The 57,671-nt window shown below is 67.8% G+C and carries 52 protein-coding genes (2 of these 52 cut by a window edge); 37 read left to right on the plus strand and 15 right to left on the minus strand.

Annotated features, from left to right (window positions below; all coding sequences use genetic code 11):
* The 11 genes from ACJH7A_RS00255 to ACJH7A_RS00305 form a co-directional block, all read left to right on the plus strand.
* On the plus strand, positions 1-1,501 hold the 3' portion of the coding sequence (locus ACJH7A_RS00255) for a valine--tRNA ligase (protein WP_212812312.1). The gene continues 1,169 nt to the left of window position 1, outside the view; only the last 1,501 of its 2,670 coding nucleotides appear in the window; its start codon lies off the left edge, out of view; it ends in the stop codon at positions 1,499-1,501.
* Positions 1,498-2,934, plus strand: a complete 1,437-nt coding sequence (locus tag ACJH7A_RS00260; RefSeq protein WP_212812311.1) for a folylpolyglutamate synthase/dihydrofolate synthase family protein — start codon at positions 1,498-1,500, stop codon at positions 2,932-2,934. The genes ACJH7A_RS00255 and ACJH7A_RS00260 overlap by 4 nt, the downstream gene beginning before the upstream one ends.
* Positions 2,931-3,305: a DUF4233 domain-containing protein gene (locus ACJH7A_RS00265; RefSeq protein WP_212812310.1), complete on the plus strand. Its 375-nt coding sequence runs from the start codon at positions 2,931-2,933 to the stop codon at positions 3,303-3,305. Before ACJH7A_RS00260 ends, ACJH7A_RS00265 begins: the two co-directional genes overlap by 4 nt.
* 49 nt (positions 3,306-3,354) lie before the next feature.
* On the plus strand, positions 3,355-3,765 hold the full coding sequence (ndk, locus tag ACJH7A_RS00270) for a nucleoside-diphosphate kinase (RefSeq protein ID WP_061002858.1): 411 nt from the start codon (positions 3,355-3,357) through the stop codon (positions 3,763-3,765).
* Positions 3,766-4,080: 315 nt separating this feature from the next.
* Positions 4,081-7,089 (plus strand): Rne/Rng family ribonuclease, encoded by a 3,009-nt coding sequence (locus ACJH7A_RS00275; protein WP_406801263.1) that lies wholly within the window; start codon positions 4,081-4,083, stop codon positions 7,087-7,089.
* Positions 7,090-7,281: 192 nt separating this feature from the next.
* Complete coding sequence (gene rplU / locus ACJH7A_RS00280) at positions 7,282-7,605, plus strand: 50S ribosomal protein L21 (RefSeq protein WP_020102181.1); 324 nt, start codon at positions 7,282-7,284, stop codon at positions 7,603-7,605.
* An 18-nt stretch (positions 7,606-7,623) separates the two neighbouring features.
* A complete protein-coding gene (rpmA, locus tag ACJH7A_RS00285; protein ID WP_020102180.1) occupies positions 7,624-7,881 on the plus strand; it encodes a 50S ribosomal protein L27 in 258 nt (85 codons plus the stop codon).
* A 105-nt stretch (positions 7,882-7,986) separates the two neighbouring features.
* Positions 7,987-9,447 carry a GTPase ObgE gene (obgE, locus tag ACJH7A_RS00290; protein WP_133427232.1) on the plus strand — a complete coding sequence of 487 codons (1,461 nt, stop codon included), beginning with the start codon at positions 7,987-7,989 and terminating at the stop codon, positions 9,445-9,447.
* Positions 9,444-10,565, plus strand: a complete 1,122-nt coding sequence (gene proB, locus ACJH7A_RS00295) for a glutamate 5-kinase (RefSeq protein ID WP_406801264.1) — start codon at positions 9,444-9,446, stop codon at positions 10,563-10,565. Before obgE ends, proB begins: the two co-directional genes overlap by 4 nt.
* A 131-nt stretch (positions 10,566-10,696) precedes the next feature.
* Positions 10,697-11,320 carry a PIG-L deacetylase family protein gene (locus tag ACJH7A_RS00300; RefSeq protein WP_020102177.1) on the plus strand — a complete coding sequence of 208 codons (624 nt, stop codon included), beginning with the start codon at positions 10,697-10,699 and terminating at the stop codon, positions 11,318-11,320.
* 4 nt (positions 11,321-11,324) lie between these two features.
* A complete protein-coding gene (locus ACJH7A_RS00305; protein ID WP_406801265.1) occupies positions 11,325-12,632 on the plus strand; it encodes a protoporphyrinogen/coproporphyrinogen oxidase in 1,308 nt (435 codons plus the stop codon).
* Here the strand turns inward: ACJH7A_RS00305 and ACJH7A_RS00310 are convergent.
* A complete protein-coding gene (locus ACJH7A_RS00310) occupies positions 12,608-13,447 on the minus strand; it encodes an NAD-dependent protein deacetylase (protein WP_318985526.1) in 840 nt (279 codons plus the stop codon). The two genes, ACJH7A_RS00305 and ACJH7A_RS00310, sit on opposite strands and share 25 nt — an antisense overlap.
* A 58-nt stretch (positions 13,448-13,505) precedes the next feature.
* On the opposite strand from ACJH7A_RS00310, the gene ACJH7A_RS00315 reads away from it, so the two are divergent.
* A complete protein-coding gene (locus tag ACJH7A_RS00315; protein WP_406784470.1) occupies positions 13,506-15,548 on the plus strand; it encodes an NAD(+) synthase in 2,043 nt (680 codons plus the stop codon).
* A gap of 306 nt (positions 15,549-15,854) precedes the next feature.
* Here ACJH7A_RS00315 and ACJH7A_RS00320 read toward each other — a convergent pair whose 3' ends face one another.
* The 4 genes from ACJH7A_RS00320 to ACJH7A_RS00335 all read right to left on the minus strand — a co-directional run bounded on the left by ACJH7A_RS00320 (position 15,855) and on the right by ACJH7A_RS00335 (position 21,024).
* The gene (locus ACJH7A_RS00320; protein WP_406801266.1) at positions 15,855-17,462 is read right to left on the minus strand and encodes a DUF222 domain-containing protein; all 1,608 of its coding nucleotides are present in this window, start codon (positions 17,460-17,462) and stop codon (positions 15,855-15,857) included.
* Positions 17,463-17,554: 92 nt separating this feature from the next.
* The gene (locus tag ACJH7A_RS00325; protein WP_213020308.1) at positions 17,555-18,733 is read right to left on the minus strand and encodes a DUF2306 domain-containing protein; all 1,179 of its coding nucleotides are present in this window, start codon (positions 18,731-18,733) and stop codon (positions 17,555-17,557) included.
* A 113-nt stretch (positions 18,734-18,846) separates the two neighbouring features.
* Entirely contained in the window at positions 18,847-20,097 is a 1,251-nt protein-coding gene (locus ACJH7A_RS00330) for a cytochrome P450 (RefSeq protein ID WP_212812299.1), read from the minus strand.
* Between the two features lie 60 nt (positions 20,098-20,157).
* Complete coding sequence (locus tag ACJH7A_RS00335) at positions 20,158-21,024, minus strand: ribokinase (RefSeq protein WP_212812298.1); 867 nt, start codon at positions 21,022-21,024, stop codon at positions 20,158-20,160.
* Positions 21,025-21,080: 56 nt separating this feature from the next.
* On the opposite strand from ACJH7A_RS00335, the gene ACJH7A_RS00340 reads away from it, so the two are divergent.
* The 9 genes from ACJH7A_RS00340 to ACJH7A_RS00380 all read left to right on the plus strand — a co-directional run bounded on the left by ACJH7A_RS00340 (position 21,081) and on the right by ACJH7A_RS00380 (position 28,419).
* Positions 21,081-22,328: a glutamate-5-semialdehyde dehydrogenase gene (locus ACJH7A_RS00340; protein ID WP_212812297.1), complete on the plus strand. Its 1,248-nt coding sequence runs from the start codon at positions 21,081-21,083 to the stop codon at positions 22,326-22,328.
* A gap of 12 nt (positions 22,329-22,340) precedes the next feature.
* Positions 22,341-23,231, plus strand: coding sequence for a MoxR family ATPase (locus tag ACJH7A_RS00345; protein ID WP_346414381.1), 891 nt, complete (start codon positions 22,341-22,343; stop codon positions 23,229-23,231).
* A gap of 10 nt (positions 23,232-23,241) precedes the next feature.
* Positions 23,242-24,687, plus strand: coding sequence for a VWA domain-containing protein (locus ACJH7A_RS00350; protein ID WP_318985520.1), 1,446 nt, complete (start codon positions 23,242-23,244; stop codon positions 24,685-24,687).
* Between the two features lie 70 nt (positions 24,688-24,757).
* On the plus strand, positions 24,758-25,372 hold the full coding sequence (gene nadD / locus ACJH7A_RS00355; protein ID WP_346414476.1) for a nicotinate-nucleotide adenylyltransferase: 615 nt from the start codon (positions 24,758-24,760) through the stop codon (positions 25,370-25,372).
* Positions 25,369-25,791 carry a ribosome silencing factor gene (gene rsfS / locus ACJH7A_RS00360; protein WP_064979345.1) on the plus strand — a complete coding sequence of 141 codons (423 nt, stop codon included), beginning with the start codon at positions 25,369-25,371 and terminating at the stop codon, positions 25,789-25,791. The genes nadD and rsfS overlap by 4 nt, the downstream gene beginning before the upstream one ends.
* Positions 25,788-26,456: a glucosyl-3-phosphoglycerate phosphatase gene (gpgP, locus tag ACJH7A_RS00365; protein WP_346414382.1), complete on the plus strand. Its 669-nt coding sequence runs from the start codon at positions 25,788-25,790 to the stop codon at positions 26,454-26,456. The genes rsfS and gpgP overlap by 4 nt, the downstream gene beginning before the upstream one ends.
* The gene (gene octT, locus ACJH7A_RS00370; RefSeq protein WP_346414383.1) at positions 26,446-27,198 is read left to right on the plus strand and encodes a diglucosylglycerate octanoyltransferase; all 753 of its coding nucleotides are present in this window, start codon (positions 26,446-26,448) and stop codon (positions 27,196-27,198) included. Before gpgP ends, octT begins: the two co-directional genes overlap by 11 nt.
* Positions 27,199-27,200: 2 nt before the next feature.
* Positions 27,201-28,037 (plus strand): DegV family protein, encoded by an 837-nt coding sequence (locus tag ACJH7A_RS00375; protein WP_406801267.1) that lies wholly within the window; start codon positions 27,201-27,203, stop codon positions 28,035-28,037.
* A 175-nt stretch (positions 28,038-28,212) separates the two neighbouring features.
* Positions 28,213-28,419 (plus strand): hypothetical protein, encoded by a 207-nt coding sequence (locus ACJH7A_RS00380; RefSeq protein ID WP_318985516.1) that lies wholly within the window; start codon positions 28,213-28,215, stop codon positions 28,417-28,419.
* A gap of 11 nt (positions 28,420-28,430) precedes the next feature.
* Here ACJH7A_RS00380 and ACJH7A_RS00385 read toward each other — a convergent pair whose 3' ends face one another.
* The 4 genes from ACJH7A_RS00385 to ACJH7A_RS00400 form a co-directional block, all read right to left on the minus strand.
* The gene (locus tag ACJH7A_RS00385; RefSeq protein WP_064979341.1) at positions 28,431-29,480 is read right to left on the minus strand and encodes a dihydrodipicolinate reductase; all 1,050 of its coding nucleotides are present in this window, start codon (positions 29,478-29,480) and stop codon (positions 28,431-28,433) included.
* Positions 29,481-29,582: 102 nt separating this feature from the next.
* Positions 29,583-30,137, minus strand: coding sequence for a DUF4865 family protein (locus ACJH7A_RS00390; protein ID WP_346414384.1), 555 nt, complete (start codon positions 30,135-30,137; stop codon positions 29,583-29,585).
* Positions 30,138-30,267: 130 nt separating this feature from the next.
* Entirely contained in the window at positions 30,268-30,840 is a 573-nt protein-coding gene (locus ACJH7A_RS00395) for a helix-turn-helix domain-containing protein (protein ID WP_346414385.1), read from the minus strand.
* A 162-nt stretch (positions 30,841-31,002) separates the two neighbouring features.
* Positions 31,003-32,319: a hypothetical protein gene (locus ACJH7A_RS00400; RefSeq protein ID WP_346414386.1), complete on the minus strand. Its 1,317-nt coding sequence runs from the start codon at positions 32,317-32,319 to the stop codon at positions 31,003-31,005.
* 197 nt (positions 32,320-32,516) lie between these two features.
* Here ACJH7A_RS00400 and ACJH7A_RS00405 point away from each other — a divergent pair, with 197 nt between their 5' ends.
* Genes ACJH7A_RS00405 through ACJH7A_RS00415 form a run of 3 tightly spaced genes read left to right on the plus strand, consistent with a single transcriptional unit; the run spans position 32,517 to position 36,190 of the window.
* A complete protein-coding gene (locus tag ACJH7A_RS00405; protein WP_406784465.1) occupies positions 32,517-33,335 on the plus strand; it encodes a ComEA family DNA-binding protein in 819 nt (272 codons plus the stop codon).
* Entirely contained in the window at positions 33,332-34,801 is a 1,470-nt protein-coding gene (locus ACJH7A_RS00410; RefSeq protein WP_346414388.1) for a ComEC/Rec2 family competence protein, read from the plus strand. The genes ACJH7A_RS00405 and ACJH7A_RS00410 overlap by 4 nt, the downstream gene beginning before the upstream one ends.
* 30 nt (positions 34,802-34,831) lie before the next feature.
* Complete coding sequence (locus ACJH7A_RS00415) at positions 34,832-36,190, plus strand: glutamine synthetase family protein (RefSeq protein ID WP_318985510.1); 1,359 nt, start codon at positions 34,832-34,834, stop codon at positions 36,188-36,190.
* Positions 36,191-36,194: 4 nt separating this feature from the next.
* Here the strand turns inward: ACJH7A_RS00415 and ACJH7A_RS00420 are convergent, their stop codons facing one another.
* Positions 36,195-36,911, minus strand: a complete 717-nt coding sequence (locus ACJH7A_RS00420; protein WP_318985509.1) for a hypothetical protein — start codon at positions 36,909-36,911, stop codon at positions 36,195-36,197.
* A gap of 121 nt (positions 36,912-37,032) precedes the next feature.
* Between ACJH7A_RS00420 and holA the strand changes: the two genes are divergently transcribed.
* Positions 37,033-37,974: a DNA polymerase III subunit delta gene (holA, locus tag ACJH7A_RS00425; RefSeq protein ID WP_346414477.1), complete on the plus strand. Its 942-nt coding sequence runs from the start codon at positions 37,033-37,035 to the stop codon at positions 37,972-37,974.
* 65 nt (positions 37,975-38,039) lie between these two features.
* Here the strand turns inward: holA and rpsT are convergent, their stop codons facing one another.
* Positions 38,040-38,300 carry a 30S ribosomal protein S20 gene (gene rpsT / locus ACJH7A_RS00430; RefSeq protein ID WP_020102146.1) on the minus strand — a complete coding sequence of 87 codons (261 nt, stop codon included), beginning with the start codon at positions 38,298-38,300 and terminating at the stop codon, positions 38,040-38,042.
* A 228-nt stretch (positions 38,301-38,528) separates the two neighbouring features.
* Here rpsT and ACJH7A_RS00435 point away from each other — a divergent pair, with 228 nt between their 5' ends.
* From ACJH7A_RS00435 to ACJH7A_RS00455, 5 genes are all read left to right on the plus strand, one after another.
* A complete protein-coding gene (locus tag ACJH7A_RS00435; RefSeq protein WP_406801268.1) occupies positions 38,529-40,184 on the plus strand; it encodes a circularly permuted type 2 ATP-grasp protein in 1,656 nt (551 codons plus the stop codon).
* The gene (locus ACJH7A_RS00440) at positions 40,184-41,155 is read left to right on the plus strand and encodes an alpha-E domain-containing protein (protein WP_346414391.1); all 972 of its coding nucleotides are present in this window, start codon (positions 40,184-40,186) and stop codon (positions 41,153-41,155) included. Before ACJH7A_RS00435 ends, ACJH7A_RS00440 begins: the two co-directional genes overlap by 1 nt.
* A gap of 1 nt (position 41,156) precedes the next feature.
* Positions 41,157-41,996, plus strand: coding sequence for a transglutaminase family protein (locus tag ACJH7A_RS00445; RefSeq protein WP_064986590.1), 840 nt, complete (start codon positions 41,157-41,159; stop codon positions 41,994-41,996).
* Between the two features lie 67 nt (positions 41,997-42,063).
* Entirely contained in the window at positions 42,064-42,495 is a 432-nt protein-coding gene (locus ACJH7A_RS00450) for a CBS domain-containing protein (protein ID WP_064860038.1), read from the plus strand.
* A 150-nt stretch (positions 42,496-42,645) separates the two neighbouring features.
* A complete protein-coding gene (locus ACJH7A_RS00455) occupies positions 42,646-43,254 on the plus strand; it encodes a GNAT family N-acetyltransferase (RefSeq protein WP_318985507.1) in 609 nt (202 codons plus the stop codon).
* A gap of 153 nt (positions 43,255-43,407) precedes the next feature.
* Here the strand turns inward: ACJH7A_RS00455 and ACJH7A_RS00460 are convergent, their stop codons facing one another.
* Positions 43,408-44,022, minus strand: coding sequence for a type II toxin-antitoxin system PemK/MazF family toxin (locus tag ACJH7A_RS00460; protein WP_318985506.1), 615 nt, complete (start codon positions 44,020-44,022; stop codon positions 43,408-43,410).
* A 94-nt stretch (positions 44,023-44,116) separates the two neighbouring features.
* On the opposite strand from ACJH7A_RS00460, the gene lepA reads away from it, so the two are divergent.
* The 6 genes from lepA to ACJH7A_RS00490 all read left to right on the plus strand — a co-directional run bounded on the left by lepA (position 44,117) and on the right by ACJH7A_RS00490 (position 52,670).
* Positions 44,117-45,964 (plus strand): translation elongation factor 4, encoded by a 1,848-nt coding sequence (lepA, locus tag ACJH7A_RS00465; RefSeq protein ID WP_212814898.1) that lies wholly within the window; start codon positions 44,117-44,119, stop codon positions 45,962-45,964.
* Positions 45,965-46,101: 137 nt separating this feature from the next.
* On the plus strand, positions 46,102-47,424 hold the full coding sequence (locus ACJH7A_RS00470) for an NtaA/DmoA family FMN-dependent monooxygenase (protein WP_212812277.1): 1,323 nt from the start codon (positions 46,102-46,104) through the stop codon (positions 47,422-47,424).
* The gene (locus ACJH7A_RS00475; protein WP_406801269.1) at positions 47,421-48,803 is read left to right on the plus strand and encodes an LLM class flavin-dependent oxidoreductase; all 1,383 of its coding nucleotides are present in this window, start codon (positions 47,421-47,423) and stop codon (positions 48,801-48,803) included. The genes ACJH7A_RS00470 and ACJH7A_RS00475 overlap by 4 nt, the downstream gene beginning before the upstream one ends.
* Positions 48,804-48,913: 110 nt before the next feature.
* Positions 48,914-50,461, plus strand: coding sequence for an APC family permease (locus tag ACJH7A_RS00480; RefSeq protein ID WP_212812275.1), 1,548 nt, complete (start codon positions 48,914-48,916; stop codon positions 50,459-50,461).
* A complete protein-coding gene (locus tag ACJH7A_RS00485; protein ID WP_212812274.1) occupies positions 50,458-51,453 on the plus strand; it encodes an N-acetyltransferase in 996 nt (331 codons plus the stop codon). The genes ACJH7A_RS00480 and ACJH7A_RS00485 overlap by 4 nt, the downstream gene beginning before the upstream one ends.
* Positions 51,450-52,670, plus strand: a complete 1,221-nt coding sequence (locus tag ACJH7A_RS00490) for an acyl-CoA dehydrogenase family protein (protein WP_212812273.1) — start codon at positions 51,450-51,452, stop codon at positions 52,668-52,670. Before ACJH7A_RS00485 ends, ACJH7A_RS00490 begins: the two co-directional genes overlap by 4 nt.
* Positions 52,671-52,689: 19 nt before the next feature.
* Here the strand turns inward: ACJH7A_RS00490 and mddA are convergent, their stop codons facing one another.
* From mddA to ACJH7A_RS00505, 3 genes are all read right to left on the minus strand, one after another.
* Entirely contained in the window at positions 52,690-53,451 is a 762-nt protein-coding gene (gene mddA / locus ACJH7A_RS00495; protein WP_212812272.1) for a methanethiol S-methyltransferase, read from the minus strand.
* A gap of 267 nt (positions 53,452-53,718) precedes the next feature.
* Positions 53,719-55,539: a family 2A encapsulin nanocompartment cargo protein cysteine desulfurase gene (locus ACJH7A_RS00500; protein ID WP_406801270.1), complete on the minus strand. Its 1,821-nt coding sequence runs from the start codon at positions 55,537-55,539 to the stop codon at positions 53,719-53,721.
* Positions 55,526-56,449: a family 2A encapsulin nanocompartment shell protein gene (locus tag ACJH7A_RS00505; RefSeq protein ID WP_064860926.1), complete on the minus strand. Its 924-nt coding sequence runs from the start codon at positions 56,447-56,449 to the stop codon at positions 55,526-55,528. The genes ACJH7A_RS00500 and ACJH7A_RS00505 overlap by 14 nt, the downstream gene beginning before the upstream one ends.
* Positions 56,450-56,767: 318 nt before the next feature.
* On the opposite strand from ACJH7A_RS00505, the gene ACJH7A_RS00510 reads away from it, so the two are divergent.
* Positions 56,768-57,671 carry the 5' portion of a thioester domain-containing protein gene (locus ACJH7A_RS00510; RefSeq protein WP_212812271.1) on the plus strand. 338 nt of this gene lie beyond the right edge of the window, so 904 of the gene's 1,242 nt are visible here — the first part of the coding sequence; its start codon is at positions 56,768-56,770; its stop codon lies off the right edge, out of view.

Consider the following 57,671-nt stretch of genomic DNA (forward strand, 5'->3'; position numbering starts at 1 on the left):
AGTCCGGAACGGCGACACCGTGATTCACCCGACCAGCCTGGAGCCCCGCTGGTTCGCCTGGGTCGACGACATGCACGACTGGTGCATCTCCCGGCAGCTCTGGTGGGGACACCGCATCCCGATCTGGCACGGCCCGGACGGCGAGACCGTGTGCGTCGGCCCCGACGAGGAGCCGCCGGCCGGCTGGGAGCAGGACCCCGACGTGCTCGACACGTGGTTCTCCTCGGCGCTCTGGCCGTTCTCGACCATGGGCTGGCCCGACAAGACGCCGGAGCTCGAGAAGTTCTATCCGACAACGGTTCTGGTCACGGGCTACGACATCCTGTTCTTCTGGGTGGCCCGCATGATGATGTTCGGCACCTTCGTCGCCGACGATCCGGTGCTGGGCGGCGCGAAGGTGCCGTTCGAGAACGTCTTCCTGCACGGGCTGATCCGCGATCAGTTCGGGCAGAAGATGAGCAAGTCCAAGGGCAATGGCATCGACCCGCTGGACTGGGTCGAGACGTTCGGCGCCGATGCGCTGCGCTTCACCCTGGCCCGCGGTGCCAGCCCCGGTGGCGACCTGTCGATCGGTGAGGACCACGCCCGCGCGTCCCGCAACTTCGCGACCAAGCTGTTCAACGCAACGCGTTTCGCGATGATGAATGGTGCGGCGCCGGCTCCGCTGCCGGAAGCCGCTGAGCTCACCGACGCCGACCGCTGGATTCTGGGCCGTCTCGAAGAGGTCCGGGCCGAGGTGGACAACACGCTCGAGCGCTACGAATTCAGCCGGGCCTGCGAGGCGCTGTACCACTTCGCGTGGGACGAGTTCTGTGACTGGTACCTCGAGCTCGCGAAAGCCCAACTGTTCGAAGGTGGTTCGCGCGCCGAGCACACCAAGGCGGTCCTGGCCGCGGTGCTCGACGTGCTGCTCAAGCTGCTGCACCCGGTGATGCCGTTCGTCACCGAGGCGCTGTGGAAGTCGCTGACCGGTGGCGAGTCGCTGGTCATCGCGGAATGGCCGCAGGCCTCCGGTGTCGCGCTCGATCAGGATTCCGCGCAGCGGATCACCGACATGCAGAAGCTCATCACCGAGGTCCGCCGGTTCCGTAGTGACCAGGGCCTCAACGACCGGCAGAAGGTGCCCGCCCGCCTGGTGGGCATCAGCGAGGCCGACCTGGATGCCCAGGTGGCCGCGGTGACCTCCCTGGCCTGGCTGACCGAGCCGGCCGACGGCTTCAATCCCTCGGCGGCGGTGGAGGTCCGGCTGTCCAAGGGCACCGTCGTCGTCGAGGTGGACACCTCGGGCACCGTCGACGTCGCCGCCGAGCGGCGCCGGCTGGAGAAGGACCTGGCCGCCGCGCAGAAGGAACTCGCCCAGACCGCAGGCAAATTGGGTAACGAGGCGTTCCTCGCGAAGGCGCCGGAGGATGTGGTCGCCAAGATCCGGGCCCGCCAGCAGCTCGCCCAGGAAGAGGTCGACCGGATCAACACCCGGCTGGCCGGCCTGCCGTCCGCATGAGCACCCCCACACCCGACGAGATCGCCGAACTGCTGCAGGTCGAGTATCTGCTCGACCAGCGGTGGCCGGAGACCAAGATCGAGCCGAGCACCGTCCGGATCGAGGCGCTGCTGGAGATGCTCGGTTCGCCGCAGCGCGGCTATCCGAGCATCCACGTGGCCGGCACCAACGGCAAGACCTCGGTCACCCGGATGATCGACGCGCTGCTGACGGCGTTCTCGCGGCGCACCGGCCGGACGACGAGCCCGCACCTGCAGGCCGCCACCGAACGCATCGCGATCGACGGAAAGCCCATCAGCCCAGCGCAATACGTCGCCACCTACACCGAGATCGAGCCGTTCGTCGAGATTGTCGACCGGCAGTCGGAAGCGGGTGAGCTGGGTGAGCCCGGCCCCAAGATGAGCAAGTTCGAGGTGCTCACCGCCATGGCGTTCGCCGCGTTCGCCGACGCACCCGTGGACGTCGCAGTCATCGAAACCGGCCTCGGCGGACGGTGGGATGCCACCAACGTCGTCGACGCCCCGGTCGCCGTCATCACGCCGATCGGCCTGGACCACACCGATTATCTCGGCGACACCATCGCCGCGATCGCGGGGGAGAAGGCCGGCATCATCGCCCGCCAGCAGCCCGACCTGGTGCCCGCCGGCACCGATCCCAGCACTGTCGCGGTGATCGCCCGCCAGGTTCCCGAGGCCATGGAAGTGCTGATGGCGCAGGCGGTTACGGCCGACGCCGCCGTCGCCCGTGAGGAGTCCGAGTTCGCCGTCCGCGCCCGGCAGGTCGCCGTCGGGGGGCAGCTGCTGGAACTGCAGGGCCTCGGCGGTGTCTACACCGACATCTTCCTGCCACTGCACGGCGAGCATCAGGCGCACAATGCCGTCCTGGCGCTGGCTGCCGTCGAGGCGTTCTTCGGCGCCGGTGCCGACCGTCAGCTCGATGTCGACACCGTCCGTCAGGGCTTCGCGTCGGTGACCACCCCCGGCCGCCTGGAGCGGATGCGCAGCGCCCCAACGGTGTTCATCGACGCCGCGCACAATCCGGCCGGCGCCGCGGCGCTCGCCGACGCATTGCAGACCGAGTTCGAGTTCCGGTTCCTGGTCGGCGTCATCTCGGTCATGGCCGACAAGGACGTCACCGGCATCCTGGCCGCGCTCGAGCCGGCGTTCGACCTGGTGGTGGTGACCCACAACGGGTCGCCGCGCGCCATGGACACCGAGACGCTGGCGTCCCTGGCCGAGGAGACCTTCGGCCCCGAACGCGTCGTCACCGCACCGAACCTGCCCGACGCCATCGAGGCGGCGACGGCGCTGGTGGAGCAGTCGGGCAACGACTACGGCTCGTCCGACGGGTTCTCCGGCGCGGGCATGGTGATCACCGGTTCGGTCGTGACGGCCGGTGCGGCCCGCACCCTGTTCGGAAAGGACCCGGCATGACCGCCCCGAACCAGCCCGACCCCTGGAAGAGCTTCCGCGGCGTGATGGCCGGCACCCTGATCCTGGAAGTCATCGTGGTGCTGCTGGCGCTGCCGGTGGTGTCGGTGTTCCACGGCGGCCTGACGCCGCTCAGCAGCGGCTACCTCATCGGCATGGCGGTCGTGCTGGGCCTGTTGTCGGGGATGCAGGGCCGGTCGTGGGCGCTGTGGGTCAACATCGGGATGCAGTTCGTGCTGATCCTCGGCGCGTTCATCGACGTCACCATCGGCATCGTCGGCATCATCTTCCTGCTCGTCTGGGTCCTGATCGCGTACCTGCGGTCCGAGGTCAAGCGCCGCCAGGACCGCGGCCTGCTGCCCGGCCAGCAATGAGCTGCGCCCGAATCGCTCGATTCGGTTACTGACTAGTACGCTGTCCGCCGTGACTGAGCAGACCCTTGTTTTGATCAAGCCCGACGGCGTCAAGCGCAACCTGATCGGCGAAATCATCAGCCGGATCGAGCGCAAGGGCCTGACCTTCGCTGCACTGGAGCTGAAGACCGTCAGCGTGGAGCTGGCGACCAAGCACTACGCCGAGCACGAGGGCAAGCCTTTCTTCGGTGACCTGCTGGAATTCATCACCTCCGGCCCGGTGGTGGCCGCCATCGTCGAGGGCCCGCGGGCCGTCGCCGCCTTCCGGCAGATCGCCGGCGGCACCGACCCGGTGGAGAAGGCCGCGACCGGCACCATCCGTGGTGACCTGGCCCTGGTCACCCAGGACAACCTGGTGCACGGCTCGGATTCCCCGGAGTCCGCGGCCCGTGAAATCGCCTTGTGGTTCCCCGGTAACTGACACTGTGGTCCGCCGGTAGCTGAGCTACCGGCGGCACCTCGTCGGAGATTGGCCGACGATGTGGGATACTGGCCTACGGGTGACCTGCTTCATACCAGGAGCGGACGCCCGGATGAAGACTTAGACGACGCGACCACCCGGAGTAATCCGGGTGCGGCGCCGACCGTCCAGCCATCATTCAGCCAGGCACCGAGGGCTCCCCGTGGGCCGCTAGGTGCGAGACCACAACAATCTCGGGAGAAGTTCCCCGAGCCAATACAAGAAGCCCTCGCGTGGCCGCGTCGCACGACGCGCCCGGGGGCTTGAGGAGAATACGTGGCCGACGATGCCCAACTTGAAGCCCGATCCGAAGACGCCGGCAGCGCAGCGGAGCCGATAGAGCTCCCCGAGCGCCTGCGGATTTTCTCGCTCGCCCGGATCCTCGGGACGACCAGCAAGAAGATCACCGAGACCCTCGCCGGGGTCGACGGTAGGCCCCGCAACCCGGCGTCCACGGTGACGCGCGCCGAGGCCGAGCGGGTCCGTGACCTGCTGGGACTCGGTGGCGAGGCGACGCAGGACCCCGCACCGGCCGCGACCGTCGAGCCGGCGGCCGAGGTGCTGGTCGAGGTCGTCAGCGAGAGCACCGAAGTGACCGCCGAGGTCGCCGTCGAAGCCGTCGACGTCGCCGAAGCCGCCGTCGAGATCGCCCGCGAGGCGGCCGATGCCGGCGCCGCGGAGCCTGACGAAGACGAGCCCGAGTCCCGCCTGCTGCTCGAGACGGTCCCGGCGCCCGCCGCCGAGCCCGCCGACTACCTGCCGCTGTTCGTGGCGCCGCAGCCCGTGACATTCCGGCCGCCCGCCGAGCCCGACGACTTCGCCGACGACGACACCGCCGACGATGCGGCCGACGCCGCCGACGAGGGCGGCGAGGACGGCACCGACGAAGACGGCGAGCGGCCCGCCAACCGGCGCCGCCGTCGTGGCCGCCGGGGTCGTGGCCGCGGCCGGGGTGAACAGAGCAGCGACGACGCCACCGACGGTGACGCCGAAGGCGAGACGCAGGATGCGTCGGCCGAAGGTGACGAGGACACCGACGGCGAGGCCGACGAAGACGCCGGTGACGACGACGCGAACGCGTCCGACGGTGCCAGCCGCCGTCGCCGCCGTCGTCGCCGCCGCAAGTCGGGCGGTGCCGGCGGTGACGATGCCGACGGTGAGGCCGGTTCGCCCGACGACCCGCCCAACACCGTCGTCCACGAGCGCGCCCCGCGCACCAAGTCGGACAACAACGAAATCCAGGGCATCACCGGGTCCACCCGGCTCGAGGCCAAGCGTCAGCGCCGTCGTGACGGCCGGGACGCGGGCCGGCGCCGGCCGCCGATCCTGAGCGAGGCCGAGTTCCTGGCCCGCCGCGAAGCCGTCGAGCGCGTGATGGTGGTGCGCGACAAGATCCGCACCGAACCGCCGCACGAAGGTGCCCGGTACACCCAGATCGCCGTGCTGGAAGACGGCGTGGTGGTCGAGCACTTCGTGACGTCCGCCGCGTCGGCCAGCCTGGTCGGCAACATCTACCTCGGCATCGTGCAGAACGTGCTGCCCTCGATGGAGGCGGCATTCGTCGACATCGGCCGGGGCCGCAACGGTGTGCTCTACGCCGGTGAGGTCAACTGGGAGGCTGCCGGCCTCGGCGGCAACAACCGCAAGATCGAGCAGGCGCTCAAGCCCGGCGACTACGTCGTCGTCCAGGTCAGCAAGGACCCGGTCGGGCACAAGGGCGCGCGCCTCACCACGCAGATTTCGCTGGCCGGTCGCTACCTGGTGTACGTGCCGGGGGCGTCGTCGACCGGCATCAGCCGCAAGCTGCCGGACACCGAGCGCCAGCGCCTGAAGGAAATCCTCAAGGAGGTCGTGCCCGCCGACGCCGGTGTGATCATCCGCACGGCGTCCGAGGGCGTGAAGGAAGAGGACATCCGCGCGGACGTCAACCGGTTGCAGGAACGCTGGACCGAGATCGAGACGACGGCTGCGGAGACCAAGGCCAAGGCCGCCGGCGCCGCGGTGGCGCTGTACGAGGAGCCCGACGTCCTGGTCAAGGTCATCCGCGACCTGTTCAACGAGGACTTCTCCAAGCTCGTGGTGTCGGGTGACGAGGCCTGGAACACCATCAACGGTTACGTGAACGCGGTTGCGCCCGAACTGCTCTCGCGCATCTCGCAGTACGAGCCCGCCGGCGGGCCCACAGGTCCGGACGTGTTCTCCGTGTACCGCATCGACGAGCAGCTGGCCAAGGCGATGGACCGCAAGGTCTGGCTGCCCTCGGGTGGCACCCTGGTGATCGACCGCACCGAGGCCATGACCGTCGTCGACGTCAACACCGGCAAGTTCACCGGCTCGGGCGGCAACCTGGAGCAGACGGTCACCCGCAACAACCTCGAAGCGGCCGAGGAGATCGTCCGTCAGCTGCGGCTGCGGGACATCGGCGGCATCATCGTCATCGACTTCATCGACATGGTGCTCGAATCCAACCGCGACCTGGTGCTGCGCCGCCTGACCGAGGCGCTGGCCCGGGACCGGACCCGCCACCAGGTGTCCGAGGTCACCTCCCTCGGACTGGTGCAGCTGACCCGCAAGCGGCTCGGCACCGGCCTGATCGAGGCGTTCTCCACGACGTGTCCGCACTGCGCGGGCCGCGGCATCATGCTGCACGGCGATCCGGTGGACACCGCGTCGGCGAACGGCCGCAAGGCCGAGGCCGCCGGCGGTGCCGGTGGTGGCGGCCGGCGCAGCAAGCGCGCCAAGAAGGCCGCGCCGCGCGCCGAGGAGACGCCGGTGGCCAAGGTGCCGTCGCATCCGCAGGGCGAGCACCCGATGTTCAAGGCCATGGCGGCCGCGAACGGCAAGCACGAGGACGAGCTCGACGACGAAGACGCTACCGAGGACACCGAGGGCCTGGCCGACGAAGCCGCCGACAGCGACGCCGTCGAGTCCGCCGAGGTGCTGACCGAGCTGGACACCGATGAGGACGTCGAAGACGACGAGGATGCCGACGAGTCGGAAGACGATGAGCTCGAAGTCGAGCTCGACGAGGACTTCGAGGACGGCGACGACGACAGCGATGAGCTGGACCTCGACGACGACACCGACGAAGACGACGACTCGGACGAGGACGACTCGGACGAGGACGACTCGGATGAGGACGACGACGAAGACGAAGAGGACGACGAGGACGACGAGGCTGATCAGCCCGCTGAACCGGTCGTCGCCCAGGTTCCCGTCGTCCGGCAGCGGCGCCGCGCTGCGGCCCGTCCCGCCGGTCCGCCGGTCGGAGGTGTCGATGGCTGATGCCGTGAGGGTCCACGCGGTTTGACCCTCGATTAACTGGTCACGTACCCTTGACCAGTTGTCGCCTGGCCGACACCGGCGACATGGAGAGCTGCGGACGCCCGCGCCGCTCCAACCTAAGACCCGCGCTCGCAGCCTTCGGGTGGCGCGCGCCCCGCAGTAGACGAAACGAAGAACAGAGGAACACCAACGATGGCAGCCGATAACGCCACGTACGCAATCGTCAAGACTGGTGGCAAGCAGTACAAGGTTGCCGTCGGTGACGTGGTCAAGATCGAGAAGCTCGACGCTGAGCAGGGCGCCTCGGTGTCGCTGCCCGTCGCTCTCGTGGTCGAGGGTGCGAAGGTCACCACCAGTGCCGACGCGCTGGCCAAGGTCGCTGTCACCGGTGAGGTGCTCGAGCACACCAAGGGCCCGAAGATCCGTATCCACAAGTTCAAGAACAAGACCGGCTACCACAAGCGCCAGGGCCACCGTCAGCAGCTGACGGTCGTCAAGGTCACCGGCATCAAGTAAGTAAGGGAGCGAACAGACATGGCACATAAAAAGGGCGCGTCCAGCTCTCGTAACGGTCGCGATTCAGCCGCCCAGCGACTGGGCGTCAAGCGTTTCGGCGGCCAGGTCGTCAAGGCCGGCGAGATCCTCGTCCGTCAGCGCGGCACTCACTTCCACCCGGGCGTGAACGTCGGTCGCGGTGGCGACGACACCCTGTTCGCCACGGCCGCCGGCTCGGTGCTCTTCGGCTCCAAGCGCGGTCGCAAGACGGTCAACATCGTCCCGGTCGAGGCCTAACCTTTTACACGAGGTGTGAAGCTGCCACGAGGTTTCGCCTCGTGGCAGCTTTTCTTTTTCTTCCCTGGTGACAGGGAAGCGTTCGTGTGAGGGAGAGGACGTCAGATGGCACCCCGGTTCGTTGACCGTGTGGTGATCCACGCGCGCGCCGGCAACGGCGGCAATGGCTGTGCATCGGTACATCGGGAGAAGTTCAAGCCGCTCGGCGGCCCTGACGGCGGCAACGGCGGCAAGGGCGGCAGCATCGTGCTGGTCGTCGACCCGCAGGTGCACACCCTGCTGGACTTCCACTTCCGTCCGCACGTCGACGCCCCCTCCGGTAAGCCCGGCGCCGGGAGCAACCGGGACGGTGCCGCGGGCGCCGATCTCGAGGTCCACGTGCCCGACGGCACCGTCGTGCTCGATGACCAGGGCCGCATGCTGGCCGACCTGGTGGGTGCCGGCACCCGCTTCGAGGCCGCCGCCGGTGGTCGCGGAGGCCTCGGCAACGCCGCACTGGCGTCGCGGGCCCGCAAGGCGCCCGGTTTCGCGCTGCTGGGGGAGAAGGGCGAGATCCGCGATCTCACCCTCGAACTGAAGACGGTCGCCGATGTCGGCCTGGTCGGTTTCCCGTCGGCCGGTAAGTCGTCTCTGGTGTCGGCCATTTCGGCCGCCAAGCCGAAGATCGCGGACTATCCGTTCACCACACTGGTGCCCAACCTCGGTGTGGTCTCGGCGGGCGACAACACGTTCACCGTCGCGGACGTCCCGGGTCTGATCCCCGGCGCCTCCGAGGGCCGCGGCCTGGGCCTGGACTTCCTGCGGCACATCGAGCGCTGCGCCGTGCTGGTGCACGTGGTGGACTGCGCGACCCTGGAGCCGGGCCGCGACCCGATCTCCGACATCGAGGCGCTCGAGGCCGAGCTGGCCGCGTATACCCCGACGCTGCAAGGGGATTCGACCCTCGGCGACCTGGCCGAGCGGCCCCGCGCGGTGCTGCTCAACAAGATCGACGTGCCCGACGCCCGCGAACTCGCCGACTTCGTCAAGGAAGAGGTGGCGGCCAAGTACGGCTGGCCCGTCTACGAAATCTCGACCGTCAGCCGAGATGGCCTGCGCCCGTTGACGTTTGCGTTGTGGGACATGGTCGCGGCGTACCGTGCCGCGCAACCCGTGGTGGCACCGCGCCGGCCGATCATCCGGCCCGTCGCCGTCAACGAGACCGGCTTCACCGTCGAATCGGACGGCTCCGGCGGCTTCATCGTGCGCGGCACCCGGCCCGAACGCTGGATCGCCCAGACGGCCTTCGACAACGACGAGGCAGTCGGCTATCTCGGTGACCGCCTGGCCCGCCTGGGCGTCGAGGACGAACTGCTCAAGAAGGGTGCCCGCGCGGGCTGCGCGGTGACCATCGGCGACGTCACCTTCGACTGGGAGCCGCAGACACCCGCAGGTGTCGACATGCAGATGTCCGGACGCGGCACCGACATTCGGCTGGAGCAGACCGACCGTGTCGGGGCCGCGGAACGTAAGGCGGCCCGCAAGGAACGCCGTCGGTCAGCGGAGGATGCCGAGGAAGAGTTGTGACGCACAGCTCCGACACGGTCTCGCCGCATCGCGAGGCCGTGCGCACCGCGCGCAGCGTCGTCGTCAAGATCGGAACCACGGCGCTCACCGCGCCCAACGGCATGTTCGACGCCGGCCGGCTGGCCACGCTGGCCGATGCCATCGAGAAGCGGATGAAGGCCGGTTCGGACGTCGTGATCGTGTCGTCCGGCGCCATCGCCGCGGGCATCGAGCCGCTCGGCCTGAGCAGGCGCCCGACGGACCTCGCCACCAAGCAGGCGGCGGCCAGCGTCGGGCAGGTGGCTTTGGTCAACTCGTGGAGTGCGGCGTTCGGGCGGTACGACCGGACCGTCGGGCAGGTACTGCTGACCGCCCATGACATCGCTCAGCGTGCGCAGCACAACAACGCGCAGCGGACGCTGGACCGGCTGCGGGCATTGCACGCGGTGGCGATCGTGAACGAGAACGACACCGTGGCCACCAACGAGATTCGGTTCGGCGACAACGACCGGCTGTCGGCTCTGGTGGCCCAGCTGGTCGGGGCCGACGCCCTGATCCTGTTGAGCGACATCGACGGGCTGTACGACTCCGACCCACGCAAGGGCAACGCGCGCTTCATCCCGGAGGTCGCCGCGTCGGGTGACCTCGACGGCGTGTCCGCGACCGGGGGCAGCCACCTGGGCACGGGCGGTATGGCATCGAAGCTGTCGTCCGCGCTGCTGGCCGCCGACGCCGGCGTTCCGGTGCTGCTGGCCGCGGCCGGCGACGCGGCCGCCGCGCTGACCGACGCGTCGGTGGGTACGGTCTTTGCGGCGCGTCCCGAGCGCATGTCGGCGCGGCGGTTCTGGGTGCGCTACGCCGCCGAGACGACGGGGACCCTGACGCTGGACGCCGGTGCGGTGCGGGCCGTCGTCGGGCAAAGAAAATCGTTGCTGCCCGCCGGGATCACCGCGGTCGCCGGGCGCTTCCACGGCGGCGACGTCGTCGAGCTGCACGGTCCCGACGGCACCGCGGTGGCGCGGGGCGTCGTGGCCTACGAAGATTCCGAGCTCGCGGGCATCATCGGCCGGTCCACGCCCGAACTGCCCGTCGAGCTGCGCCGACCCGCGGTGCATGCCGATGATCTGGTAGCAATTTGACGTCGACTTCGTGTGTATTTGGCTAGAATCGACGCCTCGTTCGGTGTTTTCCCTGCTGGAGAAGGCCTACCCATTAAATTAGGGTTATGCTGCCTTCGACACCTGACGCAGCAAACAGAATTGAGGGGGCGATGGCGAGACAGTCCGTGCTGGCGGTCGGCGCGCATCCCGATGACATCGAACTGGGCTGCGGGGGTGCGCTGGCAAAGCATGTCGCGGCCGGCGACCGGGTCACGATGTTGGTGGTGACCCGCGGCGAGGAGGGGCCCGGCGACTCGCAGGAGCGGGTGCGTGAACAGCTCCGCGCGGTGGAGGTGCTCGGCGTCCACGAACTGCTGTGGGGTCAGGGCTTCGGCGACTGCCGCGTTTCGCTGCAGGAGTTCGAGCTCGTCCACCTGATCGAAGACGCCATCGAAAAGTCTTCTGCCACAATCGTTTACACCCACACGGCCAACGACAGTCACCAGGACCACCGGGTGGTCTCGCGGTGTACCCTCGGTGCGGCGCGCTGGGTGTCGTCGATCATGACGTACGGCGGGCCGTCGGCCATCGGTTTCAATCCGACGGCGTTCGTCGACATCTCTGACTCGCTGGACAAGAAGATCGAAGCCCTGATGTCGCACGTGTCGCAGGCCGAGGCCAGCGAGAAGGTCAGTGCCTCGTGGGTGCGCAGTTCCGCTGAGCACTACGGCTTCCTGTGCCGCCGGGCATTCGCCGAGGGCTTCGAACCGGCCCGACTGGTCGTCGATTTCTGACCCTGTGCCGACCTTTCTCATTGTCGGCGCCGGCCCGACGGGTTTGGGCGCTGCCGTCCGGCTGACCGAACTCGGGGTCGACCATCTGGTGGTGGATGCCGGTGATCAGGTCGGCGGCATGGCCACGTCGGTGCGCGACGAACACGGTTTCACCTGGGATCTCGGCGGCCACGTGCTGCACAGCCACTTCGCGGAATTCGACCGTGCGGTCGACGCCTCGGGCGTGAAGATGAACGACGTCGCCCGCAACGGCTGGGTGTGGCTCGACGGCAGCGGGCCGCAGAGTCTGGTGCCCACGCCCATCCAGCAGCAACTCGCCGAGATGCCGACCGACCTGTACCCGGACGCACCGCTGCACAACCTCGCCGACTATTACCGCAACAATTTCGGTGGCAAACATTTTGACGAGTTTTTCGGCCCCTACAACTACAAGATGTGGACGGCCCCGCTCGAACACATCGACCACGAATGGACATCGTTGCGCAGCGGCAGCGCCGCGCCGAACGTACCGCGCCTCGGGCTGGCCGGCTCGGCGCCGGCCCCCGCGGGCAGTTTTCCGTATCCGATCGGCGGCACCGGTGCACTGTGGCAGGGCGTGCACGACCAGATGCTGGCGCCCGGCACGGTGCGGCTGAATACCCGCGTCGTCGACGTCGATGTGGCCGGGCGGGTCGCGACGCTGGACGACGGCTCGACCGTCTCCTACGACCACTGCGTCAGCTCGGCGCCGCTGACGACGGCCTGGGGCTGGCTCGGTGGCGCCGGCGCACACGGGACGGCCGAGCGAAACACGTTGTGTGCCAGTCGGATCTACGCGGTCGGGCTGGGCTACCGGGGTGCGGCGCCGGACGCGCTGGCCGACAAGACCTGGCTGTACTGCCCGGACCTGGGCGTGCCGTGGTACCGGGCCACGATGCTGAACAACTACGACCCCACCAACGCCGGCGACGGCCGCTGGAACGTGCTGTGCGAGGTGCCGCTGCTGCCCGGACAGCCACTGACCGCCGACGACGCGGTGCGGCGTACCGAGGAATCACTGCGGGCGCTGGGGGCCGAGTCGGAGTACGTGGTGAGCCGGTTCGTGCGGGAAGTGCCGATGGGCTATCCGGTGCCGACCCTGGGCCGTGACGACATCGTGCGGACCGTCGACGAGCGGCTGCGCGCGCACGGCTTCTACAGCCGCGGCCGGTTCGGTGGCTGGCGCTACGAGTCGTCGAACCAGGACTACGGCTATCTGCAGGGCCGGGAGGCCGTGGACAACGCGCTGTCCGGTACTCCGGAGGATGTCTACTGGCACCCGGAGAGGTTCTGAGCGGCCAATTCGCCGGACAGCAGCGCGAGCATTTCCGAACAGCCACTCTCGATCTTCACCGTGGCCAGGTCGTCGCCGCGGGTGGTGCCGCGGTTGATGATCGCGACGGGCTTGCCGGCGGCGGCCGCGTACCGGACGAAGCGGTAGCCCGAGTACACCGTCAGCGATGATCCCGCGACCAGCAGCGCGTCGGCGGCGTCGACCAGGGCGTACGCCTGTTGCACGCGGTCTTTCGGCACGCTGTCGCCGAAGTACACGATGTCGGGTTTGAGGATGCCGCCGCAGCGTGGACAGTCCAGGTACCGGAATGTCGCGGTGTCCTCGACGGTGGCGTCGGCGTCGGGGGCCACGCCGATACTTCCGACCTCGGCCCGTTCGGTGAAACCGGGATTGAGCCGTTCCAGTTCGACGGCCAGCGCGGCCCGGGTCATGGTGTGTCCGCAGCTCAGGCAGACGACCTGGGCGTACGTGCCGTGCAGGTTCACCACCGTCTGGGAGCCGGCCTTGGTGTGGAGCAGGTCGACGTTCTGGGTGATGACGCCCGTCACCAGGCCCGCGCGTTCCATGGCGGCCACGGCGCGGTGGCCGGCGTTGGGCCGGCGTGCGGCCATGTGCCGCCAGCCGATGTGGTTGCGGGCCCAGTACCGCTGCCGGAAGGCCGGCCCGGACAGGAACTGCTGGATGGTCATCGGATTGCTCGGCGGCGAGTCCGGCCCGCGGTAGTCCGGGATGCCCGAGTCGGTGGAGATGCCGGCGCCGGTCAGCACGGCGAGACGCCGGTCGGCCAGCAGATTGACCAGTTCAGGAGCCTGCACGTCATCGAGGGTAGGCCGTCCACGGAGTTGCACCACGTGTCGATGCAACAATCGAGACGTGGACTTCTACTCCGCCTACCGACACGGATTCGTCCGCGTCGCCGCGTGCACGCACCACACCGCACTCGCGGACCCGGCGACCAACGCCGCGTCGGTGCTGCGCCTGGCCCGCGAGTGTCACGACGACGCCGTCGCATTGGCGGTGTTCCCGGAACTGACCCTCTCGGGGTACTCGATAGAGGACATCCTGCTGTCGGACACGCTGCTGGAGTCGACGACCGAGGCGCTGGCGTCGATCGTCGAGGCATCGGCCGACTTGCTGCCGGTTCTGGTGGTGGGCGCGCCGCTGCGGCACCGGCACCGCATCTACAACACCGCGGTGGTGATCCACCGCGGTTCGGTACTCGGCGTGGTGCCCAAGTCGTACCTGCCGACCTACCGCGAGTTCTACGAATCGCGTCAGATCGCGGCCTGCGATGATGCCGAGGGCACGATCCGGCTGAACGGTATCGACGTGCCGTTCGGCCCCGACCTGTTGTTCGCCGCCGCTGATCTGCCGAATTTCGTGCTGCACGTGGAGATCTGCGAGGACATGTGGGTGCCGGTGCCGCCGAGTGCGACGGCCGCGCTGGCCGGTGCGACGGTGCTGGCGAACCTCTCCGGCAGCCCCATCACCATCGGCCGGGCCGACGACCGCAAGCTGCTGGCCCGCTCCGCGTCGTCGCGATGCCTGGCGGCGTACGTGTATGCCGCCGCGGGGGAGGGTGAGTCCACAACAGACCTGGCCTGGGACGGCCAGACCATGATCTACGAAAACGGCGTGCTGCTGGCCGAATCCGAGCGTTTTCCGTGCGGCGAGCGACGGTCGGTGGCCGACGTCGACACCGAGCTGCTGGCCGCCGAGCGGTTGCGCATGGGGACGTTCGATGACAACCGGCGCACCTTCGCCGACCGGACATCGGATTTCCGCCGCATCGAGTTCACGCTCTCGCCGCCGGCGGGCGACATCGGCCTGCTCCGGGAGGTCGAGCGCTTCCCGTTCGTGCCGGCGGATCCCGCGCGGCTGCAACAGGATTGCTACGAGGCGTACAACATCCAGGTGTCCGGTCTGGAGCAGCGCCTGCGGGCGCTGAACTTCCCGACCGTGGTGATCGGCGTGTCCGGCGGGCTGGACTCCACGCACGCGCTGATCGTGGCGGCCAAGGCGATGGACCGCGAGGGCCGTCCGCGCAGCGACATCCTGGCCTTCACCATGCCGGGTTTCGCGACCGGCGATCGCACCAAGAACAACGCGACCGCGCTGGCGAAGGCGCTCGGAGTTACGTTCTCGGAGTTGGATATTCGGGACACCGCGCGGCAAATGCTGGGCGAGATGGGGCATCCGTTCGCCCGCGGTGAGGCCGTCTACGACGTGACGTTCGAGAACGTGCAGGCCGGCCTACGGACGGACTTCCTGTTCCGGTTGGCCAACCAGCGCGGCGGCATCGTGCTGGGCACCGGCGACCTGTCCGAGCTCGGCCTGGGCTGGTGCACCTACGGCGTCGGCGACCAGATGTCCCACTACAACGTCAACGGCGGGGTGCCGAAAACCCTGATCCAGCATCTGATCCGGTGGGTGATCTCCTCGGGTCAGTTCAACGCCGACGTCAACGAGGTGTTGCAGTCGGTGCTGGACACCGAGATCACCCCGGAGCTCGTTCCGGCGACCGACGGTGAGGCAGTCCAGAGCAGCCAGGCCAAGGTGGGACCGTATGCACTGCAGGACTTTTCGCTGTTCCAGGTGTTGCGGTACGGCTTCCGGCCGTCGAAGATCGCATTCCTGTCCTGGCATGCGTGGCACGACGCCGACGCCGGTGACTGGCCGGCCGGCTTCCCGGACGACGAGCACGTCGCCTACTCGCTCGCCGACATCCGGCACTGGCTGAAAGTCTTCGTCCAGCGGTTCTATTCGTTCAGTCAGTTCAAGCGGTCGGCGCTGCCGAATGGTCCGAAGGTGTCCGCCGGCGGCGCGCTGTCCCCGCGCGGGGACTGGCGGGCGCCGTCGGACATGTCGGCGCGCATCTGGCTCGACGAGATCGACCGTAACGTGCCGGAGGCCTGAACGGGCCGGCGTTCCTGACCCCGCAGCAGAAAACCTACCCTGATCATCCACGGCACGGTCGACGACCTCATCACGCTCGATCCGGCGAGCCCCATCCAGAACCAGCTCCTGACGAGCGAGACCTCAACTGACTGGACCGCTTCCAATGGGTCGACCAGGATGGGCAGTTCTACACATCCGACGTGATGCCGACCGACCCGAGTTTCCACGGCACCCCGATCAACTCGCCTCGACCACGCCGTACCAGAGCTTCACGTCGGCCGGGGTCATCAACGTGTCCTCGGTGGCCGTGTAGCCGCACCGGCTTCAGAACGGTGGCGAGCTGTCGCCGTCGATGAGTTGTTGGGCGAGTTGGAGTTTGGCTTCGGCGGTCGACTCCGACGCCAAGAGCTCGGCCCAATTGAGTTTGCGCTCGTGCCGGGTACGTCGAGCGCGGTCGTCGATGCGGGTGCGCCGGCGGGTGGGCATCATGAGGTCGCGACCGGGTTGATCGCTGGTGGTCGCCGTAGCCGATGGTGGCGGCGCTGCCGATGGTGGCGGCGCTGTGGTAGGGAAGTGCCTGTCGGGAAACAGGATTCGGCTACCGGGCACGGTCGTGTATGTATGCCCGGTGGGTGCGGTCCACACGATGGTGCCGTCCGGGTTCTGCCGGGTGTGCCATCCGGTTGCGCCGCTGTAGAACGTTTTGACCAGGTGGTGCTTGCGGCACTTCGGGCTGAGATTGCCGGGATGCGTGGCTCCGGCCGGCCAGGGGATGGTGTGGTCGAGGTCGGCGTCCACGGCGGGGCGGTCGCAGCCGGGGTGCATGCAGGTGATGTCCCGCATCCGCACGTAGCGGTCGAGCGCGGTCGACGGCCGGTACCGCGGTTGCCCGTCGGCCGGAACCTGCGGCGTGGTAACCATTTTCACGCTCGCACCCCGGGCGGCCAGGTCTGCCATGACCACCGCGGGTATCACCGGCCCGCCGGACAGATAGCCGACCACGCTCTGGTCGACGACAGGCTCGGGCTCAGGCAGAGGCGCGAGTGCCTCGGCGACCGGAGTGTTTGCCGTCACCGGCGGTGCGGCCTCCGGCGCATCGAGCAGAGGATCGCTGATCGGTTGTGGCGCAGCGCCAGTCAAGACATTTATGACGACGGCTGCGGCGCGCGGATCGGCTCCGGCTGCCGGGCAGTCGGGTTTGCCGCAGTGACAGGGCAGCCGATCGCCACGGACGGCCAGGATGCCCAACGCGTCGGCGCGGCGCTGGGCGAGGCTGCGGGGATCGTCGTCGCAGACCTCGTAGGCCATGGCGGTGAGGGTGCGCTTGAGCAGTTCGGCGTCGGTGGTCAGTAACAGACCCCAGACAGACGTGACGCCTGCGGGGTCACCCGGCTTGCCGAACTCGACATCGCGACCGCGGACGGCGTTACGGCTACGACGCACCGCGGCCGGGTCGAACTTCTCGATCCAGCTGTCGATCTGCCGGATCGTGTCGGCCTTCGACAACGGTCCCCATTCGCGCGCGCTGCCGGCCATGGCGGTGTCGATGAGGGCGAGCGCTGCGGGGTCTTGCACGAACTCGGTGTGCCAGCAGATCAGGGTGACCAACGGAAGTGATAGGTCCCCGCGCGCCAGCAGGGCGCCGACGTGTGGGAGCCGGTCACGCAGTGCGAGCGCGAGGTGCATCTGACTGGCGGCTTGCCAGCGATTGATCGTCAGGGCCGCGCCGATCTCGCACGCCGCGGCGTCCCAGCCGTCGCACGCCCACAGGTCGCGGTCCTCGTGGTCGATGCAGCGGCGGTGGGTGAGTTCGGCGATGGCAGCCAGCCGGCGGGCGGCACTCTGGGCTTCGGCCCGTATTGCGCTGGTCATCGTGTCGACCAGGGAAGCGTCGTCGGCTTCCCTGGTTTCGATCACCAGTTCCTCGTACATATGTTCGATTTTAGCGATCTCGACCGCTTCAAACTACGTGGCAGGCGCAGATTGTGGATGAATCGCGTTCTGTGGATAACTTGCCGCCGCGCTCACGCGGCGGCGAGCACGTTCGGCTCATCAAGGTCGTCGTCGGTCCGACGCTGAGACCGCGCGGCCGCACGCACCACCAGCGCGAAGGCGACGGTGATCGGGATGACCGGGCCGTCCATGCCGCCGGCGAGAACGGCGTCGGCCGTCGTGAAGGCCGGCGGCACGATCTGCGCGTACAAGGCGGCCGCCGTCGGGGCCGCGGCGAAGCCCCACAACAGCCAGCGCCACTGCCGTTCGCGCGCCACATCTCCCGCGGCGCGGGCACGGAACACCCCACGTGCGGCGATTGCGATGCTGATCCAGGCCGGTACGAGATGAAAGAGCGCGAGGCCGTGCGGTATCGGCGCCGGCAGTCGCACCACGAGGCCGGCGTAGGCGAGTGAGCCGGCAATCGCCAATCCCACGGCAGCGCCGTACGTCCACCTTGGAGCCGAACACCTTGGAGCCGAACCGATTTGGGTGTCGGGTGACGATCGTTGCGTCAGCATGAACGCGAACACCGCGCTGCCGGGCGCGACGACGCCGAGGACGATGGAGCCCACGCCGATGTTGGTCAGCAGATCGTGTTGGGGGATCAGCGGCTGAATCCCGATCCAGATCACGCGCAGCAACGGCGCCGTCATCATCAGGGCGATGCCGTAGGTCATCCAGGCCCGGTGCGTGATCACGTCGCGGCGGCGGATCGCGTAGACCGCGTACCACGCGCTGCCGAGGGTGCCGATTGCCAAGGCGCGCAACTGGGTTTCGAATGCCGGGCCGATGAAGTGCTGGGCCGGCGGCGTGACGTACAGGAACACCAACGCGGTCAGCATGCTGATGGACATCAGTGCCAGATAGCTGCGGCCGATCCAGCGATGCACCGCCGGCCGGCGGTTGCGCAGCCGCGACGAGAACTGAAACAGCCCCAGAGTCAAGGCAAGTCCGGCCAACGTGGTGTGCACCATGAGAACCACGCGATGCTCGGCGTAGGCGCCGTGGCGTACCGACTCGACGGACCCGTCACCGATCGCGTAGTGATCACCGTTGATGACGGTGTTGACGGCGTCCTGCCAGCGCGCCAAGCCAGGGGCGAAAAGTGGCCAGGTGTAATTGAGTGCCAGCGGTACATAGAAGACGGCGATGGCGACCGTGAGCACGAAGAATCGCCGTGACACCGCGATTCCCTTGTGACCGTCCATTTGAACGTCAGATTCTAGGACCACCCACGGCAAACCCGCAGTATTTGCTGAATCGCAACGTCTGTGTGGTTTTGGGCGGTGGCACCCTCACTCGGCGCGCGCAGACAGCTCGCTCAGGAAGCCGCCCGCCATGACTGATCGACGGGGTCGAAGGCGATGGGCAGGGTGAGCGGTCCGCTCAGGCCCACCAACGGTTTCCACGGCACCGGCCCGGTCACGCGGGCGTTGGGCATGCGCTGGGTCATGAGGGCGAGCGCTTCGGCCAGCTCCATCTTGGCCAGGTGCACGCCGAGGCAGTAGTGCATCCCGGCGCCGAAGGTCTGCATCGCCGGGGCGCCCGCGCGGGTGATGTCGAGGCGGTCGGGATCGTCGTACACGGCGGGGTCGCGGTTGGCCGCGCCGGTGTTCACCTGCAGGAAAGTTCCTGCGGGAAACAGCATTCCGGCGAGTTCGACATCCTCGCGGGCCATCCGCAGCGAGCTGATCACGATGGGGGAGTGCCGCATGGTCTCTTCGACGGCACGGTCGGCCATATCCGGGTGCGCCCCCAGGAGCGCCCACTGGTCCGGGTGCTCACACAGGACCTGTACCGAAGCGGCCACCTGGTTGCGGGTGGTGTCGGTGCCGGCCGCCAGCAGGCCGGTGGACAGCATGCGCAGTTCGTCGGCACTGAGCCGGTCACCGTCCTCCTCGGCGCGGATGAGATCCGAGATCAGATCGTCGGTGAGATTGTCGCGCCGACGGGCAACCATGTCGTCGATGTAGTCATCAAGCGCGTCCCACGCGGTCAGGATCGCGGTCTCGTGTTCGGCGACGTGCCAGTCGAAGGCCTGCATGAAATCGTCCACCCAGGCCGACAATTGTGCCCAGTCCTCGGCGGGGGCGCCGAGCAGCGCACAGATGACCGGGGTCGGGTACTGGCGCGCGATATCGGTCACCACGTCGCAGTGCCCGCGGGCCACCTGGCGGTCGATCAGATCGCTGACGACGTCGACGACCGTGGTGCGCAGGCGTTCGATGGCGCGGCGGCTGAAGGCCGTCGCGATCAGTCGGCGCAGGCGGGTGTGTTCGGGACCGTCGATGCTGATGATCGATGCGCTGACGCGGTCCCACACCGGGCCCGACGTGATGCCCTGCGCCACGAGGAACATGCCCTGGGGTATCCGGAATCGCGGATCGCGCAGCACTTCGTGCGCGAGGTCGTAGGTCAGCACCTCCTGCCCGTGCGGCCCCATCGCGATCGGCGACTGCGCCCGCGCCGGCGCGAGGATCGCCTGCGCTTCGTCGGGGCTTTGCGCGCCCGAATAGTCGATCGCCGGAAGCGTGACGTCGAAGACGCTCGGAATACCGCTGGCAATGGTCATGCGTCGACTATCCGGCGTCGCGGCCGGCAGATCATCCGCCAAGTGGCGTATATCTGCGCGTCAGTTTGACGCGTCGTCTTCCAGCGCGTCCTCGATGACCTCGTCTCGCGGTGCGCAATCGCCGGCACCGGGTGTCAGGGTGGCGAGCGCGCCGGCTGTGACGGCCCGCCGGAGGGCATGCGCGGGGTCCGCGGTCCAACCCGCAGCCAGAACGCCGGCGAAGACATCACCCGCGCCGGTGGTGTCGACGGCTTCGACCCGGGGCGCCGGGACCTGTGTCTCACCGTCCGCCGTGCGGTGCTCCGCGCCGTCGGCGCCCCGCGTGATCACCAGGTGTGGGACGGGCCAATGCCATTGGGCGGCTTCGGTTTCGTTGACGATCACAACGTCGGTGACGGCGGCCAGCGCGGCGAGCACCTCCGGATCGGTGCCGGCAGGAGAGGCGTTCAGCACGACCGTCGCGCCGGCGTCCTTCGCCAGCCGCGCCGCCGCCAGCGCGGTGGCCGGCGGGATCTCCAGCTGCAGCAACAGCACGTCGCAATCGGCGACCACCGCGCGAACGTGTGCGGAGTCCAGGGTCAGGTGTCCGTTGGCGCCCGGCGCCACCACGATCATGTTTTCGGCGTTGTGGCCGACCATGATCGCCGCGGTACCACTCGGGACCGGCAGGCTGACGGTCGCGACCAGACCGACGCCGTTGTCCTGCAAGTGCTTTCGCAGCGCGCCGCCCGTGGCGTCGGCTCCGAGCGCGGCGACGAGCTGGACATCGGCACCCGCCCGGGCCGCCGCGACGGCCTGATTGCCGCCCTTGCCGCCGGGCTCCGAATGCAATGACGACGCCAGCACCGTCTGCCCCGGTCCCGGCAGGTCGGCCAAATCGAAGACCAGGTCCATGTTCACGCTGCCCACGACAGTGATGCGAGTCACCGGGCCACCGTAGCCCCGACCGGCCCGGACCGCCGATACCTCGTTACCCTGGGTTAATGAGTGTGCACGCAGCTACGGACACCGATCTGCGTCAGCAGGTGCATGACGCCGCCCGGCGGGCCCGCGTCGCGTCGCGCGTGCTGGCCACGCTGACCACCGAAGCCAAGAACCGCGCGCTGCACGCCGCGGCCGATGCCGTGCTCGCCGCCGCGGACCTGGTGCTCGCCGCCAACGCCGAGGACATCGACGCCGCACGCGCCGCCGGCACCGCCGAGGCGATGATCGACCGCCTGGCCCTGAACCCCCAGCGCCTCGACGGCATCGCCGCCGGATTGCGGCAGGTCGCCGGGCTGCCGGACCCCGTGGGTCAGGTGCTGCGCGGCAGCACGCTGCCCAATGGTCTGCAGATTCGTCAGCAGCGGGTGCCGCTCGGCGTGGTCGGCATGGTCTACGAGAGCCGGCCCAATGTGACGGTCGACGCCTTCGGGCTGGCGCTGAAGTCCGGCAACGCGGCGCTGCTGCGCGGCAGCTCGTCGGCAGCCCGGTCGAACGCGGCTCTGGTCACCGCACTGCGGGCGGCGCTGGCCGCCGAGGGCCTGCCCGAGGACGCGGTGCAGCTGCTGCCCAGCGAGGACCGCGCCAGCGTCACCCACCTGATCCAGGCTCGCGGGCTGGTCGACGTCGTGATCCCGCGCGGCGGCGCCGGCCTGATCGACGCCGTGGTGCGCGACGCCACCGTGCCGACCATCGAGACCGGTGTCGGCAACTGCCACGTCTACGTTCACGAGGCCGCCGATCTCGACATGGCCGAGAGCATCCTGCTGAACTCCAAGACCCGCCGTCCCAGCGTGTGCAACTCGGCCGAGACCCTCCTGGTGGACCGGGCCATCGCCGACACCGCGCTGCCGCGGCTGGTGACCGCGCTGCAGGACGCCGGGGTGACGGTGCATCTGGACCCGAGCGAAGACGAGCTGCGCGCCGAGTTCCTGTCGCTGGACATGGCGGTGGCCGTGGTGGACGGTGTCGACGGCGCCATCGCGCATGTCAACGAGTACGGCACCGGGCACACCGAGGCGATCGTCACGACCAATCTTGCTGCGGCCCAGCGGTTCTCCGAGCAGGTGGACGCTGCCGCCGTGATGGTCAACGCGTCGACGGCCTTCACCGACGGTGAGCAGTTCGGCTTCGGCGCCGAGATCGGCATCTCGACCCAGAAGCTGCACGCGCGCGGTCCGATGGGGCTGCCGGAACTGACCTCCACCAAATGGATCGTGTGGGGCGACGGCCAGACCCGGCCCGTGTAAGAGGAGAAGAACTTGAGTACACCCGCTCGTTCGGTGCCGCTGTTCGGCGAAAATGCCGCCATCGATGACGTCGCCAAGCGACTCACCGAAACCGGATACCTGCCCGACACCGCAACGGCCACAGCGGTTTTCCTGGCGGACCGGCTGGGCAAGCCGCTGCTGATCGAAGGACCGGCGGGTGTCGGCAAGACCGAACTGGCCCGGGCCATCGCCCAGTGCACGGGGTCGGAGCTGGTGCGGCTGCAGTGCTACGAGGGCGTCGACGAGGCCCGCGCGCTGTACGAGTGGAACCACGCCAAGCAGATCTTGCGCATCCAATCGGGTCAGCAGTCTGGTGACTGGGACCAGACCAAGATGGACGTGTTCAGCGAGGAGTTCCTGCTGAGCCGGCCGCTGCTGACGGCCATCCGCCGCACCGAGCCCACCGTGCTGCTGATCGACGAGACCGACAAGGCCGACATCGAGATCGAAGGCCTGCTGCTGGAGATCCTGTCCGACTTCGCCGTCACCGTGCCCGAACTCGGCACCATCACGGCGCAGCAGACACCGCTGGTCGTGCTGACGTCGAACGCCACCCGTGAACTGTCCGAGGCGCTCAAGCGTCGCTGCCTGTTCCTGCACATCGACTTCCCTGACCCCGATCTGGAACGGCGCATCCTGCTGTCCCGGGTGCCCGAGCTGCCGGAGAAGATCGCCGACGAGCTGGTCCGGATCATCGGTGTGCTGCGCGGCATGCAGCTCAAGAAGCTGCCGTCGGTCGCCGAGACCATCGACTGGGGCCGGACGGTGCTGGCGTTGGGCATGGACACCATCGATGACGAGATGATCGCCGCGACGCTGGGTGTGGTGCTCAAACACCAGTCAGATCAGCAGCGCGCCATCGGCGAGTTGAAGCTGAACTAGGGGAGTCCGCATGGCCGTCGCCCGCACGCCCGCGCAACCGCTTGCCCCGCATGGCATTCCGGGCCACCTCGTGGGGTTCGTGGAGGCCCTGCGCAAGGTGGGCATCAACGTCGGGCCGTCGGAGACCGTCGACGCCGGCCGGGTGATGGCCACCCTGGGACTGGGTGACCGCATGGTGCTGCGCGAGGGTCTGGCGTGTGCGGTGCTGCGCCGGCCCGACCACCGCGAGACGTACAACGCGCTGTTCGACCTGTGGTTCCCCGCGGCCATGGGGGATCGGGCGGTCTTGGAACTCGACGACGACGAGGATCCGGAGAACCGGCCCGACCGGATCCCGCCCGAGGACGTCGAGGGCATGCGCGCGGCGCTGATCGACCTGCTGTCCGACGCGGACATGGCGAACCTTGACGACCGCCTGATGGCGATGATCGCGCAGATCGTCGACGCCTACGGCAAGTACAACTCGAGTCGCGGCCCGTCGTACTCGTCGTATCAGGCGCTCAAGGCCATGGGGCTGGACCAGCTCGAAGGCAAGCTGCTGGCCGGACTGCTGGCGCCGTACGGCGACGAGCCCACGCCCACGCAGGAGCAGATCGCCAAAGCGATTGCCGCCAAGCGTATTTCGCAGCTGCGGCACATGGTCGAGTCGGAGACCAAGCGGCGCACCGCCGAGCAGATCGGCCGCGACCACGTGCAGACCTACGGTATTCCGCAGCTGGCCGAGAACGTCGAATTCCTCAGGGCGTCAGGCGATCAGCTGCGGCAGATGCGTAATGTCGTTGCGCCGCTGGCCCGTACGCTGGCCACCCGGCTCGCGGCGCGTCGGCGTCGTTCCCATGCCGGCCAGATCGACCTGCGCAAGACACTGCGCAAGTCGATGTCGACCGGCGGCGTGCCCATCGAGGTCGTCCTCAAGAAACCGCACCCGGCCCGTCCCGAGCTGGTGGTGCTGTGCGACGTGTCCGGCTCCGTCGCGGGCTTCAGCCACTTCACGCTGATGCTGGTGCATGCCCTGCGTCAGCAGTTCTCGCGGGTGCGGGTCTTCGCCTTCATCGACACCACCGACGAAGTCACCGAGCTGTTCGGCCCCGACGCCGACCTGGCCGTCGCGGTGCAGAAGATCACCCGCGAGGCCGCCGTCTACACGCGGGACGGGCACTCGGACTACGGCCACGCGTTCGTCTCGTTCATGGACAAGTGGCCCAATGCGCTCTCGCCCCGCACGGCCCTGCTGGTGCTCGGCGACGGCCGCAACAACTACCGCAACCCGCAGGCCGACCTGCTGGCACACATGGTGAACGCCAGCCGGCACGCGCACTGGCTCAACCCCGAGCCCAAGCACCTGTGGGGCAGCGGCGACTCGGCGACGGCCAAGTACCAGGACGTCATCACCATGCACGAATGCCGGTCCGCGAAGCAGCTCGCGTCGGTGATCGACAACCTGCTGCCCGTCTGATTCCCGCAAACACGCACGTTCGCGGGTATCAGGGGCTCCAGTAAGCTGGCCAATCGTGACTCGACGCAGGCTGGGCGTGATGGGTGGGACGTTCGACCCCATCCACCATGGACACCTCGTCGCGGCCAGCGAGGTGGCCGACCTGTTCGAACTCGACGAAGTGATCTTCGTGCCGACCGGGCAGCCCTGGCAGAAGCGCGATCGGCACGTCACCGCCGCCGAGGACCGGTACCTGATGACGGTCATCGCGACGGCCGCCAACCCACGGTTCTCCGTGAGCCGCGTCGACATCGACCGTGGTGGCCCGACCTACACCAAGGACACTCTGCGCGACCTGGCCCGGCAGAACCCGGACACCGACCTGTTCTTCATCACCGGCGCCGACGCGCTGGCCTCGATCCTGTCGTGGCAGAACTGGGAGGAACTGTTCTCCACGGCCCGGTTCATCGGGGTCAGCCGGCCCGGCTACGAGCTGGACGGGAAACACATCGAGGCGGCACAGAAAGAACTGCCGCTCGACGCCCTGACCCTGGTCGAGGTGCCTGCGCTGGCCATCTCGTCGAGCGACTGCCGTCGCCGCGCCCAGGCCAACCGGCCCATCTGGTACCTGGTGCCCGACGGCGTCGTCCAATACGTGTCCAAACGTGGCCTCTATCAAGCCACGAACAAGCAGGAGAGTTCATGACCGCCACCCCCGAAGCCCTGAGCATGGCGACGGTCGCCGCCCGCGCGGCGTCCGCCAAGCTGGGCGAGAACATCAGCGTCATCGACGTCTCGGATCAGTTGGTCATCACCGACTACTTCGTCATCGCTTCCGCGTCCAACGACCGCCAGGTCAACGCCATCGTCGACGAGGTCGAGGAGAAGATGCGCTGGGCGGGCCACAAGCCGGCCCGTCGCGAGGGTGCCCGCGAGGGCCGCTGGGTGCTGCTCGACTACGTCGACATCGTGGTGCACATCCAGCACCAGGAGGAGCGCGAGTACTACGCGCTCGACCGGCTGTGGCGGGACTGTCCGGCCGTCGAGGTCGACCTCGACGGTGAGCTGCCGGTCAACCCCGACGGAGACGACGCATCCGACGAGTCCGCCGAGGGCCGAGAGTGAGGAACCGCCGCCTCCTGCTGCTGCGTCACGGTCAGACGGAGTACAACGCCACGAGCCGGATGCAGGGCCAGCTCGACACCGACCTCAGTGATCTGGGCCGGGCGCAGGCGGTGGCGGCGGCCGAGGTGCTGGCCAAGCGTCAGCCCCTGGTGATCGTGTCCTCCGATCTGCGCCGCGCCCTCGACACCGCGACGACGCTGGGGGAGCAGGCCGGGATGCCGGTGTCGATCGATGAGCGGCTACGCGAGACACACCTCGGGGACTGGCAGGGCCTGACCCATCACGAGGTCGACGACATTGCGCCCGGTGCGCGGCTGGCCTGGCGTGACGATGCCCGCTGGGCGCCGCACAACGGCGAGAGCCGGGTGGACGTGGCGAACCGCGCCCTTCCGGTGGTGCAGGAGCAGCTGCGCAATCTGCCCGAATGGGGTGTCGACGAGGTCGACCGCCCCGTGGTGCTCGTCGCGCACGGCGGGCTGATCGCCGCGCTGACCGCGGCCCTGCTGGAGCTGCCGGTCGACAACTGGCCGATCCTCGGCGGCATGGGCAACGCCAGCTGGGTGCAGCTGTCGGGGCACAGTGCCGGACTGGCCGACGACGATCCGGTGAAGTGGCGCCTGGATGTGTGGAACGCCTCGGCTCAGGTGGCCAACGATGTCCTCTGACACGCCGACTGCCTCGCAGAAGCCTGTCCTTCTCGTCTTCTGCGACTCGCTGTCCTACTACGGGCCGACCGGCGGGCTGCCGTCCGACGATCCACGCATCTGGCCCAACATCGTTGCGTCCCAACTCGGTTGGGACCTCGAGCTGATCGGCCGCATCGGCTGGACCTGCCGCGACGTGTGGTGGGCCGCGACGCAGGATCCGCGGTCGTGGGCGGCGTTGCCGAAGGCCGGCGCGGTGATCTTCGCGACGTGCGGCATGGACTCGCTGCCGTCGCCGTTGCCGACGGCACTGCGGGAACTGATCCGCTACGTGCGGCCGCCGTGGCTGCGCCGCATCGTGCGCGACGGTTACGGCTGGCTGCAGCCGCGGCTGTCACCGATCGCGCGGCCCGCGCTGCCGGCGCACCTGACGGTCGAATATCTCGAAGAGACCCGCGGGGCAATCGATTTCAACCGCCCGGGCATTCCGTTCGTCGCCACCATCCCGTCGGTGCACATCGCGGAGACCTACGGCAGCTCGCACCGCTGGCGCGACGCCACCGTCGCGGCGATCACCGATTGGGCTGAGGGGAAGCAGATTCCGGTCGTCGACCTCAAGGCCGCCGTCGGTGACGAGGTGATGTCGGGCCGCGCCAACCCGGACGGTATCCACTGGAACTTCGAGGCGCACCGTGCCGTCGCCGAACTGATGCTCAAGGGGCTGGCCGAGGCCGGTGTGGTGTCGCAGCGGACCGACGACTAGCCATGGCAGTGGTGGTGGTCACCGACTCGTCGGCTCGGCTTGACCCAGATGAGTTGAAGCGCTGGGACATCCGGGTCGTGCCGCTGCATGTGCTGCAGGACGGCACCGACTACCAGGACGGGATCGACCCGATTCCGCAGGACATCCAGGACCGGTCGCATGTGTCCACCTCGGGCGCGGCGCCCGCGGATCTGACCGACGTCTACAAGCAGGCGCTGGCCGACAGCGGCGGCGACGGCGTCGTGGCGGTGCATCTGTCGGCCGGTCTGTCGAGCACGTTCAGTTCCGCCGCGGCCGTGGGCCGTGAGCTGGGTTCGTCTGTGCGCGTGGTCAATTCGCGATCGGCGGCGATGGGGGTCGGCTTCGTCGCGCTGGCTGCAGCCCGCGCTGCAGCGGCCGGCGCGGATCTGGATGCCGTTGAGGCGCTGGCGCGTGCGGAATCCGGGCGGCAGCACGGGTTCATCGTCGTCCACCGTTTGGACAACCTGCGGCGTAGTGGCCGCATCGGCACCGCCGCGTCCTGGCTCGGCACCGCATTGTCGCTGAAGCCGTTGCTGCAGTTGGACATCGACGGCCGGCTGATGCTCGATCAGCGAATCCGAACCGTGGCCAAGGCTCATGCCGCGATGATCGAACGGGTGGTCGCGCTGGTCGGTGAGCGGCCCGCAGCGATCGCCGTACACCACGTCGACAACCACGACGACGCCGCGCAGATCGGCGCCGCACTGACTTCCCGCCTGCCCCAGGTCGATTCACTTGTCGTGACCGACATGGGGCCGGTGCTGGCGGTGCATGTCGGCTCCGGCGCCGTCGGCGTCATCGTCAATACGCAGGACTAGCGGCCCCGGCAGCGGGGAGCTTTTCCGGCAGTCGGCCAACAACTACGCGGGTAAGCGCGCGGCGCTGGTCGGTTTTCGAGTACCCGTCTACTCGCGATCCGGCGCCGTCGTCGTCGCACTCTGAAATCCCGCGCGGCACTCCGTCGCCGCGAACCCCGATTGAAAGGTGACGACGATGAGCCACACACTGAACCTCGGCTGGACCCACGCCCTGCCGTTTCACGCACCCACGGTGCCCCAGTGGATCACCAACATGGAGCGCTCCGTCGGCCAGGCCATGCACCGGCTGGCCGACGAGCACCACCCGGAGAACCCGGTCTACGAGACACACTTCGACTTCATCGAAGACGCGCTCATGGCGCGCGAAATGTACCGGCTGTGAATGCTTTTGGACTAGCCGGCGAACCGGCCGGTGACCGGCGGCAGATCTTTTAGCGTCAGGATGCCCGGCGCTGCCGCCACCACCGCAGGTACTGCGTTGGTGGCCGGCAGCGCGGTGTAGATCATGCCGAGACCGTTGAGGCTCACCTCGCTCCAGTCCTTCGACGGCAGGCAGTACACGACTGTGCGCATGTTGGGCACGCCGAACACCTGGATCACGTGACCGTGCGCCACGGGCTTCGGCGGGGTGACGTGCTCGCCCATGATCCAGTTGAAGCCGACGCTGACGACGTTCTTGTCGCCGACCCAACCGCGGTGATAGCCGTAGACGCTGGCGACCGTGCCCTTGGGGATCTGCATGAACCCGAGGTCGGAATCCTCGGTCGCCGGGGTGAAGGTGACGTCGAAGGTGATCCGGTCCAGCTTGGCTCCGATGGCATCGGCCATCATCGCGGCTGACTCGGCGAACACCTCGCTCTCCAGGCGCACGCTCTCGGCCAGGCCCGGTGTCTCGGGGTCCTTGCCGAAACCCATCGCGGCCATGGTGCCGGCCGATTCGTAGACGCCGCAGTCGACCGACTCGGTGATACGGATTTCGTCGACGCTCTCGCACGCGCTGGACAGCACCATGCCCATCATGTTCGTCAGGCCGGGGTGTGCGCCGCTGCCGAAGATCGTGGAATTGCCTGCCTCGCAAGCCTTCTGGATGCGCGCGAGGTCCTCTGGGCTCTGCTTGCCGCCGGTGATCCAGGCTGCGGTCGAACACACATTGATGCCCGATTCGAGCAGGCGGACCAGCTCGTCGACGCTGGGCCAGATCGGGTTGTAGCAGCAGGCATCCGGCTTGAGCGCCACCAACTCTTCGATGTCGTTGGTGGCCTTGATTCCGGTGGGTTCGGGCCAACCGGCCAGTTCGGCGGCGTCCACCCCGACCTTCTCGGCGCCGTACGCGTAGACGCCGACCAATTCCATGTCGTCACGGGCGATGATGGCGTGCAGGGATCGCTTGCCGATGTTGCCGGTGGTCCACTGGATGACGCGGAGCGGGCGGTCGGTGGTCATGGAGGCCTCCTCGTTGGGGCTGTGCTTTCGCTAGACACTATGCCGCAGGTGTCTACCCGGTGGTCCCGGTGGTGGGCTGGAGCCGGCGGCGGTGCGAACCCGTCAGGCCGCGGAGACGTGCAGGACTTCGTAGGCGGCCATGTGGGTCAAGGTCTGATCGGGCTCCTCTGTCGAGAGTTCGACCTGGATGAGGGTCCAGCTGGTTATATCGACAGCGGTCACGAGGGCCACAGTGGTGTCTTCGACGTGCTCGAGAAACCGTTGGGTGATCGGATCCAGGCAATCGGACGGTGCGGCAGCGGAAGGCAGCGACGCAGACTTCACGGTGAGGCTGCGGGCTTGTGCGTAGGCGGCGGGGCCGTGGACGATCTTGTGAAGCGTCCAGTCTTGGATCGGTTGCCGGCCGAAGTCTCGAACGATGGCGGAATAGCCCGGCTCGCCCCAGCAAAAGTTGCGCATGCCGTCGATGTCGCGCCAGACATAGAACGGGGCGTACGCGTTTCGGGGAGCGCCTTGGGATTTCTCCTGGATCAAGTAGGCCTTGAACTCGAGGCTGGCGAAGCCGTCGAAGAGGTGGCCGGTCCTGCGCACCCGGTTCCGGATGATGCCCATGTCGTAGTCGGTGGGCAATGCGATCTGATATTGCATGGCGTACATCAGTGATGCCTCTTGGTCGCCTGGACGTGGGCCCGGTCAGCAACAGGCTCGTACCACGTTGTGGTGGTTCCGTCGGTTGCGGTCTCCTGATGGGCCACGTGGGTCATGGCGGCATGCCCAGCTACGGCGGTCATCGCAGATTCCGGCTCTGTAGGAGGCCTGCAGCTCCTTGTACCGCCGCCTCGAAAGCAGCTGGGTCCTGTTGCGCCCGCGCGAGGACGTAGCCTCCCTGGACGGTCGCGACCACCATGGATGCGAGCTGATGTGCGTCTGTGGCGGCGGGGAACTCGCGCTCGTCAATGCCCTGGCCAATGACCTGAGCGATGCGGTCGACCAACCAGCCGAGGGTCTCTGCAACCGGGCGGAGAAGATCTGGTGTCGCCAAAACATCGGCGTCGTAGGTCATGCGCCCCATGCGGCAGCCCCGCAACGAATCGCGCTGGCGTTCTAGGTAAGCGATCACCCGCTCGAGTGCCGTCCCGTCACCCGAGAGTAGAAGGTCAGCTTCGGCGCGCATCGTGGCTGCGCTCTCTGCCAAGGCTGTGGCCGCGAGCTCCTGTTTTCCGGCGAAGTGGTGGTACATGCTGCCCTGCCCTGCTTCCGCGCGGCTCAGGATGTCCTTTGGGCTGGTTGCCGCATAACCGCGTTCCCAGAGCAGCTCTTGAGTCGCGTTCACAAGACGGGCGCGTGTTTGCACAATCACGAAACATACGTACTAGTAGTTACAGTCGTCAAGTGAAAGGGTCCCGATTGCTGTGAGCCTGCGGGCGGACGGGCGCAGGGTGCGGAGGTTCAAGCGTCGCGGGAACGTCCAGCATCCGACATGGAGAGGCCTCGTCAGAACGGTCTGTGAGCTGGAGTCCGGTCACCCGTGCCAAATCCGGTCGTGCTCGGCGTGGGTCGACAGATACGCCCCGGGCTGGAAATGCGTGTCGTAGAACCCGAGGTCGATGTGTTGTGCCTGAAGGTAATTCATGATGTGCACGGTGGGTACGGTGCCGGGAAACTTGCCGAACGTATCGTCGATGTATTGCGCGGCGATGGTGAGCAAGGTGATGAACTGCTCGTCGTGCCCAGCCGCGGCCGAACGCACGGCCCGCGAATCCCGCCACGGCCCTGGGGTGTCCGGGTGAAAAGGCCCGCCGGGGCCGAATTTTCGGTCGGCGAAGGCGCGCACCGCAGCCGCGATGTCCGGGTAGTGCGGGCGGCTGTACGTTTCGAAAACGCCGTCCAGCCCCGTCGGATTGGGCAGTGCCCACCGTTCGTCGGTTTGGACGTTGAATCCCAGCGCGGGAACCTCCGGGTCGCCGGACGCGCCGAGGATGGTGAGCCGGTCGATACCGTCGAACGTCCAACCGCCCAGGCCCAGCGCCCCGAGTAGTAGGTGCCCGTTGTAGACGCTCGTCATCAACTCGGCGGTGGCTTCCGTGAGCGAGTACTGCTCGACGAAGGTCAGTGGGAAAGGGTCGTCGTCCCGGTGCGCCAGACCCGCGGCGGCCTCCTTCAATCCCGGGATCGGCCGGTTGTTGACGTCGTCATAGATCAGGTAGCCGTTCTGCAGGAAGAACGCCAGATTGGCCAAGAGATGTTGTGCGATGTCGGCGACCGGGATGACCAGCAGGGAGCCGGGGTGATTGGCGATCCACGTGTTGTGGCCTTCGAGGTACGGCTCCGACCGTGGAATGTGGATGCGATCGGTGGAGAGCTGGCGATAGGACGACGCCGTCGCGGCCAGCCAGTCGTCGATGTCGACCACGCCGTCGTTGACCGGCACTGTCGGTGCCGTGTCTCGGGACGACAGGAAGTAGGTGCCCGAGTCATCGGTGAAGAAGAACTCGACGATCTCGAAACCCGCGGCTGACGGGAACGTGCGACCTGATGCCGACCCGCTGTAGTTCGGGAACGCCGGTGCATATCCGGGATGGTGACTGATCCCGAAATGCCAGCCGGTTACACCGGTTACCGTCGCGAGGATCAGTGCGCGTTCGACCTCGTCGAGTGGTTCGACGTCGCGGCTACTGGTGTAGGCCAACGGTCCCGATGGGATGGAGCCGCCGACGGGGAAGCGCCGCGACCGCCTGCCCTGGATCGCGCTCAACAGCGGGAAGCTCGCCGCCGCGGCCAGCGCTTCGCGTTGCTGTGCGGTCAAACTCAAACGTGGCGAAGGTATTTGGGTCGTCATGGTCACCCCGACTCTAGGGCTCGCGGCGCATGTCGGCCCACAGTTCGGCGCACCACGATGCCAATTTTGGCGGCGATCGATCCGGTTGGGATCGAAGCCGCCCACTTTTATCCACAGAACGCGATTGATCCACAGGCCGCGCGTTGGGCGGCCTTTTGGCGCCGTTCCGGTCGGACGCGGTGCTTAACGTCGCGGGCATGGTCACTCAGACACCGGTCGATCGGGCGCAGCGCCGGCTGGCCGCGCAGCCCGGCGACGCGACGGACCCCGACGCAGAGCCCGACTCGAACGACGACACCTCGCTGTCGCGGTGGTTGCCCGACGCCATGCCTGGCAAGTCGGGGTGGCTCGCGACGGTGCGGGCCGACCCCGGGCGTGCGGGCGTCATCGCGCTCGCCGTGGTCGGCGTGGTCGCGGTCCTGGTGACCGTCATCGCAGTGCTCGGCGATGACAAGCCGCCGGTGACCGCGGCGAAACTGCCACCCGTACAGATGGTTTCGTCCTCCGTGCCTGGGACGCCCGCGCCCGCGGCCAAGGCTGAGGACGTCGTGGTCAGTGTGGCGGGCCTGGTTCACAAGCCGGGGCTGGTGACGCTGCCCGCCGGCGCCCGCATCGCTGACGCCGTCACCGCAGCTGGGGGAGCGCTGGCGGGAGCCGACCTCGTCGGGCTGAACATGGCCCGCAAGGTGGCCGACGGGGAGCAGATTCTGGTCGGCATCACCGCGCCGTTGGGTTCGCCCGCGGTGATGCGTAGTTCGGCGGGCGCGACGTCGGGGCCACCGGAGAAGGTGCCGCCCGGCGACGGAAGAGGCAGTGGTGCACAAGGACCCGTTGATCTGAACACCGCGACGGAGGAGCAGCTCGACGGTCTGCCCGGCATCGGTCCGGTCATGGCGAAAGCGATTGTGGCGTGGCGTGGTGCCAACGGCCGGTTCGCGAGTGTCGACCAGTTGGGCGAGGTCGACGGCATCGGGCCGGGCCGGCTGGAGAAACTGCGTGCCCTGGTCAAGGTGTGACGGCCAGCCCCGCGCCGGATGTCCCCGGCATCGACCTGCGGCTGGTGCCGGCCGCCGTGACGTGCTGGACGGTGACGGCGGCCGGCGTGTGGTGGGGGCCGTGGGCGGCGCTGGCGGCGGTGGTTGTTGCGGTGGCGGGCACCGTGGGAGTCGGGCTGTGGATGGGCTCGGTGCGCTGGCCCGCGGTGCTCGCCGTGGCGGCGGTGGGTGCGGCATTCGCGATTGTCGCGACGGTGCGGGTACACGCGGTCGACACCCACCCTTTGGCGGCGCGGTTCGGCACGACGGTGACGGTGACCGTCACGCCGTCGGAGTCGCCGAAGACCATCCAGGGTGGCCGCCTCATGTTCGCGGCGTCGTTGCAGAGGCTTCAGGAGGCCGAATCATCCGGGCGGGTCATGGTTTTCGCGCCGGCCGTCGGGTATTCGGAGGTCGGCGTGGGCCGCCCGATGGCGTTCCGGGCCAGGGTCACCCGGCCGAAGCGGCGCGACCTGTCGGTGGCGGTGCTGGCCGCCGTGGGCGCGCCCCGGTTCGGGACAGCCTCGACCGGGCAGCGCGCGGCGGCACACGTGCGGGCCGAATTCGGCGAGGCCGCGCGACTGGCGTTGCCGCCCGATCAGGCCGCGATGCTCCCTGGTCTGGTGCTCGGTGACGTGTCGGCGGTCGAGTCGGACACGACGGCCGCGTTCCGCCGGGCGGGGTTGACGCACTTGACGGCGGTCTCGGGCGCGAATGTGACCATCGTGTGCGGCGCGGTGCTCCTCAGCGCGGCGTTGGTGGGTCCGCGGATGGCAGTGGCGCTGGCCGCGGTCACGCTGTTCGCGTTCGTCGTCATCGTGCAACCTTCGCCGAGCGTATTACGGGCCGCGGCAATGGGTTCGGTGATGTTGCTGGGCATGCTGGTGCATCGGCGGCGGCAGGCGATCCCCGCGTTGTCGGCCAGCGTGCTGGTGCTCATGGTGCTCTCGCCGGCGCTCGCGGTGGACGCGGGCTTCGCGCTGTCCGTGGTGGCGACGGCGGGCCTCGTGGTCATCGCGCCGGGATGGTCGCGCCGACTGGTGGGCCGCGGTTGGCCGAAGCCGCTCGCCGACGCCGTGTGCGTCGCCGTTGCCGCACAACTCGTGACGGCGCCGTTGGTAGCGGCGATCTCGGGTAGCCTCAGTCTGGTCGCGGTGGCGGCCAATCTCCTTGTCGCCCCGGTTATTCCACCCATCACGATCCTCGGCACCGCGGCTGCGGCGGTGGCGTGGTGCTGGCCGGCCGCGGCGCAACTGTTGATCCGGTTCACCGGACCCGAACTGTGGTGGTTGTTGCATGTCGCGCGGCGGAGTGCCGCGGTTCCGGGCGCGGCGGTGAGTGTCCCGTCAGGTTGGGGCGGCGCGCTGCTGCTCGGCGCGACGACAGTGGGCGGCGCGCTGCTGCTGGCCGCGTGGCGCCGGCGACGGGGAAATGCGATCCGGCCATGAACTGGCGCGTCGCGTAGCAGAATTATTGACGTGGATGACGATCCGGCCGGGTCCGTGGCAGCGGCAGTTGCGGCGCTCGAAGCGGCGGGCGTCGGGACCCTGATCGGCACCGTGGTCAATGCCGCAGGCCTGACACAGGTCAAGGTGGTTCCGCTGAACCGGGTGGCGGTTTTCGCCGAGCATGGGTTGGGTACCAGCCCGACGTGGCACGTCTTCGCCATCGACCAGGCCGGCATCGTGGTGAGCGATGAGATCGGTGTGGTCGGGGACCGGCTGGTCCGTGTTGACCTGACGGGGCGGGCCCTCTTGGGGGACGGCCTCGCCTGGGCGCCAGGTGCGTTCTTCACCCAGGACGGCAACGCGGACCCGTACTGCGGTCGCGCTGTGCTGCAACGGGTTACGCAGCGATTGGCCGCGGCCGGGCTGACGGCCGTGGTCGGGCACGAGGTGGAGTTCGTGCTCGTCGGCTCCGACGGCGCGCAGCTGCCGGCCAACCTGTGGGCGCAGTATGGGCTGGCCGGCGTGCTCGAATTCGAGGGTTTCGTCCGGGACGTGATGGACGCGGCCGCCGCCGCAGGGTTGTCGATCGAACAGTTCCATCCCGAGTACGGAGCCAACCAATTCGAATTCTCGCTGTTGCCCCGCGATCCGGTGGCCGCCGCGGACCAGCTGGTGCTCGCGCGCGTCATCATCAGCCGCGTCGCCCGCCGCCACGGCCTGCGCGTCAGCCTGTCTCCGGTGCCGTTCGCCGGCAGTGTGGGTTCCGGTGCACATCAACACTTTTCACTGAATCGTGACAGTGTGCCGGTGTTCTCCGGTGGCTCAGGGGAGCGCGGTATGACCGATGCCGGCGAGTCGGCCATAGCGGGGCTGCTAGCCGGTCTGCCTGACGCGCAGGGCGTGCTGTGTGGCTCGATCGTGTCCGGTCTGCGAATCCAGCCGGGAAGTTGGTCCGGCGCCACCGTCTGCTGGGGCACCGAGAACCGGGAGGCCGCCGTGCGCTTCGTCAGCGCCGAGTCCGGAAATCCGCATGGCGCCAACGTCGAGGTCAAGATCGTCGACCCGTCGGCCAATCCGTACCTGGCGTCGGCGACCATCCTCGGCCTGGCGCTCGACGGCATCACCCGCGAACTGCCGCTGCCGCCCGAGGTCACCGTCGACCCCGGGTCCCTGAAGCAAGCCCAGCGCGAGCACGCCGGCGTGGTGACGCTGCCGGCGAAGCAGCCCGAGGTGCTCGATGCGCTGCGGCACAGCGCCGTGGTCCGCGACATCCTCGGGGACGCGCCGATCGACGCCGTGCTGGGTGTGCGCGGCTACGAACAGCAGAACTACGGCGGCCTGTCCGACACCGAACTGGCCGAGAAGTTCCGGCTGGCGTGGAGTGTGTGAGGGTTCAGTTGTCCAACGGCCCGGTGAGGAAGTCGTCCAGCGCTTCACCGAACGGCGCGATTTCGAAGTCAGGTTCGTAGTAGGTGATTGCTTGTCCTGCTGGGAGATCCGGAGAGACATACAGGGCAGTTTCGTCATTGACGCCGGTGAGGAATATCAAGCGTTGGGTGCCGGGGAACGGCACGTCTTCGAACCATTCGATGATCTCGTTGGTGTCGGGCGGCTGAAACCAGCGGGCTGCGAGTGTGACCATGCCAGACGGCGAAACCAATCCGTTGGACTCGCCGTCGAATGTGGCGTAGCCGGCGTGAACCTGGCGTAGGAATGTTTGTACCGGCGTGGGGAGGGTTGCGAAGAAGGGGGGGTCGATGTCTCCGAAGGTGCGAGGATCATCACCCGCCCATACACGTAGTTCTCCTTCGTCGGTGCGCAGGACGTAGTCGAGAGAGGGTGCGCTGTAGTACCTGTGCTTGGCCACTCGCACGTCGACGAGCGCAGTCTGCAGCGAGTGCGCATAGCGCGGGATTAATGCGAGGAAGTCCGCGTTCCACAATTCCAGGGCCGCGTGTTTCCGTTCGTCGGGGTCAGTAGATTCGGCCACGGGCCACCAGGCTTCGGGAATGAGCTGCCGCGTCGTTGCCCCTGGTTCAAGAATCCGAACCTCGCTCAATTGCCAGTCCGCGACTGCGGCAATGAGAGTTTCCTCATCGATGCCAGTCATGGTCCCCTCCCTGGCATCACCAATCGCGCATTGCAACCCTAACCCGGTATTCGCAACCCGCACTGCGCTGATTGTCTGCCCGCCATGAAACGATCAACGGGTGAGTGGATCGACCGAGGCGTTGCATCTGGTGTTGGGCGACGAGGAACTGCTGGTCGAGCGGGCGGTGGCGGACGTACTGCGGAACGCGCGCAAGCAGGCCGGCAACGACAACGTGCCGGTCGACCGGCTGCGGGCCGGTGACGTGTCCACCAGCGAGCTCGCCGAGCTGCTGAGCCCGTCGCTGTTCGCCGAGGAACGTGTGGTGGTCCTCGAGTCTGCCGCCGAAGCCGGCAAGGACGCCGTCGCCCTCATCGCCGACGCGGCAGCCGACCTGCCGGGCGGCACCATGCTCGTCGTCGTGCACTCCGGTGGTGGCCGCGCGAAGGCGCTGGCCGATCAGCTGAAAAAGCTTGGCGCCGAGGTACATCCGTGCGCGAAGATCACCAAGGCCGCCGAGCGCGCCGACTTCGTGCGCAAGGAATTCCGGTCGTTGAAGGTGAAGGTCGGTGACGACGCCATCAATGCCGTGCTCGACTCGGTCGGATCGGACATCCGCGAACTGGCGGCGGCGTGCTCGCAGCTGGTGGCCGACACGGGCGGTCAGATCGATGCGGCGGCGGTACGGCGCTACCACTCCGGTAAGGCGGAGGTGAACGGGTTCGACATCGCGGACAAGGCGGTTTCGGGCGATGTCAGTGGTGTCGCCGAGGCGTTGCGCTGGGCGATGGCCGGCGGCGTGCCGCACGTGGTGCTGGCCGATGCGCTGGCCGAGGCCGTGCACTCGATTGCGCGGGTCGGCGGTCAGTCCGGTGACCCCTACCGGTTGGCGGGGGAGTTGGGGATGCCGCCGTGGCGCGTGCAGAAGGCGCAGAAGCAGGCGCGGCGCTGGAACCGGGACACCGTGGCCGAGGCACTGCGGGTGGTGGCGGCGCTGAACGCCGACGTCAAGGGTGTGGCGGCCAACGCCGACTACGCGCTGGAGTCGGCGGTGCGGCGCGTCGCCGAGTTGGCCGACAGCTAGTCCGGACACAACAAAACCGCGGCCCGGTGAACGGGCCGCGGTTTCGCGAAAGCTACCGGCTCAGATCAGAGCTTGTTGAAGGCCAGGGTCAGCGCCGACTTCTTGTTGGCGGCCTGGTTCTTGTGGATGACACCCTTGGTGGCGGCCTTGTCCAGCTTGCGGTTGGTGGCGACGAGCAGCTCGCCGGCCTTTTCCTTCTCGCCCGCCTCGACGGCCTCACGGAAACCGCGGATGGCCGTACGCAGCGCCGACTTCACCGACTGGTTGCGCAGACGTGCACGCTCGTTGGTGCGGATGCGCTTTTCCTGCGACTTGATGTTGGCCACGCGTGTCGTTCCTTCTAAATCTCAATTTGGGCATGCACGGGGACGAGCATGCTCGGTCTTAAGTCTGCGCTCTTCGCCCGTCAACGGGCAGCGACTGTTCAGGTTACCAGCGTCCATGCGAAAACCCCAAAGCGCGGCATGCGCGCACTGGCCGGCGACGACCCCGAGCATATCCGTGAATGCCAAGTTGCCCTGCCGAAACTGCCAGGTTGATGCAGCATGTCTGCCATGAGCCCACGGACATCGCACAGTGGTCCCGCGCGGACGCGGCCGACCTCCCCAGGGAATCGCTACGACGGTGTGTTCGACGGCTACGACGACGTCGACAGTTATGCCGCCGCGTACGACGAGATGTTCGACGCCCAGGGTGCCGTCCGGGGTCTCTACAAGGGCGTCTTCGCCGAATTGGCGCCATCGGACACGTCCGAGCTGGCAGCCCGGTCGGAAGCGCTCGGCCGCGCGTTCACCGACCAGGGCATCACATTCTCGCTGTCCGGTCAGGAGCGGCCGTTTCCGCTGGACCTGGTGCCCAGGGTCATCTCGGCCGCCGAGTGGTCGAAGCTGGAAAAGGGCATCAAGCAGCGGGTCAAGGCGCTCGAGATGTACCTCGACGACGTCTACGGCGACCAGGAAATCCTGCGCGACGGGGTCATCCCGCGCCGGCTGGTGACCTCGTGCGAGCACTTCCACCGCGAGGCCGCCGGGATCGTCCCGCCCAACGGCGTCCGCATCCACGTCGCGGGCATCGACCTGATCCGGGACGACAAGGGCGACTTCCGGGTGCTCGAGGACAACCTGCGCTCGCCGTCGGGGGTGTCCTACGTGATGGAGAACCGGCGCACCATGGCCCGCGTCTTCCCCAACCTCTTCGCGACGCACCGGGTGCGGGCGGTCGGTGACTACTCGTCGCACCTGCTGCGGGCGCTGCGCAACGCGGCGGCGTCGAACGAAGCGGACCCGACTGTGGTGGTCCTCACCCCGGGCGTCTACAACTCGGCCTACTTCGAGCACTCGCTGCTGGCCCGGCAGATGGGCGTCGAGCTGGTCGAGGGCCGTGATCTGTTCTGTCGCGACAACGTCGTCTACATGCGGACCACCGAAGGCGAGCGCCAGGTGGACGTCATCTACCGCCGCATCGACGACATGTTCCTCGACCCCATGCAGTTCCGGCCCGACACGGTGCTCGGCGTCGCCGGGCTGCTCAACGCGGCCCGCGCGGGCAACGTCGTCATCTCCAGCGCCGTGGGCAACGGTGTCGGCGACGACAAGCTCGTCTACACCTACGTGCCGACCATCATCGAGTACTACCTGGGCGAGAAGCCTCTGCTGGCGAACGTCGACACCTACCGCTGTTGGCTCGAGGACGAATGCGAGGAAGTGCTCGACCGCATCCGCGAGCTGGTCATCAAGCCCGTCGAGGGCTCGGGCGGCTACGGCATCGTCTTCGGACCGGACGCCACCGAGAAGGAGATCGCCGCGATCTCGAAGAAGGTCCGCGCCGACCCGCGCGGGTGGATCGCCCAGCCCGTCGTGCAGCTGTCGACGGTGCCGACGCGCATCGGCGACAAGCTGGCACCCCGGCACGTCGATCTGCGGCCCTTCGCGGTCAACGACGGTGACGACGTCTGGGTGCTGCCCGGCGGCCTGACCCGCGTCGCCCTGCCGGAGGGCTCGCTGGTCGTCAACTCCAGCCAAGGTGGCGGCTCGAAGGACACCTGGGTGCTGGCGTCGCGGGCGTCGACCGCCACCCACGAGCTCGGCGCCGCCGAAGTCGTCCGCTCCCTGCCGTCCGCCGGGCAGGCCGCCGACGAGGGACCCCCACAGCAGGCCGTCCAGACTGCCCATCAACAGCAGCAGCAACAGCAACAGGCGGTGATGTACTGATGTTGGCGCGTAACGCGGAATCGCTGTACTGGATCGGCCGCTACGTCGAGCGGGCCGACGACACCGCCCGCATCCTGGACGTCACCGTGCACCAGCTGTTGGAGGACTCGAGCGTCGACCCCGACCTGGCATCGCGAACCTTGTTGCGGGTCCTCGGGATCGAGCCGCCGGCGGCACCGCTGGACATGTGGTCGCTGACCGACCTCGTCGCGTTCGGCCGCGGTGACGCGCAGAACTCGATCGTCGAGTCCATCTCGGCGGCCCGCGAAAATGCCCGCGGCGCACGCGAAGTCACGTCCACCGAGATGTGGGAGTGCCTCAACACCACCTACAACGCCCTCGCCGAACGGGAGCGGGCCGCCAGAAGGCTTGGGCCGCACGAGTTCCTGAGCTTCGTGGAAGGCCGCGCAGCGATGTTCGCGGGCCTGGCCGACTCGACGCTGTCGCGCGACGACGGCTACCGCTTCATGATGCTGGGCCGGGCGATCGAGCGTGTCGACATGACGGTGCGCCTGCTGCTGGCCCGCGTCGGTGACAGTGCGTCGTCGCCCGCGTGGGTGACGGTGCTGCGCTCGGCCGGTGCCCACGACACCTACCTGCGGACCTACCGCGGCGTGCTCGATGCCGGCCGGGTCGTCGAATTCATGTTGCTGGACAGGCTGTTTCCGCGGTCGGTGTTCTATTCGCTGCGGCTGGCCGAGCGGCATCTGGACGAGCTGCACAACCGGCCGCATGACCGCATCGGTGCCACCGGTGAGGCGCAGCGCCTGCTCGGCCGGGCGCGGAGCGAGTTGGAGTTCCTGCAGCCGGGCCTGCTGCTGGACTCTCTGGAGGATCGCCTGGCGGGTCTGCAACGCAGCTGCCGGGAAATCGGAGAAGCATTGGCGCTGGAGTACTTTCACGCGGCGCCGTGGGTCGCGTGGACGGACGCGGGCCACCCGGTATCGGTTATCGAAGAAGGTGAAATCTGATATGTGGCGGCTCAGAGTTGTCCATGCCACCGGGTATGCCTACAAGTCGGCGGTGACGGCGTCGTTCAACGAGGCCCGTCTGACGCCGCGTTCGGACTCGCGGCAGAACGTCGTCCTCAACCGCGTCGAGACCACGCCGGCCACCCGGTCGTACCGGTACATCGACTACTGGGGCACCGCGGTGACGGCCTTCGATCTGCATGCGCCGCACACCGAGTTGGAGGTGACGTCGTCCTCGGTCGTCGAGACCGACAAGGGTGAAATGCCCGCGGAACTGGTCACGTGGGACGACCTGGCAGGCGCCGGCGTGCGGGACCGGTTCGACGAACTGCTCGTCCCGACCCGGTACACGCCGGTCAGCAAGCGGCTGCAGCGCGTCGGCCAGCGGATCATGAAGTACTACGACCCGCAGGAGGCCGTGATCGCCGCGGCGAACTGGGTCAACACCGAGCTGGACTACGTCCCGGGCACGACGGGTGTGCACTCGTCCGGGCTGGACGCGTTGCGTGAGGGCAAGGGCGTCTGTCAGGACTTCGCGCACCTGACGTTGATCCTGCTGCGCGGCATGGGGATTCCGGCCCGGTATGTGTCCGGTTATCTGCACCCGCAGCGCCGGGCGGAGGTCGGCGACACCATCGAAGGCCAGAGCCACGCCTGGGTGCAGGCCTGGACCGGCGGCTGGTGGGACTACGACCCGACCAACGACGTCGAGATCAACGAGCAGTACGTGACCGTCGCGGTGGGGCGGGACTATGCGGACGTCACCCCGCTGAAGGGCATCTACTCGGGCGAGGGTTCCACCGACCTGGACGTCGTCGTGGAAATCACCCGGCTCGCTTGACTTTCGCCGCGCACTCTCCGTCGCCGACTACCATGGATGTGAGGTGGATCACGATCGGAGGCGGGCGATGCGGATCGCGGACGTACTGAGCAACAAGGGTGCCGCGGTAGCGACCATCGCCCCGGAGACCACGGTGTCGCAACTTCTGGCCAGTCTCGCGGCGTTGAACATCGGTGCCATGGTGGTGGTCGGAGACGACGGATTGGCCGGCATCGTGTCCGAGCGCGACGTCGTGCGGGAGCTGCACAAGCGCGGCGGTGGCCTACTGGGCCAGCCGGTTTCGGAGATCATGACGACTGTCCTGGCGACGTGCACACCGCGCGACACCGTCGACCACCTCGTGGTGCTGATGACGCAGAACCGGGTGCGGCACGTGCCCGTCCTCGACGACGGCCGGCTGGCCGGCATCGTCAGCATCGGCGACGTCGTCAAGACGCGGATGGAAGAGCTCGAGACCGAGCAGCAGCACCTGCAGGACTACATCACCCAGGGCGGTTGACTTTCCCGTCACCACTTCCCGCGAGCGGCCGTGTCTGCACGGCGACACGCCGAGTTCGCCGGGCAATTCGGGGGCGCTCACCGGCGGCGAACGGGCGCGAATTGTCGGCGGCGCCTGCACCGGCGGGACGATTCACGGCAAGCTGGCGGCATGCGTGAAATTCAGACCCGGGCGGCCACCCGCTCCGACATCGGCGGCTTGTCGCACACCCTTGCCCGCGCATTCGCCGACGACCCGGTGATGACGTGGATGCTGCCCGACGATGGGCTGCGCCGACGCCGGCTGCCACGCCTGTTCACGGCGCTCACCAAGTACCAGCACTTGGGCCACGGCGGCGTCGAGGTGGCCTTGTCGGGGGACGGCATCGGCGCGGCGGCGTTGTGGGATCCCCCGGGCAAGTGGCAGCAGACGCGCGGCGCCGAGCTGCGGGCCGTGCCCATGATGCTGCTGACGTTCGGCACCGCGGTGCTGCGCGGCCAGGCGGCCGCGGAGCTGATGAAGAAGCACCACCCGGAGGAGCCGCATTGGTACCTCGCGGTGATCGGCAGCGACCCGACGGTGCGCGGCGGCGGGTACGGGCAGGCCCTCATGCGGTCCCGGCTGGACCGCGTCGACGCCGAACATGCCCCGGCCTATCTGGAATCGAGCAACCCGGTGAACGTGCCGTACTACGAGCGGTTCGGGTTCGAGGTCACGGGCGAGATGACGCTGCCGAACGGTGGGCCGAGCCTGATTCCGATGTGGCGTCCGGCGCGCTGAGCCCGCTCAACGCGCGGTCAACGCACGCTCGACGGGCACGAGCGGCCCCTGATTGCACGCCAAAAGCGGCGTGTCGCCGTACAAACACGGCCGCTCGCGGGAAGGGGGCTAGCGGGAAGGGGCGGCTCGCGGGAGAGGGGTGGCTCGCGGGAACTAGCGCCAGGAGTAACTGGCGCGGAGGCGGGCGGCGATGATCTCGAACTTCTCGCGGTCGAGGATCGCGCCTTCGCGGCGGATGCCTTCCTCCGGCACGTCGAGCACGCGGTCGAGGCGCACCCAACTGGCGCGGCCTTCGTAGTCCCAGCTGCCCGAACCGATGCCCACCCAGTCGGCGTCGCCCTGGTGGCGGTCCTGGCTGGACAGCATCAGCCCCAGCAAGGTGCTGCGGTCGCGGCCCACGACCAGCACCGGACGGTCCTTGCCGCGCGTCGGGTCGTCTTCGTAGACGACCCAGGTCCAGACGATCTCGCCCGGGTCGGCCTGGCCGTCCAGGTCGGGGGAGTAGACGATACGACGGGCGCGGTGCGCCGTGGGGACGATGGTCTCGGTGATCGGGCGCCCGGCGGTGATGGCCGCCTGGGTTTCCGTCGGGACGGCGCCGAGCGCCGTCAGGCCCACCTCGATGCCGAACCGGATGCCCTGCTGAATGGTCCGGGACAGCCCGTCGGGCTGCTGCAAGGTGCGGATGAGCTTGGGCGCCTCGTTGAACACCAGTTGTTCCGCCAGACGCTGGAACGTCCTCCACTGCGACGCCATGGCATCGAGCATAGGGGAGTTTCCGGGCCGCGATTTAGTCGCCGGGGTCCTCGCTAGATACCCTGGTAGCCGCGCGTGATACGCGCAGACCCATCGTCACCAGGAGATTCCCATCAGCAGTTTCGCCGACAAGACGTTCACTGCGCCGGCGCAGATTCGGAACTTCTGCATCATCGCCCATATCGACCACGGCAAGTCCACCCTGGCCGACCGCATGCTGCAGCTCACCGGCGTCGTCGACGACCGGTCGATGCGCGCGCAGTACCTGGACCGCATGGACATCGAGCGTGAGCGCGGCATCACGATCAAGGCGCAGAACGTCCGGCTGCCCTGGAAGGTCGGTGACGAGGAGTTCGTCCTGCACCTGATCGACACCCCGGGCCACGTCGACTTCACCTACGAGGTGTCGCGCGCGCTGGAGGCCTGTGAGGGCGCCGTGCTGCTGGTCGACGCCGCGCAGGGCATCGAGGCGCAGACCCTGGCCAACCTGTACCTGGCGCTGGACCGCGACCTGACGATCATCCCGGTGCTCAACAAGATCGACCTGCCGGCCGCCGACCCGGACCGCTACGCGGGTGAGATCGCGCACATCATCGGCTGTGAGCCGTCCGACGTGCTGCGGGTGTCGGGCAAGACCGGTGAAGGCGTCAAGGAGCTGCTCGACGCCGTCGTCCGCCAGATCCCGGCACCGACCGGCGACCCGGATGCCCCGACCCGCGCGATGATCTTCGACTCGGTCTACGACATCTACCGCGGCGTGGTGACCTACGTCCGGGTGGTGGACGGCAAGATCGTCCCGCGCGAGAAGATCGCGATGATGTCGACCGGAGCGACGCACGAACTGCTCGAGGTCGGCATCGTGTCGCCCGAGCCCAAGGCCTCCGAGGGCCTCGGCGTCGGCGAGGTGGGTTACCTCATCACCGGTGTGAAGGACGTCCGTCAGTCCAAGGTCGGTGACACCGTGACCACGGCCCGCAAGGGCGCCACCGACGCGCTGACGGGCTACCGCGAGCCCAAGCCGATGGTCTACTCGGGCCTGTACCCCGTCGACGGGTCGGACTACCCGAACCTGCGCGACGCCCTCGACAAGCTCCAGCTCAACGACGCCGCGCTGACCTACGAGCCGGAAACCTCTGTGGCCCTTGGCTTCGGCTTCCGCTGCGGCTTCCTGGGCCTGCTGCACATGGAGATCACCCGGGAGCGCCTCGAGCGCGAGTTCAACCTGGACCTGATCTCCACCTCGCCCAACGTGGTCTACCGGGTGATCAAGGACGACAACACCGAGATGGTCGTCACCAACCCGTCGGACTGGCCGGAAGGCAAGGTGCGCAGCGTCTTCGAGCCGGTCGTGAAGACGACGGTGATCGCGCCCAGCGAGTTCATCGGCACCATCATGGAGCTCTGTCAGTCCCGCCGCGGTGAACTGCAGGGCATGGACTACCTGTCCCCGGAGCGCGTCGAGCTGCGCTACACCATGCCGCTCGGCGAGATCATCTTCGACTTCTTCGACTCGCTGAAGTCCCGCACGCGCGGCTACGCGTCGCTGGATTACGAAGAGGCCGGCGAGCAGGAAGCCGATCTGGTGAAGGTCGACATCCTGCTGCAGGGCGAGGCCGTCGACGCGTTCAGTGCCATCGTGCACAAGGATTCGGCGTCGGCGTACGGCAACAAGATGACGACCAAGCTCAAGGAGCTGATCCCGCGTCAGCAGTTCGAGGTCCCGGTGCAGGCCGCGATCGGCTCGAGAATCATTGCGCGCGAGAACATCCGGGCCATCCGCAAGGACGTGCTCTCCAAGTGCTACGGCGGTGACATCACCCGTAAGCGCAAGCTGCTCGAGAAGCAGAAGGAGGGCAAGAAGCGCATGAAAACCATTGGCCGGGTTGAGGTTCCGCAGGAGGCCTTCGTGGCCGCGCTGTCGACCGACGCGGCGAGCGACAAGCCCAAGAAGTAGGGATTTGTGCACGATTTTCCGCGGTCACCGCGGAAAATCGTGCACAAATCGCCTCTGACGCCTGCGGATTTGTTCCCATCGCATCGTTCTGAGCGCAAACCTGGGTGCCGGGCGCCTCGAGTCGTAGCTTGCACGGTGTGTCGAAAGAACTTCACCTTCTAGCGTTCGGCAACACTCGATCCGCCGGACCGTGGCGGCACCCCGATGCAGACAACAGCACCGCGGGTGTGCGGCGCCGCCTCATCAAACACGCGCAGACGGCGGAAGCGGGCACCTTCGACGCACTGTTCTTCGCCGACGGGCTGAACTACGGGCCGCCGGCCACCTGGGCCTACAAGATTCCCGAGGATTTCGAACCGCTCACCGCGACGGCCGCGCTGTCGTCGGTGACCGACCACATCGGTCTGGTGGTCACCGGCTCGGCGACGCTGCAGCATCCTTTCCACCTGGCGCGGCAGCTGCTTTCGCTCGATCACCTCAGCGGCGGGCGAGCCGGATGGAATCTGGTGACCAGTTTCGCTCGCGCGGCGGCGGACAATTTCAGCGCGCGGGGCGTCGTCGATCACGACGAGCGCTACGCGATCGCCGAAGAGGCGCTCGACGTGGTCCGCAAACTCTGGGACGGGTGGGGCGAGGACACGATCATCGAGGACCGGGCCGCCGGAGTCTTCCACGATGTCAACACGATTCGTACGGCAAACCATCACGGCAAGTACTTCGATGTGACGGGCCCGCTGGGTGCGTCGCGCTCCGCGCAGGGCCAGCCGGTGATCTTCCAGGCCGGAGCGTCGACCACCGGTAGGACTTTCGCCGCCCAGCACGCCGAGGTCATCTTCACCAGCCACGGCAATCGCGAACGGGCACAAGAGTTCTATCGGCAAATCCACCAGGAGGCCCGGCGTCTCGGCCGCGCCACACCGCCGCTGATCACCCCGTCGTTCCGCTACGTCATCGGCTCGACCGAGGACGAGGCGCGCCGCGCCGAACGGGACGAGTACGAGTACTTCAGCCCCGAATATCAGGCGGCCTGGCTGCTCGAGGTGGAGGTCGACGTCGTCGGCGCCGATCTCGACGGACCCGTGCCCGACTCGGCATTTCCCGAATCCACGCAGACGCACCAGACCGCGCTGGCCGGATATCGCGCGCTGGCCGCGGAAAGCCCGACCGTGCGGGACTTCCTGTATCGCACCGTCAACGGCTGGGGCGCCGGCGTCGTCGGCACCCCGGAACGCATAGCCGACGAACTCGAGGAGTGGTTCACCCAAGGCGCCGCAGACGGTTTCGTCCTTCGCGACTCCGGATTGCCCGGCCAGGCCGAGTTGTTCGTCGATCAGGTGGTTCCGGTGCTGCGCAAGCGCGGCCTGTTCCGCCACGAATACGCGGGCACGACGTTGCGATCGCATCTCGGGCTGGAGGTCCCCGCTCGCGCCTCGTCTTTCGCTGAGCCAGGTGCCCGATGACGGAGCCCTTCGTCCTCGCCGGTTTCACCATGTCGACGGTGTCGCACGGCAACTTCGGCATGTGGCGTCACCCGCAGGACCAGACCTCCCGGTACACCGACCTCCGGTACTGGGTGGAACTCGCGCAGCTCTTGGAGGCCGGCGGCTTCGATCTGCTCTTCATCGCCGACGCGGTCGGCCAGCTCGACGTCTTCGGTGGCAGCGCGCAGGCGGCGCTCACCGGCGCGGTGCAGACACCGGTCACCGACCCGCTGCTCGCCGTCTCCGCGATGGCGGCCGCCACCGAGCATCTCGGCTTCGGCATCACGGTGTCCACCACGTACGAGAGTCCATATCTGCTGGCGCGCAAGTTCAGTACGCTCGACCACCTCACCGGTGGGCGGATCGGGTGGAACATCGTCACGTCGCTGCTGGACAGCGCCGCCCGCAACATCATCGCGCGCGACCGGCAGATTCCGCACGATGAGCGGTACGCGATGGCGCAAGAGTTCCTCGAAGTCACCTACAAGCTGTGGGAAGGGTCCTGGGAACCCGACGCGGTACTGCGCGACCGCGACCGTGGCGTCTACACCGACGCCGACAAGGTGCACCCCATCGGGCATCACGGCCGCTACTTCAGCGTGCCGGGTGCGCATCTGGTCGAACCGTCCCCGCAACGCACTCCCGTGTTGTTCCAGGCCGGAACATCGACGGCGGGAAGGGAATTCGCGGCGCGCAATGCCGAATTGGTGTTCGCCAGCGATCCCCGTCCGGAGGTGTTGCGCGCCAACATCGCCGACATCCGGCGTCGCGCAGTGCAATACGGGCGGCGTCCGGACGCCATCAAGTTTCTGACCTCGGTCGAGATCGTCACCGACAGCACCGATGCCGCCGCACAGGCGAAGGCCGACGAACTGGCGCGTTACCACGGTCTCGAAGCCGGTCTGGTGCTGTTGTCGGCGCTGTCGGGTGTCGACTGGTCCGGCTACGGGGTGGACCGGCCGATCGAACAGTTCGACACCGACGCGAGCCGGTCGATCCTGGCCGCCGTGGCCGATCCCGATGCGCGCCAGCGTCTTACGTTGCGTGACTATGCCGGTGGGCTCGGCGGCTTCGGGGGCGCGTTGTTCGTCGGCTCCGGCCGCACCGTCGCCGACGACCTGGAAAGTTACGCGGAGCGCGCGGGCGTCGACGGCTTCAACATCTCGTATCACATCACACCGGGCAGCTTCGTCGATGTCGCCGAACACCTGATCCCCGAGCTGCGCCGGCGCGGGCGAGCGCGGGAGGCCGGTTCTTCGGAGACGTTGCGACAGCGAATTTTCGGCGGCGCGTCTGCACTGCTGCCCGACGATCATCCCGGTACCGCGTTCCGGCATCAAAGAATCGCGTCGATTTGATCGCTGCCGTATCGACCGTGACTGGAGGAAAGTGAATATCACGGTAATAGATCGGTAAATACCTGTGCGGCAAAGCATTACGCGATACGCAGGGTGGAAAGGCAGGCAACGTGTCCGCACCGAATCGCGTGGAACTGGCCGGTCGCGCACTGGCCTCCGCGCAAGGTCATGGGTTACAGAACGACGCGCTGGGATTCTGGGGGGTCTTCGCGCAGGGGCTGGCGGCCGCCGCACCCAGTGTGGCGCTGGCGTCGGTGCCCTTTTCGCTTTTCGTGGCCGCCGGTAACGGAGCGACCTGGGCGGTGCTCGTCGGCTTGGCCATCACCGTGCTGATCGCCACCACCATCAGCTTCCAGGCCCGGCGCACCGTGTCGTCGGGCTCGCTGGGCACCTACACCGGTAACGGGCTGGGCCCGGGATTCGCCTACGCCGCAGGTTTCAGCCTGTTGATCGGATACATCGGTTTCGCCACCACCGGCACCCTGGGCGGCGTCGTCTACCTCGACTCGTTCCTGGAATCCATCGGATTGGGTTCGCAGGCAACGTGGTTCCGGCTGCTGCTGGTGGTGATCATCGTCGGCGTCGCGACGTACCTGCCGTTCCGCGGTGCGTCCATCGCAGCCAAGTACGAGCTGGTCTTCGAGCTGATCGCCATCGCGTCGATTCTGGTGATCATCGTCGCCTCGTATGTCGGCTATGGATTCCGCGTCGATTGGGAGCAGTGGAACCCGGCACACCTGGGCAGCAGTACCACTTTCATTGCCGCGGTATCGGCCGTCGGTTCATACGCCGGCTTCGAGAGTGTCGCCTCGCTCGGCGCGGAAGCCAAAGACGCACACCGCAATATCGCCCGCTCCCTGCTGCGGGTGGTTTTACTGCTGGGTGTGCTCTACGTCGTGTCGACCTATCCGCAGATCCTGCACTTCAACTCGATCGACGGTGACAAGGCGATCCTGCCGCAGCTCGCGGACTCCACCGGCGTGCACTGGGTGAACCAGGTCGTCAGCGCAACCGTGGCGATCGCGTTCATCGTGTTCGTCACCGCTGTGACCACCGCCGCGGCACGGTCGCTGTTCACCTTCGCCCACGAGGGTGCGCTGCCGGCCGCGTTGACCAAGGTGCATCCCAAGTACAAGACGCCGTGGGTCGGCATCGCCTTCATCGGCGTGCTGTCCTTCGTCTTCTCGGTGGTGGCCACCGTGAGTTCGGCCGGCCGCGTGGTGTTCGACGTCTACGGCGCTTTCGTGGCCAATTGGGGATTCCTCGTCAGCTACCTGCTGGTCGTCGTCGCAACGCCCATCTGGCTGTACAAGATTCGGGCCCTCACCCCGGTGCGGCTGGCCGTGTCCGTGGCCGCGACGCTGGCCATCGGGTACGTCATCTTCAGCAATTTCTATCCGGCACCGAAGTTCCCGTTCAACATCCTGCCGCTCATCTATGCGGGCATCCTGCTGGCGGGGCTGGCCTGGTACTGGTATCTCAAGCGCACCCGGCCTGAGGTGGCCCGTCGGATCGGCAGCATTCAGACCCTGTCCGAATCCGAGCAGCAGCGGCTGATCGACGAAGGCATCCTCGAAGTGCTCGATCACCGGGCCGAGCAGACGAGTGCCGATGACGATCGTGAGCCGGACCGCGACAAGGAGCCGGTGGCCCCATGACAGTGGAAGCAGAACGCCGCGTGACAAGCTGGACGGTGACACCTGCGACGCCGATCGACCATCCACAGATCGCCGATTTCCTGGCCACCACTGTCGGTATCGGGGGACGCAAGTTCGCGGCTGATTCCCGTGATATCGCCGAACAATTCGACGACGCCCTACCCGACGCGCTGCTGGTGGTGCACGACGAAGCGCAGCGCGTCCGGGGCTACGCGGCATTGCACGAGCCGCACGGGCTGGCCCCGGAGTTCCTGGCGGACTTCGTCTTCGACCCGGCGACCGCGGACGACGTCGTCGACGCGACTGTCGTGGCGGTAGTCGCCCGGTTCCAACGGGAAGCCGCCGTGATCCCGAAAGCGTTCCTGCGCAGTTTCATCGGGCCCACGCAGCAGATCGCCCTCGACGCCCTCATCCGACTCGGCGCCACGGAGGAAGGCCGCTTCATTCGGACCCGCAAGTCCCTGGAAGACGAGGACGCCGAGGACCTGCAGGCCCTGACGCTGTCCGGACTCACGTTGCTGAGCTGGCCGGAGGTGATCGAGCGGGGTCTCACCGAACAGGTGCGCAGTCTGCAGTTCGACACGTTCCTCGAACACTTCGGCAACATGTCCAAGTCGCCGGAGAGCTTCGCCCACCACATCGAGAGTCGTGCTTTCACACCGGATTTCAGCAACGCGGTGGTGAACGAAGCGGGCGAGGTGGTCGGGTACGTGCTGGGCTCGACCTACACCCACCTGACCGGCGACGCCGAGGAGCGCAGCGCGCACACCGACTACATCGGCGTACGCGCAGACGAACGCAAGCGCGGGATCGGTGAATTCCTGCTGCGCAAGATCTGGCTGGCGGCGCTGCGCCGCGGCCTGTCGATCGCGTCGCTGGGCACCGATATCAACAATGCGAGCAAGGCGCACCTGCTGTATGCCCGACTGGGATACGTCGCGGTCGAACACCAGTCCGCGTACCGCATCGACTCGGAAGGATCCGCCAAATGAGCTCCACCGCAAACTATCTGCAGACTCCGACCGCCGATCTCGACGACCTACGGGCGCACTTCGCGCCGGTGTTCGCCAAGATCGCCGAGGCGAATCTGGACCGCGAACGCACGCGGACGTTTCCGCACGAGCAGGTGAGCCTGCTCAATGAAGCGGGGTTCGGCACGCTGCGAATCCCGGTGGAGCGCGGCGGTTTCGGCGCCTCACTGCAGCAGGTGTTCCTGCTGCTCGCCGACCTCGGGGAGGCCGATGCCAACGTCGCGCACATCTGGCGCAACCATCTGGCCTTCGTCGAGGACCGGCTGAACGCACCGGTATCCGATACCAATGACATCTGGATCAACCGGTTCCGGGCCGGTGAATTCGTCGGTGGTGGCTGGACGGAGGCCAACAACGTCACGCTCGCCAACCTGGTCTCGACCGTCACCACCGAGGGAGACCACTACCGGGTGACGGGCACGAAATTCTATGCCACGGGCAGTCTTTACGCGGACTGGCTCGATGTGCTCGGCCGCGGTGACGACGGCGAACTGCTCACCGCACTGGTGCGCGCCGACGGTCCCGGGGTCACCCTGGTCGACGACTGGGACGGCTTCGGCCAGCGCACCACGGCCAGCGGGACCGCCCGCTATGAGCGGGTGCGGGCCGAACGCGGCGATGTGTTTCCGGCCGCCGAACGGTTCGCCTATCAGGGCCACTTCTACCAGATCGCGATGTTGTCGGTACTGACCGGAATCACGCGGGCCGCGCTGCGCGACGGCTCGGCGGCTCTGCTCGGTCGTAAGCGCAACTACCCACAGGGCCTGACCGAGGTGCCAGCTCAGGACGCGCAGCTTCTGGCCGTCATCGGTGAGGTGTCCGCCGACGCGTTCGCGGCGGAAGCCGCACTTGCCAAGGCCGGCGAGGCGCTGGACCGCATCGCCGGAGACGACGACGGCGCGCGGCGGCGGCTGATCGCGGCCGAGGTGGCGGTGTCCCAGGCGCAGCTGGTGATCATCGCGGCCGCCCTGCGCGCCACCACGACGATCTTCGACGCGCTCGGTGCGTCCGGGGTGTCCGAAGTGCGTGGCCTGGACCGGCATTGGCGCAACGCCCGCACACTGGCCTCGCACAACCCGCGGGTGTACAAGGCGCGCATCCTCGGCGATCACCTGATCAACGGCACCGACCCGGTACCCGACTTCGCCGCGCTCGGGCGTGGGGGACAAGGCAATTAGGCGGCCCGCCGCGGTCGGGTCAGACCGCGTGACGCGGTCCTGCTGCGCGATGGTGCGGGTGTAGTCCCGGGATCATCATCGGCACCTCGGCGCGGTAGTCCTGGTACGGGGCTCCGAGGCCGGCGACCAGGTCGTGCTCCTCGAGCTGGATCGCGATCAGGATGTACCCGGTGGTGGCGAGCGAGAACAGCAGATGTCCCGCCGTCATCGTCGGGGTGGCCCAGAACGCGATGATGAAGCCGACCATGATCGGGTGCCGCACCACGCGGTAGAACATCGTGGTCCGGAAAGGCAAGTCGCGGTAGGGTTCTCCGCGCCACGCGAGATACACCTGGCGCAGCCCGAACAGATCGACGTGGCTGATCATGAACGTCGACATCAGCACGATCGCCCAGCCCACCCAGAACAGCGTGAGCAGCACGTAGCGCCCGGCCGGTGCGGTGACGTGCCAGACGACCTGTGGCATGGTCCGCCATTGCCAGTACAGCAAGCCCAGCAGCAGGCTCGACATCAGCACGTAGGTGCTGCGCTCGATGGCCTGCGGCACGACGCGCGTCCACATCCGTTTGAACGCCGGCCGGGCCATCACGCTGTGTTGCACCGCGAACAGCCCGAGCAGGATCAGGTTGACCACGACGGCCTCGCCGATCGACGCGGTGATGCCGTGGTCGACGGTGCGGGGTACCACCACGTTGCCCACGAAGCCGACGGCGTAGAGGAACGAGGCCAGGAACACCGCGTAACACAGCACGCCGTAACCAAGTGTCAGATAGCGCTTCATCCTGTCCTCCGATTCTCGGAATGATCCGGTGACGACGTCCGCACCGGTCGACTCGCACGCAGCGTCGGGGACGGCCCTAGGCGCGGCCTGGATGTCGGGAACGATTGGGCCCAACGAGAGGGGAGGGGCCGGCAGACCGCCGGTCCGTGACGTCACACCTGGTGCCGCAGCCCCTGGTCACTCTTCCAATATATTCCTGGCCGGAGATACGCGAAAACCCCCAGTTTTCCGCGGAATACTGGGGGTTTTCGGGTCTGCTCGTGAGGGTTAGGGCGAGCCCTCCGCGATGCGGCGGACCGCATCGATGAACACGTCGATCTCCTCGAACGTGTTGTAGAACGCGAACGACGGACGCACCGTCGCCTCGAGTCCCAGGCGCCGCAGGATGGGCTGGGCGCAGTGGTGCCCGGCCCGCACCGCGATACCTTCGGCGTTGAGCGCCTTGCCGACCTCGAGCGGCTCGTGCCCGGCCAGCACGAAGGACAGCACGCTGGCCTTCTCGTCGGCCGTGCCGACCAGCCGCACTCCCGGAATGGCCGCCAACCGCGGGGTGGCGTATTCCAGCAGAGCGTGCTCGTAGGCCGCAATCCGTTCGATACCAACACGTTCCACGTACCGGATCGCCTCACCCAGTCCCACCGCGTCCGCGATGTTGCCGGTGCCGGCCTCGAACTTGTTGGGCGGTCCCTGGAACACCGAACGCTCCAGCGTCACGTCGGCGATCATGTTGCCGCCGCCCTGCCACGGCGGGGTTTCGGCAAGCACGTCCTCGCGGCCGTACAGCACGCCGATGCCCGTCGGCCCGTAGATCTTGTGCCCGGAGAACACGAAGAAATCGGCGCCGAGTTCGGCCACGTCGATCGGGACGTGCGGGATGGACTGCGCCCCGTCGATCAGCACCCTGGCCCCGTAGCGGTGACCCAGCTCGACGATCGTCTTGACCGGCGTCACCGTGCCCAGCGCATTCGAAACCTGCGTGGCAGCAACCAGTTTCGTCCGCGGACCCAGCAGGTCCTCGAACTCGCTGAGCAGCAGATTGCCGGCGTCGTCGACCGGGGCGACCTTGATGACCGCGCCCGTCTGCTTCGCGATCAGCTGCCACGGAACGATGTTGGCATGATGCTCCAGGTGGGTGATGACGATCTCGTCACCCGGGCCCAGGTGCTTGCCACCCCACGAGTACGCCACCAGGTTGATGGCCTCGGTCGTGCCGCGGACGAAGATGATCTCTTCGGTCTTCGACGCGCCGATGAACCGCCGGACCGCCTCGCGGGCATCCTCGTAGGCATCCGTGGCCCGTGCCGCCAGTTCATGCGCGGCCCGGTGGATGTTCGAGTTCTCGTGGGCGTAGAAGTACGCCAGCCGGTCGATGACCGACTGCGGCTTCTGCGTCGTGGCCGCGTTGTCGAACCAGATCAGCGGCTTGCCGTTGACCGTCTCCTTGAGGATCGGGAAGTCGGCCCGGATCGCGTTGACGTCGAAGACCTCGTGGTCGTCCGGCACCACCGGAACCGGTTCGGCAGCAACGGATTCCGTGGGTGACTGCAGGAAGTAGTAACTCCCGGCATCCTCCGACGGCGGCGGAGCGCCCGTCCAGTTCAGCTCCGGCACTGCCGGGACGGTGCCCGGCCAGGTCGGCGCGGAGCCGCGCGGCGCGACAGGGGCGCTCGGCGGCGCAGCCAGCACCCCCGGCACCGTCGGGACCAGACCCGACGGCACCGCGAACGCCTCCAGCCCGCCGAACGGCGCGACCGGGCTCACCGCGTTACCCCGCGGTGCGACCGGCGCCGTGCCCGGCGGAATGCCTTCCGGCCCAGGCGAAGTCGGTGCCGGCGCGAACAGCTCCGGCACCGATACGAACTCGCCCGGCGTGCCCGGGTGCGCCAGACCGGCCGCGGTGGCGGCCGCCGACGTCCCGGTGGTCGCATCCCGGGCCACCCCGCGCGGCGCCACCTGTGTGGTCACCGGCGGGCTGTCCGGACCGGGGCGAAGGCTGGTGGCGTAGATCTGGCTGGCCAGTGCCGAGAGTTGGGCCTCGCTCAGTGCCGTTTGTTCGCTCCCGCTCAGTGGCAGATCACTTGTACTCATGGAAGTGGTCCACTCCGACGTCCTCGAGGACCGCCAGCGCATCGTCGGTGAGAACCGCCAGCGACGAGTACAGCGTGACCAGGTAGGACGCGATGGCCGACCGGTTGATGCCGGTGAAGCGGACCGACAGGCCCGGGGCCTGCTCGCCGACCAGACCCGGCTGGAACAGGCCGACCACGCCCTGACGCTCCTCGCCGGTGCGGACCAGGATGAACTTGGTTTTGCCGTCCACGACGGGCACCTTGTCCGACGGGATGATCGGGATGCCGCGCCAGGTGATGAACTGGGCGCCGAACAGGCTGACGACTGGTGGCGGCACGCCGCGGCGGGTCGCTTCCCGGCCGAACGCCGCCACACCCAGCGGGTTGGTCAGGAAGAAGGCGGGGGTCTTCCACACTTTGGTGATCAGGGAGTCCAGATCGTCGGGCGTGGGGGTGCCGCGCAGCGTCTGGATGGTCTGCTCGGGCGTGACCTGCGACAGCAACCCGTACTCCGGGTTGTTGATCAGCTCGGACTCCTGGCGTTCCTTGATGGTCTCGATGGTCAGGCGCAGCTGCTGGGCGACCTGGTCATGTGGGCTGGAGTAAAGGTCCGATACCCGGGTGTGGACGTCGAGCAGCGTCGAGATGGACCGCAGCGTGTACTCGCGCGGGCTGGTCTCGTAGTCGACGTAGGTCTCGGGCAGCGGATCCTCGGTACCCGAACCCTGCTCGGCAGCGATGGCGACCTGTTCGGGGTTCACCACGCGGTTGACGCGGTAGATACCCGCCTCGACCGGTACCCAGCTCAGCAGGTGCAGCAGGAATCGCGGGGTGATGGTCGACAGTTGTGGAACTGTCTTGGTGGCATTGGCTAGCTGCCTTGCGGCGAGATCGCCGAGGGCCTGCGATTCGTTCTGCGCAGACGTCATGGGGGGCTACCTCCGACGGGTTGTGGTGGGGATGCGGCGGCCACGATACGGCTTTGCGGGGGTCTCCACAGGGTTAGCGCGCAGCGTGGTTGAAACCCGTTTGCCGTGACGAATTCGGCCGTGGCTTTTCTGCGTGAGTGCCGTATGGTAGGCGGCGTGACCCACGACGGAGAACTGCGCATGCCCATGCGGCGCTGCTTCGTCGTGCCGTGTTGTTGTTGTTGATTTTCTGACGCCGACCCTCTGCGTTCTGCCCGCCCATCTTCTGGCGGTGCACGTAAACGCGCTGTTCACAGCCTCCAGGAAAGCAACACCGCAATGCCCTCCTCCTCTCTGCTCGCCCCCACCCGCACTGCCGTCACGGTCCGCCGGACCGTGCGCCGGGACGCCGAGATCACCCGGATGACCCGCTACCGCGGCGGCACCTATTCGCCGACCGTCGATACCGTGGTGTTCACCGACGGAACGACGGCGCGCACCGACCTGATCCGGCTGAACCCGAACATCGACGCGTACTCGCTGGACTTCCTCGGCGTGGCCCCCACCCGGCCGTCCCAGTACCGGCCGGCGAACTGGTCGGCGGTCCCCAACGTGGCAGCGCGTGCCTTCGAGGCCGAGGTCGACTGGATCATCCGCAACTCGTACCCCACCCTGGGTACGGTCGAGCTGAGCCGCCGGGTACGCGGGGCGGGCCACCTGAGCGGTGACGCCCACCTGGCCGAGCACGAGGCCATCGCCGCGACGCAGGCCGCGATCTGGCATTTCACCAACGGCCTGCGCCTGGACAACCGTCCCCTCAACGTGCCGGTCGCGATCACCACGGAACCAGGTGCCATCACCTTCGAATTCGACGGCGAACCCCAATTGGGCAGCTACACAGTCGAATTGACGAGCGACGCCGCCGTCTCGCTGGTGCTGCAGAAATCGGTCGACGGGACGTCATGGCGCGAAGTGGCCGCATCGGGACTCAACGTCGGGGCGGGCTACGGGCGTCACCGCCGGGGCATCGGGGTCGGTGCCACCGCGTCGGACAGCCGCCCGGGCCGTCAACACCGCGGGTACCGCTTCTACCGTCTGCAGATTCTCGCCGACAACGGGGCGTTCGTCGACATCGAAGACGTGCGCTTCACGCTCCATGGGTCCGGCCACTACCGCAACGCCGAACGCGTTGTCGCGCTGTACAACTACCTCGTGGCCGGTGCCGAGGCGGCACGGAGCCTGA

It is taken from the genome of Mycobacterium sp. SMC-17 (assembly GCF_045310915.1).
Lineage (GTDB): Bacteria > Actinomycetota > Actinomycetes > Mycobacteriales > Mycobacteriaceae > Mycobacterium.

Excerpts from the sequence above, each read along its gene's own strand:
- ACJH7A_RS00260 (WP_212812311.1), top strand. The coding sequence starts at position 1,498 with ATGAGCACCCCCACACCCGACGAGATCGCCGAACTGCTGCAGGTCGAG.
- ACJH7A_RS00265 (WP_212812310.1), top strand. The coding sequence starts at position 2,931 with ATGACCGCCCCGAACCAGCCCGACCCCTGGAAGAGCTTCCGCGGCGTG.
- rplU (WP_020102181.1), top strand. The coding sequence starts at position 7,282 with ATGGCAGCCGATAACGCCACGTACGCAATCGTCAAGACTGGTGGCAAG.
- rpmA (WP_020102180.1), top strand. The coding sequence starts at position 7,624 with ATGGCACATAAAAAGGGCGCGTCCAGCTCTCGTAACGGTCGCGATTCA.
- obgE (WP_133427232.1), top strand. The coding sequence starts at position 7,987 with ATGGCACCCCGGTTCGTTGACCGTGTGGTGATCCACGCGCGCGCCGGC.
- ACJH7A_RS00300 (WP_020102177.1), top strand. The coding sequence starts at position 10,697 with ATGGCGAGACAGTCCGTGCTGGCGGTCGGCGCGCATCCCGATGACATC.
- ACJH7A_RS00320 (WP_406801266.1), bottom strand. The coding sequence starts at position 17,462 with ATGTACGAGGAACTGGTGATCGAAACCAGGGAAGCCGACGACGCTTCC.
- ACJH7A_RS00325 (WP_213020308.1), bottom strand. The coding sequence starts at position 18,733 with ATGGACGGTCACAAGGGAATCGCGGTGTCACGGCGATTCTTCGTGCTC.
- ACJH7A_RS00330 (WP_212812299.1), bottom strand. The coding sequence starts at position 20,097 with ATGACCATTGCCAGCGGTATTCCGAGCGTCTTCGACGTCACGCTTCCG.
- ACJH7A_RS00340 (WP_212812297.1), top strand. The coding sequence starts at position 21,081 with ATGAGTGTGCACGCAGCTACGGACACCGATCTGCGTCAGCAGGTGCAT.
- ACJH7A_RS00350 (WP_318985520.1), top strand. The coding sequence starts at position 23,242 with ATGGCCGTCGCCCGCACGCCCGCGCAACCGCTTGCCCCGCATGGCATT.
- rsfS (WP_064979345.1), top strand. The coding sequence starts at position 25,369 with ATGACCGCCACCCCCGAAGCCCTGAGCATGGCGACGGTCGCCGCCCGC.
- octT (WP_346414383.1), top strand. The coding sequence starts at position 26,446 with ATGTCCTCTGACACGCCGACTGCCTCGCAGAAGCCTGTCCTTCTCGTC.
- ACJH7A_RS00375 (WP_406801267.1), top strand. The coding sequence starts at position 27,201 with ATGGCAGTGGTGGTGGTCACCGACTCGTCGGCTCGGCTTGACCCAGAT.
- ACJH7A_RS00380 (WP_318985516.1), top strand. The coding sequence starts at position 28,213 with ATGAGCCACACACTGAACCTCGGCTGGACCCACGCCCTGCCGTTTCAC.
- ACJH7A_RS00385 (WP_064979341.1), bottom strand. The coding sequence starts at position 29,480 with ATGACCACCGACCGCCCGCTCCGCGTCATCCAGTGGACCACCGGCAAC.
- ACJH7A_RS00390 (WP_346414384.1), bottom strand. The coding sequence starts at position 30,137 with ATGTACGCCATGCAATATCAGATCGCATTGCCCACCGACTACGACATG.
- ACJH7A_RS00400 (WP_346414386.1), bottom strand. The coding sequence starts at position 32,319 with ATGACGACCCAAATACCTTCGCCACGTTTGAGTTTGACCGCACAGCAA.
- ACJH7A_RS00405 (WP_406784465.1), top strand. The coding sequence starts at position 32,517 with ATGGTCACTCAGACACCGGTCGATCGGGCGCAGCGCCGGCTGGCCGCG.
- ACJH7A_RS00420 (WP_318985509.1), bottom strand. The coding sequence starts at position 36,911 with ATGACTGGCATCGATGAGGAAACTCTCATTGCCGCAGTCGCGGACTGG.
- ACJH7A_RS00435 (WP_406801268.1), top strand. The coding sequence starts at position 38,529 with ATGAGCCCACGGACATCGCACAGTGGTCCCGCGCGGACGCGGCCGACC.
- ACJH7A_RS00440 (WP_346414391.1), top strand. The coding sequence starts at position 40,184 with ATGTTGGCGCGTAACGCGGAATCGCTGTACTGGATCGGCCGCTACGTC.
- ACJH7A_RS00445 (WP_064986590.1), top strand. The coding sequence starts at position 41,157 with ATGTGGCGGCTCAGAGTTGTCCATGCCACCGGGTATGCCTACAAGTCG.
- ACJH7A_RS00450 (WP_064860038.1), top strand. The coding sequence starts at position 42,064 with ATGCGGATCGCGGACGTACTGAGCAACAAGGGTGCCGCGGTAGCGACC.
- ACJH7A_RS00455 (WP_318985507.1), top strand. The coding sequence starts at position 42,646 with ATGCGTGAAATTCAGACCCGGGCGGCCACCCGCTCCGACATCGGCGGC.
- ACJH7A_RS00460 (WP_318985506.1), bottom strand. The coding sequence starts at position 44,022 with ATGCTCGATGCCATGGCGTCGCAGTGGAGGACGTTCCAGCGTCTGGCG.
- ACJH7A_RS00475 (WP_406801269.1), top strand. The coding sequence starts at position 47,421 with ATGACGGAGCCCTTCGTCCTCGCCGGTTTCACCATGTCGACGGTGTCG.
- ACJH7A_RS00485 (WP_212812274.1), top strand. The coding sequence starts at position 50,458 with ATGACAGTGGAAGCAGAACGCCGCGTGACAAGCTGGACGGTGACACCT.
- ACJH7A_RS00490 (WP_212812273.1), top strand. The coding sequence starts at position 51,450 with ATGAGCTCCACCGCAAACTATCTGCAGACTCCGACCGCCGATCTCGAC.
- mddA (WP_212812272.1), bottom strand. The coding sequence starts at position 53,451 with ATGAAGCGCTATCTGACACTTGGTTACGGCGTGCTGTGTTACGCGGTG.
- ACJH7A_RS00500 (WP_406801270.1), bottom strand. The coding sequence starts at position 55,539 with ATGAGTACAAGTGATCTGCCACTGAGCGGGAGCGAACAAACGGCACTG.
- ACJH7A_RS00505 (WP_064860926.1), bottom strand. The coding sequence starts at position 56,449 with ATGACGTCTGCGCAGAACGAATCGCAGGCCCTCGGCGATCTCGCCGCA.